At 67.1% G+C, this 55,277-nt stretch carries 56 protein-coding genes (1 of these 56 only partly in view); 16 read left to right on the forward strand and 40 right to left on the reverse strand.

The window, feature by feature from the left end:
- Positions 1-79: 79 nt before the first annotated feature.
- From ACM0PY_RS01765 to ACM0PY_RS01795, 7 genes are all read right to left on the reverse strand, one after another.
- On the reverse strand, positions 80-1,726 hold the full coding sequence (locus ACM0PY_RS01765) for an MFS transporter (protein WP_180885415.1): 1,647 nt from the start codon (positions 1,724-1,726) through the stop codon (positions 80-82).
- Entirely contained in the window at positions 1,720-3,003 is a 1,284-nt protein-coding gene (locus ACM0PY_RS01770; protein ID WP_180885417.1) for an alginate export family protein, read from the reverse strand. The genes ACM0PY_RS01765 and ACM0PY_RS01770 overlap by 7 nt, the downstream gene beginning before the upstream one ends.
- Positions 2,982-4,829 (reverse strand): amidohydrolase, encoded by a 1,848-nt coding sequence (locus ACM0PY_RS01775; protein WP_180885449.1) that lies wholly within the window; start codon positions 4,827-4,829, stop codon positions 2,982-2,984. Before ACM0PY_RS01775 ends, ACM0PY_RS01770 begins: the two co-directional genes overlap by 22 nt.
- A 119-nt stretch (positions 4,830-4,948) precedes the next feature.
- Complete coding sequence (locus ACM0PY_RS01780) at positions 4,949-5,374, reverse strand: DoxX family protein (RefSeq protein WP_180885420.1); 426 nt, start codon at positions 5,372-5,374, stop codon at positions 4,949-4,951.
- Positions 5,375-5,376: 2 nt separating this feature from the next.
- Positions 5,377-6,033, reverse strand: a complete 657-nt coding sequence (locus ACM0PY_RS01785) for a hydrolase (RefSeq protein WP_005417006.1) — start codon at positions 6,031-6,033, stop codon at positions 5,377-5,379.
- Entirely contained in the window at positions 6,030-6,473 is a 444-nt protein-coding gene (locus ACM0PY_RS01790; RefSeq protein WP_050562701.1) for a helix-turn-helix transcriptional regulator, read from the reverse strand. Before ACM0PY_RS01790 ends, ACM0PY_RS01785 begins: the two co-directional genes overlap by 4 nt.
- A gap of 50 nt (positions 6,474-6,523) precedes the next feature.
- Positions 6,524-6,856, reverse strand: coding sequence for a hypothetical protein (locus tag ACM0PY_RS01795; protein WP_180885422.1), 333 nt, complete (start codon positions 6,854-6,856; stop codon positions 6,524-6,526).
- A gap of 96 nt (positions 6,857-6,952) precedes the next feature.
- Here ACM0PY_RS01795 and ACM0PY_RS01800 point away from each other — a divergent pair, with 96 nt between their 5' ends.
- Both ACM0PY_RS01800 and ACM0PY_RS01805 read left to right on the forward strand, forming a co-directional pair.
- Positions 6,953-9,982 carry a sensor histidine kinase gene (locus ACM0PY_RS01800; protein ID WP_180885424.1) on the forward strand — a complete coding sequence of 1,010 codons (3,030 nt, stop codon included), beginning with the start codon at positions 6,953-6,955 and terminating at the stop codon, positions 9,980-9,982.
- A complete protein-coding gene (locus ACM0PY_RS01805) occupies positions 9,975-10,628 on the forward strand; it encodes a response regulator (protein WP_180885426.1) in 654 nt (217 codons plus the stop codon). The genes ACM0PY_RS01800 and ACM0PY_RS01805 overlap by 8 nt, the downstream gene beginning before the upstream one ends.
- A 579-nt stretch (positions 10,629-11,207) precedes the next feature.
- Here the strand turns inward: ACM0PY_RS01805 and ACM0PY_RS01810 are convergent.
- On the reverse strand, positions 11,208-12,401 hold the full coding sequence (locus tag ACM0PY_RS01810) for an MFS transporter (protein ID WP_414609367.1): 1,194 nt from the start codon (positions 12,399-12,401) through the stop codon (positions 11,208-11,210).
- Between the two features lie 93 nt (positions 12,402-12,494).
- Here ACM0PY_RS01810 and ACM0PY_RS01815 point away from each other — a divergent pair, with 93 nt between their 5' ends.
- Positions 12,495-13,424, forward strand: coding sequence for a LysR family transcriptional regulator (locus ACM0PY_RS01815; protein WP_180885428.1), 930 nt, complete (start codon positions 12,495-12,497; stop codon positions 13,422-13,424).
- Positions 13,425-13,513: 89 nt separating this feature from the next.
- Here ACM0PY_RS01815 and ACM0PY_RS01820 read toward each other — a convergent pair whose 3' ends face one another.
- On the reverse strand, positions 13,514-14,971 hold the full coding sequence (locus ACM0PY_RS01820; RefSeq protein ID WP_180885430.1) for an amidohydrolase family protein: 1,458 nt from the start codon (positions 14,969-14,971) through the stop codon (positions 13,514-13,516).
- A 54-nt stretch (positions 14,972-15,025) separates the two neighbouring features.
- The gene (locus ACM0PY_RS01825; RefSeq protein ID WP_164262854.1) at positions 15,026-15,727 is read right to left on the reverse strand and encodes an ankyrin repeat domain-containing protein; all 702 of its coding nucleotides are present in this window, start codon (positions 15,725-15,727) and stop codon (positions 15,026-15,028) included.
- 115 nt (positions 15,728-15,842) lie between these two features.
- On the opposite strand from ACM0PY_RS01825, the gene ACM0PY_RS01830 reads away from it, so the two are divergent.
- The 3 genes from ACM0PY_RS01830 (at position 15,843) to ACM0PY_RS01840 (ending at position 17,973) form a co-directional block, all read left to right on the forward strand.
- On the forward strand, positions 15,843-16,724 hold the full coding sequence (locus ACM0PY_RS01830) for a LysR substrate-binding domain-containing protein (protein ID WP_180885432.1): 882 nt from the start codon (positions 15,843-15,845) through the stop codon (positions 16,722-16,724).
- 162 nt (positions 16,725-16,886) lie between these two features.
- On the forward strand, positions 16,887-17,360 hold the full coding sequence (locus ACM0PY_RS01835) for a DUF3806 domain-containing protein (protein ID WP_180885434.1): 474 nt from the start codon (positions 16,887-16,889) through the stop codon (positions 17,358-17,360).
- Between the two features lie 175 nt (positions 17,361-17,535).
- Entirely contained in the window at positions 17,536-17,973 is a 438-nt protein-coding gene (locus ACM0PY_RS01840) for a DUF3806 domain-containing protein (RefSeq protein ID WP_180885436.1), read from the forward strand.
- A 49-nt stretch (positions 17,974-18,022) separates the two neighbouring features.
- Here ACM0PY_RS01840 and ACM0PY_RS01845 read toward each other — a convergent pair whose 3' ends face one another.
- Complete coding sequence (locus tag ACM0PY_RS01845) at positions 18,023-19,183, reverse strand: amidohydrolase family protein (RefSeq protein WP_180885438.1); 1,161 nt, start codon at positions 19,181-19,183, stop codon at positions 18,023-18,025.
- Positions 19,184-19,366: 183 nt separating this feature from the next.
- Here ACM0PY_RS01845 and ACM0PY_RS01850 point away from each other — a divergent pair, with 183 nt between their 5' ends.
- A complete protein-coding gene (locus tag ACM0PY_RS01850; protein ID WP_072167478.1) occupies positions 19,367-20,011 on the forward strand; it encodes a hypothetical protein in 645 nt (214 codons plus the stop codon).
- Between the two features lie 80 nt (positions 20,012-20,091).
- Here ACM0PY_RS01850 and ACM0PY_RS01855 read toward each other — a convergent pair whose 3' ends face one another.
- Complete coding sequence (locus ACM0PY_RS01855) at positions 20,092-22,818, reverse strand: TonB-dependent receptor plug domain-containing protein (protein ID WP_180885440.1); 2,727 nt, start codon at positions 22,816-22,818, stop codon at positions 20,092-20,094.
- Between the two features lie 218 nt (positions 22,819-23,036).
- On the opposite strand from ACM0PY_RS01855, the gene ACM0PY_RS01860 reads away from it, so the two are divergent.
- Positions 23,037-23,636, forward strand: a complete 600-nt coding sequence (locus ACM0PY_RS01860; RefSeq protein ID WP_072167476.1) for a GNAT family N-acetyltransferase — start codon at positions 23,037-23,039, stop codon at positions 23,634-23,636.
- Here the strand turns inward: ACM0PY_RS01860 and ACM0PY_RS01865 are convergent.
- Positions 23,633-24,412 carry a CDP-diacylglycerol diphosphatase gene (locus ACM0PY_RS01865; protein ID WP_180885451.1) on the reverse strand — a complete coding sequence of 260 codons (780 nt, stop codon included), beginning with the start codon at positions 24,410-24,412 and terminating at the stop codon, positions 23,633-23,635. The genes ACM0PY_RS01860 and ACM0PY_RS01865 overlap by 4 nt on opposite strands.
- A gap of 83 nt (positions 24,413-24,495) precedes the next feature.
- Positions 24,496-25,155 (reverse strand): decarboxylase, encoded by a 660-nt coding sequence (locus tag ACM0PY_RS01870; RefSeq protein WP_180885442.1) that lies wholly within the window; start codon positions 25,153-25,155, stop codon positions 24,496-24,498.
- 170 nt (positions 25,156-25,325) lie between these two features.
- On the opposite strand from ACM0PY_RS01870, the gene ACM0PY_RS01875 reads away from it, so the two are divergent.
- Complete coding sequence (locus tag ACM0PY_RS01875) at positions 25,326-25,622, forward strand: hypothetical protein (protein WP_134971852.1); 297 nt, start codon at positions 25,326-25,328, stop codon at positions 25,620-25,622.
- A 98-nt stretch (positions 25,623-25,720) separates the two neighbouring features.
- On the opposite strand, the gene ACM0PY_RS01880 is transcribed toward ACM0PY_RS01875, so the two are convergent.
- From ACM0PY_RS01880 to ACM0PY_RS01910, 7 genes are all read right to left on the reverse strand, one after another.
- The gene (locus ACM0PY_RS01880; protein ID WP_235646687.1) at positions 25,721-26,605 is read right to left on the reverse strand and encodes a hypothetical protein; all 885 of its coding nucleotides are present in this window, start codon (positions 26,603-26,605) and stop codon (positions 25,721-25,723) included.
- 110 nt (positions 26,606-26,715) lie between these two features.
- Complete coding sequence (gene dld, locus ACM0PY_RS01885) at positions 26,716-28,422, reverse strand: D-lactate dehydrogenase (protein WP_414609366.1); 1,707 nt, start codon at positions 28,420-28,422, stop codon at positions 26,716-26,718.
- The gene (gene lldD, locus ACM0PY_RS01890) at positions 28,419-29,558 is read right to left on the reverse strand and encodes an FMN-dependent L-lactate dehydrogenase LldD (protein ID WP_134971846.1); all 1,140 of its coding nucleotides are present in this window, start codon (positions 29,556-29,558) and stop codon (positions 28,419-28,421) included. Before lldD ends, dld begins: the two co-directional genes overlap by 4 nt.
- Positions 29,559-29,562: 4 nt before the next feature.
- Positions 29,563-30,327, reverse strand: coding sequence for a transcriptional regulator LldR (gene lldR / locus ACM0PY_RS01895; RefSeq protein WP_134971844.1), 765 nt, complete (start codon positions 30,325-30,327; stop codon positions 29,563-29,565).
- A gap of 53 nt (positions 30,328-30,380) precedes the next feature.
- Positions 30,381-32,039: an L-lactate permease gene (lldP, locus tag ACM0PY_RS01900; protein WP_134971842.1), complete on the reverse strand. Its 1,659-nt coding sequence runs from the start codon at positions 32,037-32,039 to the stop codon at positions 30,381-30,383.
- Positions 32,040-32,261: 222 nt separating this feature from the next.
- Positions 32,262-32,714, reverse strand: a complete 453-nt coding sequence (locus ACM0PY_RS01905) for an MgtC/SapB family protein (RefSeq protein ID WP_005413774.1) — start codon at positions 32,712-32,714, stop codon at positions 32,262-32,264.
- A 129-nt stretch (positions 32,715-32,843) separates the two neighbouring features.
- Complete coding sequence (locus ACM0PY_RS01910) at positions 32,844-33,602, reverse strand: SDR family NAD(P)-dependent oxidoreductase (protein WP_134971840.1); 759 nt, start codon at positions 33,600-33,602, stop codon at positions 32,844-32,846.
- A 320-nt stretch (positions 33,603-33,922) separates the two neighbouring features.
- On the opposite strand from ACM0PY_RS01910, the gene ACM0PY_RS01915 reads away from it, so the two are divergent.
- Entirely contained in the window at positions 33,923-34,876 is a 954-nt protein-coding gene (locus tag ACM0PY_RS01915; RefSeq protein WP_134971838.1) for a helix-turn-helix transcriptional regulator, read from the forward strand.
- A 147-nt stretch (positions 34,877-35,023) separates the two neighbouring features.
- A complete protein-coding gene (locus ACM0PY_RS01920; protein WP_134956073.1) occupies positions 35,024-35,488 on the forward strand; it encodes an SMI1/KNR4 family protein in 465 nt (154 codons plus the stop codon).
- 72 nt (positions 35,489-35,560) lie between these two features.
- Here the strand turns inward: ACM0PY_RS01920 and ACM0PY_RS01925 are convergent, their stop codons facing one another.
- From ACM0PY_RS01925 to ACM0PY_RS01935, 3 genes are all read right to left on the reverse strand, one after another.
- Entirely contained in the window at positions 35,561-37,471 is a 1,911-nt protein-coding gene (locus ACM0PY_RS01925) for a CocE/NonD family hydrolase (protein ID WP_043035207.1), read from the reverse strand.
- Between the two features lie 220 nt (positions 37,472-37,691).
- Entirely contained in the window at positions 37,692-38,078 is a 387-nt protein-coding gene (locus ACM0PY_RS01930; protein WP_180886337.1) for a DUF4440 domain-containing protein, read from the reverse strand.
- Positions 38,078-39,436, reverse strand: coding sequence for an MFS transporter (locus ACM0PY_RS01935; RefSeq protein ID WP_180886336.1), 1,359 nt, complete (start codon positions 39,434-39,436; stop codon positions 38,078-38,080). Before ACM0PY_RS01935 ends, ACM0PY_RS01930 begins: the two co-directional genes overlap by 1 nt.
- 105 nt (positions 39,437-39,541) lie before the next feature.
- On the opposite strand from ACM0PY_RS01935, the gene ACM0PY_RS01940 reads away from it, so the two are divergent.
- Complete coding sequence (locus ACM0PY_RS01940; protein WP_180886334.1) at positions 39,542-40,438, forward strand: LysR family transcriptional regulator; 897 nt, start codon at positions 39,542-39,544, stop codon at positions 40,436-40,438.
- A 98-nt stretch (positions 40,439-40,536) separates the two neighbouring features.
- Here the strand turns inward: ACM0PY_RS01940 and ACM0PY_RS01945 are convergent, their stop codons facing one another.
- Positions 40,537-43,332 carry a beta-glucosidase family protein gene (locus ACM0PY_RS01945; protein ID WP_180886332.1) on the reverse strand — a complete coding sequence of 932 codons (2,796 nt, stop codon included), beginning with the start codon at positions 43,330-43,332 and terminating at the stop codon, positions 40,537-40,539.
- Between the two features lie 338 nt (positions 43,333-43,670).
- Between ACM0PY_RS01945 and ACM0PY_RS01950 the strand changes: the two genes are divergently transcribed.
- A complete protein-coding gene (locus ACM0PY_RS01950) occupies positions 43,671-44,105 on the forward strand; it encodes a VOC family protein (protein ID WP_021204492.1) in 435 nt (144 codons plus the stop codon).
- A gap of 289 nt (positions 44,106-44,394) precedes the next feature.
- Positions 44,395-45,099, forward strand: a complete 705-nt coding sequence (locus ACM0PY_RS01955; protein WP_180886331.1) for a helix-turn-helix domain-containing protein — start codon at positions 44,395-44,397, stop codon at positions 45,097-45,099.
- A gap of 9 nt (positions 45,100-45,108) precedes the next feature.
- Here ACM0PY_RS01955 and ACM0PY_RS01960 read toward each other — a convergent pair whose 3' ends face one another.
- On the reverse strand, positions 45,109-45,999 hold the full coding sequence (locus tag ACM0PY_RS01960; RefSeq protein WP_134972516.1) for a sterol desaturase family protein: 891 nt from the start codon (positions 45,997-45,999) through the stop codon (positions 45,109-45,111).
- 102 nt (positions 46,000-46,101) lie between these two features.
- On the opposite strand from ACM0PY_RS01960, the gene ACM0PY_RS01965 reads away from it, so the two are divergent.
- Both ACM0PY_RS01965 and ACM0PY_RS01970 read left to right on the forward strand, forming a co-directional pair.
- Positions 46,102-47,052, forward strand: coding sequence for a LysR family transcriptional regulator (locus ACM0PY_RS01965; RefSeq protein WP_172412164.1), 951 nt, complete (start codon positions 46,102-46,104; stop codon positions 47,050-47,052).
- A 92-nt stretch (positions 47,053-47,144) separates the two neighbouring features.
- On the forward strand, positions 47,145-47,798 hold the full coding sequence (locus ACM0PY_RS01970) for a DsbA family oxidoreductase (protein WP_414609365.1): 654 nt from the start codon (positions 47,145-47,147) through the stop codon (positions 47,796-47,798).
- A 71-nt stretch (positions 47,799-47,869) separates the two neighbouring features.
- Here the strand turns inward: ACM0PY_RS01970 and ACM0PY_RS01975 are convergent, their stop codons facing one another.
- The 14 genes from ACM0PY_RS01975 to ACM0PY_RS02040 form a co-directional block, all read right to left on the reverse strand.
- Positions 47,870-48,226, reverse strand: coding sequence for a Mor transcription activator family protein (locus tag ACM0PY_RS01975; protein ID WP_046428407.1), 357 nt, complete (start codon positions 48,224-48,226; stop codon positions 47,870-47,872).
- Positions 48,223-48,690 carry a regulatory protein GemA gene (locus ACM0PY_RS01980; RefSeq protein ID WP_046428405.1) on the reverse strand — a complete coding sequence of 156 codons (468 nt, stop codon included), beginning with the start codon at positions 48,688-48,690 and terminating at the stop codon, positions 48,223-48,225. Before ACM0PY_RS01980 ends, ACM0PY_RS01975 begins: the two co-directional genes overlap by 4 nt.
- Before the next feature lie 3 nt (positions 48,691-48,693).
- Positions 48,694-49,596, reverse strand: coding sequence for a recombination-associated protein RdgC (locus ACM0PY_RS01985; protein ID WP_032960477.1), 903 nt, complete (start codon positions 49,594-49,596; stop codon positions 48,694-48,696).
- Positions 49,596-49,982, reverse strand: coding sequence for a DUF2528 family protein (locus ACM0PY_RS01990; protein WP_050483563.1), 387 nt, complete (start codon positions 49,980-49,982; stop codon positions 49,596-49,598). Before ACM0PY_RS01990 ends, ACM0PY_RS01985 begins: the two co-directional genes overlap by 1 nt.
- Positions 49,982-50,440: a hypothetical protein gene (locus ACM0PY_RS01995; protein ID WP_180886842.1), complete on the reverse strand. Its 459-nt coding sequence runs from the start codon at positions 50,438-50,440 to the stop codon at positions 49,982-49,984. The genes ACM0PY_RS01990 and ACM0PY_RS01995 overlap by 1 nt, the downstream gene beginning before the upstream one ends.
- Complete coding sequence (locus tag ACM0PY_RS02000; RefSeq protein WP_032960479.1) at positions 50,437-50,628, reverse strand: hypothetical protein; 192 nt, start codon at positions 50,626-50,628, stop codon at positions 50,437-50,439. The genes ACM0PY_RS01995 and ACM0PY_RS02000 overlap by 4 nt, the downstream gene beginning before the upstream one ends.
- Complete coding sequence (locus ACM0PY_RS02005) at positions 50,618-50,917, reverse strand: hypothetical protein (protein WP_032960481.1); 300 nt, start codon at positions 50,915-50,917, stop codon at positions 50,618-50,620. The genes ACM0PY_RS02000 and ACM0PY_RS02005 overlap by 11 nt, the downstream gene beginning before the upstream one ends.
- Complete coding sequence (locus ACM0PY_RS02010; protein WP_032960483.1) at positions 50,910-51,533, reverse strand: DUF3164 family protein; 624 nt, start codon at positions 51,531-51,533, stop codon at positions 50,910-50,912. The genes ACM0PY_RS02005 and ACM0PY_RS02010 overlap by 8 nt, the downstream gene beginning before the upstream one ends.
- A gap of 250 nt (positions 51,534-51,783) precedes the next feature.
- Positions 51,784-52,266 carry a hypothetical protein gene (locus tag ACM0PY_RS02015; protein WP_032960487.1) on the reverse strand — a complete coding sequence of 161 codons (483 nt, stop codon included), beginning with the start codon at positions 52,264-52,266 and terminating at the stop codon, positions 51,784-51,786.
- Positions 52,263-52,571 carry a Kil protein family gene (locus ACM0PY_RS02020; protein WP_180886844.1) on the reverse strand — a complete coding sequence of 103 codons (309 nt, stop codon included), beginning with the start codon at positions 52,569-52,571 and terminating at the stop codon, positions 52,263-52,265. Before ACM0PY_RS02020 ends, ACM0PY_RS02015 begins: the two co-directional genes overlap by 4 nt.
- Positions 52,561-52,950, reverse strand: coding sequence for a hypothetical protein (locus ACM0PY_RS02025; protein ID WP_050483564.1), 390 nt, complete (start codon positions 52,948-52,950; stop codon positions 52,561-52,563). The genes ACM0PY_RS02020 and ACM0PY_RS02025 overlap by 11 nt, the downstream gene beginning before the upstream one ends.
- 306 nt (positions 52,951-53,256) lie before the next feature.
- Positions 53,257-53,499, reverse strand: coding sequence for a hypothetical protein (locus tag ACM0PY_RS02030; RefSeq protein WP_032960493.1), 243 nt, complete (start codon positions 53,497-53,499; stop codon positions 53,257-53,259).
- Positions 53,500-53,501: 2 nt separating this feature from the next.
- Positions 53,502-54,677, reverse strand: coding sequence for an ExeA family protein (locus ACM0PY_RS02035; protein WP_414609364.1), 1,176 nt, complete (start codon positions 54,675-54,677; stop codon positions 53,502-53,504).
- Positions 54,674-55,277, reverse strand: partial view of a TnsB C-terminal domain-containing protein gene (locus ACM0PY_RS02040; RefSeq protein WP_032960496.1) — the final stretch only. The gene runs 1,202 nt beyond the window's last position; the window shows 604 of its 1,806 coding nt (coding positions 1,203-1,806); its start codon lies off the right edge, out of view; the stop codon is at positions 54,674-54,676. The genes ACM0PY_RS02035 and ACM0PY_RS02040 overlap by 4 nt, the downstream gene beginning before the upstream one ends.

A 55,277-nucleotide genomic window follows, 5' to 3' on the forward strand; every position in this document is an offset into this window, starting at 1 on the left:
GCCGGCCGCTGGCCGGCACCCCGATCAATCCATCGCGATCCTGCACAGCCGGCCAGCGGCCGGCTCTACCAGAGACGGCTCAGATGTCGGCATGGTGATGTGGCACGGAGGCGGGCAGCGGATCATGGCCACCCACGAAGTGGCGCACCACCGGTGCGCGCTCGCCCCGATGCAATCCGCGCAGTTCTTCCTGGATCGCCTTGTCGTCGGCGGTGATGCGCTCGTGCTGGCGAAGGTGCTCCAGCCATGACGGGGTCACGAAATACTCAAGGTGGATTCCCGGTGTTGCCACGTCTTCGACTACGCCCCAGACCACCGCACCATCGCGACGACGGATGGATCCCATCGCGCGCATCTGCGCCTGGAACGCGGCACGATCAGCATCATCGATGCGGTACTCGATGGTGACCAGCACCGGGCCTCGATCGTTCGACACCGGCACCGACAGCTCGGGTGCCGGCCAGTGCCCGGCCGGGCGCAGGTTCAGGTCTTCGGTGCCGGCGATGCGCACGCGCCACACCAGCAATCCACCGATCACCGCACCGGCCGCTGCCACCAGCAACGCCAGTTCGGGCGAGGTGCGCTGAGCGAACGCGCCCCAGCTCAGGCCGCCGGCGGCCATGCCGGCCGAGAACACCATGATGTACAGCGCCAGCGCACGCGCACGTACCCATGCCGGAACCGCAGTCTGCGCAGCGATCTGCAGCGACGACAGCACGGTGATCCACGCAAAACCATTGACCAGCATCACCGCCGGAAGCACGTACCAGCTGCGGGTCAGCGCTAGCCCGACCAGGCTCAGGGCCAGCGACAACGTCGCCAGCAGTACCAGTAGGTCGCGATCCAGCTGTGCGCGCAGCTTCGGCAGCAGCAACGCACCGCCCACTGCACCGATGCCGATGCAGCCCAGCAGCATGCCGTACTGCCCCGCCCCACCCTGCATCTGCCCACGCACCACCACCGGCAACAGCGCGTTCATTGCCGCGGCGAAGAAGAAGAAGCCGACCGACTTGATCAGCACCGCCTGCAGCCGTCCGGCACGGCTGGCGTAGCGCAGGCCCGCTTTCAATCCGGCACCGAAGCCTTCCGGCGGCAAGCTCGACTGCTTTGGGTCGCGCTTCCAACCCCACACCACGAACAGCATCGCGGCGAAGGTGATGGCATTGAAGCCGAACGCCCAGACCGCACCCAGCTGGGCGACGATCACGCCGCCGATGGCCGGGCCGATCGAACGGGCGATATTGATGCCGATCGAGTTCAGCGCCACCGCCGAGGCCAGCATCGGCTGCGGCACCAGTTCGGAGACGATGGCGGCCTGCGCGGGCATTGCCATCGCCGCACCACAGCCCATGCAGAAGGTCAGCAGCACCAGCAACTGCGGGGTCAGCAGGTCCATCGCGGTCAACGCAGCCATTGCGGCGGCCACCAGCAGCATCCAGCCCTGGGTCGCCAACAGGTACTTCCGACGATCGACAATGTCGGCCAGGGTGCCGGCAGCGAGCGCCAGCAGCACGATCGGCACTGTGGTGGCCGACTGCACCAGGGCCACCATCAACGGCGAACCGGTGCGCTCGGCCATCACCCAGGCGGCGGCCACATCATTGACCCAGGTGCCGATGTTGCTGGCCAGGATCGCCAGCCAGATCGAACGGAACATCTGGATCTTCAGCGGGGACCAGGCCCCTGCGGCCTGTACGGGGGGTTGCGACGCGGTTGCGTTCACCATTGCCATGCTCCAACGATCGAGGCGAACAGCGTGTCCTGGCCTCCAGCCTGCTTCAGTGCAGGACCGGCGTCGACCCAGGCCAGCTGCAGCTGCCATTGCCAGTGTTCGCTGGCCTGCCAGCGGGTTTCGGATTTGTACTGGGTGCCGATGCGGCGCGCGCCACCGGCGCTGCCCGGCAACGCCACCAACGGCGCCGGCGTGGTGTAGATCGCATCGGCACGACGATGCTTCCAGGCCATCTGTACGCCCAGTTCCGTCGTCACCGCGTCGTGCAGGCGCAGGGCCAGGGTCGGCTGCAGGTCCATCAGATTGGCCGGGGCCAGCAGGCTGGCCTCGCTGAAGTAGGCCGATTTCGGGAACAGTGCATTGAAGGTGCCCAGTCGCCGGTCGTGCAGGTTGCCATCGCCACTGGCGATGTCGGCCTTCAGCCCCAGCCGCGGTTGCAGCGGCACATCCCCCCAGCGCCAGCCGGTGTCGGTCGCCAGCGTCCAGGCACGGATGTCGAGTGGGCCGGTGGCGGCACGCAGTTCACCGCCCTGCGCCACCAGCTCACTGTTCCAGTCCAGCAGACCTGACTGGCCGAACCAGCGCGCACCGAGTGTCTGCCGGCGCTCGGTTCCGGAGCCCGCCGCAAAGCGCGCGCCATCGCGACGATAGTCCAGCAGATACAGATCCCACTGTCCCACGCCCTGCCCGCGTGCCACGGTGGCATAGGCACCCCACAGGTGTGCACCGTGTTCGCTGCGATCATCAAAGGCACCCGGCCGGTTCTCGACCGGCCGCAGGGCCATCAGGTCAAGCGTGCCGAGCCGCCCCTTCCAGCCCAGACGCGCACCGTCGAAGGCCAGGCGGATGTTCGGCCCATCGCGCACCGACAACAGCCGCGAGCTGCCATAGCCGGCTTCCTGCCGGCCGAGCTGCACATGGAAGCCACCGCGCTGCCAGCGCCAGTACGCCTGCTGCACGTCCAAGGCACCACGGTCGGTGCGGCCCGGGCCGCCTGCCTTGCCATTCTCGGCATGCACGCCCAGCTGCAGTTTTGCCTGCCAGGTGTCCTCCACATAGGTGGCCGAAGCCAGTGCACGTAGCAGGCCATAGCCATCTTCGCTGCCGCCGATACCGAACCGGGTCGGGTCGTAGTACAGGCCACGCAGGCGCAGCGATGCCTCCAGCTGCAGCTCGCCGTTGCCCGCGTCGCTGCAGCGGCCGCCCTCGCAGGCCAGCGCCAGCGAGGGCACGGACAGCAGCGCCAGGCTCAGAACGCGAAGCACGAGCATCCCATCGCGCCCCAGAACCCGGCCAGGTCATCGGTTGGCGCCGCGTGATGCGCGGCATGACCGTGAGCACCATGCGTACTGCAGGCCACACCGTGATGGTGGCGATGGGCGGCGGCCAATCCGTTGGCGGCACCGCCAACGTGGTAGCCACCGAACCGGTTGACCGGCGACCAGTCCGGCATCGCCGGCGGCAGCTGCGGCGCCAGCCCAGCATAATCGCCGTCGGCGTGCACGATGCGCCCGCCGACCACGGTCAGCATGCTGGTGATGTCGGCGATCTGCGCGTCGTCGACGCGGAAGAAATCGGCCGAGAGCAGGATGAAGTCGGCCAGCTGACCAACCTTCAATGTCCCCTTCACTGCTTCGTCGCCGGAGAACCAGGCGCTGCCCTGGGTCCACAGGCGCAGCGCCTGCTCGCGTTCGAGCAGGTTTTCCTCGCCATACAGGGCCAACCCGCCCACGGTGCGCCCGGTCACCAGCCAGGACAACGCCACCCACGGGTTGTAGCTGGCCACGCGGGTGGCGTCGGTGCCTGCGCCCACCGGCACGCCCTCGGCCAACATGCGCTTGACCGGCGGCGTGTGCCGTGCCGCCTGCACGCCGTAGCGCTCGACGAAGGCCTCGCCCTGGTAGGCCATGCGGTGCTGCACGGCGATACCCCCACCCAGCGCGCGGATGCGCTCGATATTGCGCGGAGTGATGGTCTCGGCGTGGTCGATGAACCAGTGCAGGCCATCGAACGGCACCTCGCGGTTGACCTGTTCGTATACATCCAGGATGCGGGTGATGCTCTCGTCGTAGGTGGCGTGGATGCGGAACGGCCAGCGCTTCTCGACCAGCAGCTTCACCACGTCGTGCAGTTCGGGCTCCAGCTCCGGCGGCAGTTCCGGGCGCGGCTCGTTGAACAGTTCGAAGTCGGCGGCAGAGAACACCAGCATCTCGCCCGCGCCGTTGTGGCGCAGCAGGTCATCGCCCTGGCGCGGCTGCAGGATCTCGCTCCAGCCACGGAAGTCATCCACTTCCCTGCCCTTGTTCTGGGTGAACAGGTTGTAGGCGATGCGCACCGTCAGCTGATCATCGCGATGCAGCTGCTCGATGACCTGGTAGTCCTCGGGGTAGTTCTGGAAGCCACCGCCGGCGTCGATCACCGAAGTGATGCCAAGCCGGTTCAGTTCGCGCATGAAATGGCGCGTCGAGTTGGCCTGGTATTCGATCGGCAGGCGCGGGCCCTTGGCCAGCGTGGCGTACAGGATCAGCGCATTGGGCTTGGCCAGCAGCAGCCCGGTCGGGTTGCCCAGCGAATCGCGCACGATCTGGCCACCCGGCGGATCTGGCGTGTCCTTGCTGTAGCCGCAGGCGCGCAGCGCGGCGCGGTTGAGCAGTGCGCGGTCATACAGGTGCAGCAGGAACACCGGCGTATCCGGTGCGATGTCGTTGAGCTCCTGCAGCGTCGGCAGGCGCTTCTCGTTGAACTGCGCGGCGGTGAAGCCACCGACCACGCGCACCCACTGCGGCGCGGGAGTACGGTCTACCTGGGCCTTCAGCATGTCCAGGGCGTCGCCCAGCGAACGCAGGCCGTCCCAGCGCAGCTCCAGGTTGTAGTTCAGGCCACCACGGATCAGGTGGGTGTGGCTGTCGTTGAGGCCGGGCAGCAGGCGCCGGCCCTGGGCGTCGATCAAGGTCGCTTCATTGCCCCAGCCGCGCATGATCTCCTCGTCGCTGCCGACGGCGACGATGCGGCCTTCCTGCACAGCCAGCGCCTGCGCATGCGGCTGCTGAGGGTCGAGGGTGGTAATGCGGGCATTGCGGATGACCAGCGTGCTCATGCGACGCTCCTTGGAAGTGGAATCGAGTGCGGCACCGGCGCGACCTGCCAGGCCGAGCGCAACAGCGGCGCCGCTGGCCAGCACCACGTTGCGGCGGCCGTGATCGAGGGGATCGTGACTCATGCGAATTCTCCCGGAAAGCGTTGGCCGTCCAGCGCCCAGGCGCCGGGGCCGGCCAGCGCGAGGGCCAGCAGCACCGTGGTCCACATCAACGGGTACTCACTGCCGCCGCGCATCCAGAACCAGCCCTTGGGCAGGGCCAACAGCACGGTGAAGCCGATGAAGGCAGCCGCCGCAAGCGCGGCGATGCGGGTCTGCCACCCCAGCAGCACGGCCAGCCCGGACAACACCTGCAGCAAGGCCAACAGCAATGGCAACGGTGCCACCGCCGGCAGCCCGAAACTGCGCAGCTCGGTGGCGAAGCCGGAAAGCCCCGGCCCCCCGAACCACCCGAACAGCTTGCCCAGCGCGTGCGGCAGCAGGAAGCCTCCTGCCGCCACACGCAGCATCAGCAGGGCCAGGTCGAGGCCTTGGCCGGCAACCATGCTCAGTGCCCGCCTTCCTGCGCACCGAACATCCGCTTGGCGTACTGGATGCCGATGCCGTAGCCGCCGGCGTGGTCGCGCGCAATGCCGGTGGTCAGGTCGTAGGTTTCACCCCGTGCCCAGTCGCGCTGCAGTTCGAGCAGGTACTGCACGCTGGTCATCGGCACCGCGCCGGCCTGCACCATGCGGGTGATCGCACGCTCGTGCGCTTCCTCGCTGACATCGCCACAGGCATCGGTAATCACATACACCTCAAAGCCCTGCGCCAGCGCCGACAGTGCCGGGCCGACGATGCAGACGCTGGTCCACAGGCCGGCGATGACCAGACGGCGCTTGCCGATGCGGTTGATCTCATCGATCACAGGCTGGTCTTCCCAGGTGTTCATCGAGGTGCGATCGAACACCGTCTGGCCCGGAAAGATCTGCGGCAGTTCCGGGAACATCGGCCCGGAGAACGACGCTTCGGCGACTGTGGTCAGCACGACCGGTACATTGAAGCCCTTGGCGCCCTTGCCGATCAGCGACACGTTGTTGCGCAGCGCGGAGATGTCGATGGTGTGGGTGGCGAACGCCATCTGCGACTGGAAGTCGATCAGCACCAGGGCGTGGTCGGTCGGCGACAGCAGCGCCGGGGCGGGAGTGGCGGTGGCAAGGCTCATGGGTGGACTCCGTTGGAAACACGATCAAGGGGATGCAACAGGGCGGCATCACCGGCGACGTACTGGCCGGGGCTGCAGCCGGTCTCCGCGCGGAAGCTGCGGACGAAATGGCTCTGGTCGAAGAAGCCCAGCTGCTGGGCCAGGCAGGCCATCGGCAGCTGCGCGCCCGGCAGCAGCTGGCGCGCACGCTCGATGCGACGGCGGCGGACATAGCGCAACGGGCTGGCGCCAGTACCGGCGCGGAACAGGCGTACCAGATGGAAGCGGCTGACGCAGGCGGCCGCCGCCAGCTCGGTCACCCGCAGCGGCTGCGACAGATGCTCATCGACATAGCGCAGGGCGCGCTGCAACGCGGCGGCCTGTTGCGGTGCCAGTGAAGCGGCGGGCGGATCAGGCGGGAAGAGGGTGGCCATGCGGGACGCCGCGAAGGGGTGCCCCATGGTGCGTGACCCCTGCGTGATGCCCTACCCCCGTCGGTCGAGGCCAGCACCTACCCGAATGGGGGAGGCCGACGGCCGAGCAGGCGGCGCCCGAACAACCGCGCATCCAGTGAATAGGCGCCAGGCCCCAGCAGCAACAGCGCCAATGGCAGCAGCGCCTGTGGCCACGGCGCCTGCTGCGCGAACATGCCCACGGCCGCCATCAGCGCCGCCAGCGGCGTCAACGCACCCAGCACGAGCATCAGCACTGCCAGCAGGCACAACGCCGACCACCCGCCCGCCTGCATGCCGGGCGTGAACAGCGCAGCGGACAGGCACAACCGCAACCACAGCAGGCCGATGCCCGGACCGCGGTCGGGGAACATCACGAACAGGCGCTGCATGGCGAGGCTCCGGAGGGCATGCCGGCGTGATAGCCGACGCCGGCGCACGCCGCCTACCCCGTTCGGGTCACCCCGGACTGCCCCACACCTGCCAGAATGCGCGCCATGCGTGGCCGCCCCTTCCCGTCCGTGCGTCGCCTGCCGACGCTGCTGACGTGCCTGCTGCTGTTGACCTCCCTGCCCGCCTTTGCCGTGCAGCGCCCGCCGGTGAGCGGCGGGCTGCCCGATTACGAGCACACCGCCTGGCGTGTCGGCCAGGGCGCGCCAGGCGATATCTGGGACATTGCCCAGGACCGCGAGGGCCTGTTGTGGCTGGCTACCGGCTCGGGCCTGTACCGCTTCGATGGCCGTCGCTTCGAACGGCAGGCAGCGCCCGCCGGCAGCCAGTTCCCGTCCACCAACATGGTCACGCTGGCGCATGCCGCCGGCGGTGCGCTGTGGATCGGCTACTTCCAGGCCGGCATCAGCCGGTTCACGCATGGGCAGCTGCGCAGCTACGGCCGCGAGCAGGGGGTGCCTGTCGGCGTGGTCCCACGCATCAGCCAGGATCGCCAGGGGCAGCTCTGGGCGGCGATCAATGGCGGGCTGCGCCGCTTTGACGGACACCGCTGGCAGCCACTGCCGTCCGCTGCCGGCCTGCCCGAGCGCCGGGTGCAGTGGGTGCTGCACGACAGCCGGGACAGGTTCTGGGTGCTGGCCGACCTGAAGATCTGGATGCGTGCGGCGGGCCAGACCGCTTTCGAGGACACCGGCATCGCGGTCTCGCAGATGGCGACGCTGGCCGAAAGCCCGCAGGGTGAAGTGTGGCTGGCCGACCGGGTGCGCGGCACCTCGCCGCTGGCCAACGCGCAGGGTCTGCTGGCAGACAGCGAACGTGAGGCGCGGCGGTTGCCGGAACTGGTTGCTGCGCGCCTGCAGTTCACTGCCGATGGCGCGCTGTGGGCCACGATGAGCCCGCACGGCGGCGTCGCCCGCATCACCTTCGACGGCACCCGGGCCGTGCGCATGGAACGCTTCGATTCGCCGCAAGGACTGACCGCCACATCGGCAGTGCCGATCATCGTCGATCGCGAAGGCAATCTCTGGGTCGGCACCAATCTCGGCCTCAACCGCTTCCGCGCACGCAGCGTGCACGCCCTGGTGGTCGGCCCGAGCGATCCCTACCGCTCGCTGGTACGGGCCAGCGATGGGCGCGTGTATGGCTATGGCGAAGACCTCAAGCCCTACGACCTGCGGCGCCCCCTGCTGAATGGCAGCGCCACGCAGCTGCAGGCCTCCGCGCGGCAGGCACCCACGTCGATCTGGCAGTTCGACTGGGTCAACCTCGCGCGCACGGTCGCCGGCCACACCACATTGATCCCGCTGCCGGCGCCGTTCACCGGGCAGCCGCTGCATGCCCTGCTGTTCCCCGATGACGGACAGGCCTGGGTCTGCGCGGGGGAGCGTGGCGTCCTGCAGTACCTGCACGGCCAGTGGCGGCAGGAAGGCCGTCTGCCCGAACAGGCCTGCTCATCGCTGGCGCTGGATGCCGATGGCCAGCTGCTGCTCGGCTATGCCGATGGCCGCCTGCGCCGCCTGGGTGCAAATGGCACCGAGAGCTTCGGCGCCGGGGACGGCCTGTCGGTAGGACCGATCACTGCGATGCTGCACCACCGGGACCTTCTGCTGGTCGCCGGCGAAGCAGGGCTGGCGGCACGGCTGGGCAACGGCCGGTTCGTTCCGGTGCGCACCGACATGGCCGGCGTACTGGAAGGCATCACCGGCATGGTCGCCGATGCCAATGGACACCTGTGGCTCAACGGCAGCCGTGGCCTGGTACGGATGGAAAGCGGGTTGCTGCGCCGTGCCCTGCGCTCCGGCCTGCCAGTGACGCCACGCCTGTTCGATGCCATCGACGGCATGCCCGGCATCGCCCTGCAGAGCGGACCGATCTCCACCGCCGCCCTGGCCGACGACGGCCTGCTGTGGCTGGCCACCAACCAGGGCCTGGCCTGGCTGGACACCACCCGCTCGCACGTCAATACGATGGCTCCCAGCGTGCGCATCGGCGAGGTGCTGTATGGCAGCGAGCACGCGCCGCTACGCGATGGCCTGCGCCTACCGGCCGGCACCAGCCAGCTGCAGATTGACTACGTGGCGCTGTCGTTGGCACGTCCGGAGCGCAACCGATACCGATACCGCCTGTCGGGCGTGGATGATGGTTGGCAGGACGCTGGCAGCAGCACACGTGCGTATTACACCAACCTGGCGCCCGGCAGCTACCGGTTCGAGGTGGAAGCCGCCAACGAGGACGGCATCTGGAGCACCGCACCGGCCAGCCGCAGCTTCCGCATCGCACCCACCTTCGTGCAGACGGTGTGGTTCAAGCTGCTGTGCGCCGCCGCGATACTTGCACTGCTGGTGATGGCGGTGCGCATCCGCAGCGGGCAGCTGGCCGCACTGTTCCGCGCGCGCCTGCAGGAACGCAACGGCGAACGCGAACGCATCGCGCGCGACCTGCACGACACCCTGCTGCAGGGTAGCCAGGGCCTGATCCTGCGCCTGCACGCGATCAGCCAGTCAGCGCAGACACCAGCGCCGGTGCGCAGCCAGCTTGAGTCAGCGATGCAGCTGGCCGAGCGCAACCTGGCCGAGGGTCGCGAGCGGGTCAATGCGCTGCGCGAGGCGCCGTTCGCGGGCCGCGACCTCGCTTCGGCGCTGGCCGACGTGCACGCCGAATACGCCGGGCATGGCATCAATCCCCTGCGCCTGACCGTGGAAGGCGCGGCGCCACCGCTGCAGGCCGACGCGGCCGAAGAGGTGTTCCTGATCGGGCGCGAGGCCATCCGCAATGCGTTGCGCCATGCCAATGCCAGTGCCATTGAAGTGGAACTGTCCTACGGCACGCGTTGTTTCCTGCTGCACGTGCGCGACGACGGCGCCGGCATTGCCGACGAGAACGCCGGCCATGGCCATTGGGGCCTGCAGGGCATGCGTGAGCGCGCCCAGCGCCTCGGCGCGGAACTGCAGCTGTGGACCCGCCCCGGGCTGGGTACCGAAGTCGCGCTGGCAGTCCCGGCCCGGCGGCTGTATCACCGCCGCCGATCGCGTTGGCATTGGCCCTGGAGTAGAGAAAACCATGACTGAGTCCCCTGCCCCGATCGGCGTGCTGGTGGTCGACGACCACCCGCTGCTGCGTGATGGACTGGCGGCACTGCTGGGCGCTCATGCCGACCTGCGCCTGCTCGGCGAGGCCGCCGATGGCGAGGAAGCCATCGCGCGCTACCAGCAGCTGCAGCCCGACGTCGTGCTGATGGACCTGCAGATGCCCCGCCTGGATGGTGTGGAAGCCATCGTGCGGATCCGCGCGCTGGACCCGCGCGCGCGCATCATCGTGCTGACCACTTACCGCGGTGACGTACGTGCGGTGCGGGCGCTGCAGGCCGGCGCCAGCGCGTACCTGCTGAAGGACATGCTGCGGCGTGAACTGGTCGACACCATCCGCATGGTCGCCGGCGGCCGGCGCGCACCGATTCCCCCGGCGGTGGCGGCCAGCATCGCCGCGCATGTAGTGGAAGATCGCTTGTCGCCGCGCGAGACCGAGGTACTGCGGCACGTGGCCGGAGGGCTGTCGAACAAGCGCATCGGCGAGCGCATGCAGATTTCCGAGCAGACGGTGAAGGCGCACATGAAAAGCCTGATGGACAAGCTCGGCGTGGGTGATCGCACGCATGCGGTAACCCAGGCGCTGCGGCGCGGCATCATCAGCCTGGACGACAGCGGTCACGATTAGGGGGGGGCGGCAGGGCTTGCAGCCCTGCACCCGCGGTAGTGCCGGCCGCTGGCCGGCAACTTCAACAGCAAAATCAAAAGCGCGCTCTCCGTGGGATGGCGCGGCGGTGTCGGAGTACGGGGACGCTGCAAGTACGTCCCTGTAAGCTTGGCAGCCGCATCCATGCGGCTGACACCCCGCACTCCGACACCGCCCCACCTCTGACAGATTCCGATGGCGGTTGGTAGGTGTCGACCTTGGTCGACACTTCTGTCAGATATCGAAATCAATCAGGGATCAGATCCGTTTTCCTCCGGAAAACGAATCTGACCCCAAGAGCCATTCCAACAGAAGGCGGGGTGGGTCCGGTTGCGGGGGCGTGAGCGCCATGGATGGCGCGACCGAGCCCCCATGGGTGAGGGCGCTTCGCTTGCGAAGCATTGCTTCGCAAGCGCCCGAACGCCCAGCCGCCAGCGGCTGGGCCGGACTGGGGATTCACGGCGTCCCCCGCAACCGGACCCACCCCGCCTCCCTACAGGAACCCCGCTGTTGCTGTTGCCTCCAGCAGGTGCAGGACTGCACGCCCTGCCGAACAACCCCCTACTTCAAACGCAGTGCCAGGCTGCCGCCCGCACACACCACCGCCAGCCAGGCCACGCCGTGCCACCCCCACTGCGCCAGCGCCAGGCTGCCCAGCGCACCACCGGCGGCCATGCCGATGAACATGCCGGTGAACAACAGCGCATTGAGCCGGCTGCGTGCCGGCGGCACCAGGCCGTAGACCAGGGTCTGGTGCGCCACCAGCGCCGACTGGAAGCCGAAGTCGAACAGCAGCGCACTCACCACCAGCAACGGCAGCAGCGCGGCGGCCGGCAACCAGGCTTCGGCCAGCAGCAGGCCGAAGCCCAGCAGCGCCACCGCAATCGCCAGCCGTGCCACCGCATGGCACCCCAGTCGATCAGCGAAACGGCCGGCAAACGGCGCGGCCAATGCACCGGCCGCACCCGCAATACCAAACGCACCCGCCGCCGCACTGCCCAGCCCCAGGCGGGCATGCAGCATCAGCGCCAGTGTCGACCAGAACGCACTGAAGCCGACCGTCAGCAGCGACTGGCTGGCCACTGCACGGCGCAGCTGCGGCTGCTCACGCCACAACGCCAGCAATGAACCCAGCAACGCCGGATAGCGCAGCGTGCTGGTCGGCGCGAAACGCGGCAGTGCACGCGCCATCACCGCGCCCATCGCCGCCACCGATACCGCCGCCAGCACGAACTGCGTGCGCCAACCCCACGCTTCAGCCACCACACCACTGACCACCCGCGACAACAGGATGCCGAGCAGCAGGCCGGTCATCACCCGGCCGACGATCTGGCCGCGCTGCGCATCCGGTGCCAGCACCGCAGCGGCGGGAACGATGTCCTGCGCCAGCGTTGCCATCAGCCCGACCAGCAGGCTGGCCATCAGCAGGCCCGGCAGGTGCCCAGCCATCGCGGCGGCGCCCAGTGCCAGCGCCAGCAGCGCAGACTTCAACAGGATCAGATGGCGGCGGTCGAAGCGATCGCCCAGCGGTGCCAGCAGCAGGATGCCCAGCGCGTAGCCGAGCTGGGTCAAGGTTGGCACCAGGCCGGCGGCGCGCTCACCGGCGCCAAGGTCCTGGGCGATCAGGCCCAGCATGGGCTGGCTGTAATACAGCGACGCGACCGAGAAGCCGGCACCGGCCGCCATTGCCAGCACCAATGGGGCGGAAGGCACGGTCGCCGGTGCGGCCGCAACAGACAGCGAGGAGGTAGACATGGGGGAGCCCGGTAGAGGAAGTGGGCGTATCCTGCCTGTATTCGCCAAACGTCTGTAGTAGGCTCTGGTACATATCTTTCATACGCCACACGCATGAATGACCTCGCCACCGGCGCTGATCGCCTGGATCTGCTGCGCACCTTCCTGCGCATTGTCGATGCCGGCAGCCTGTCTGCTGCGGCCCTGCAGCTGGGCACCACCCAGCCGACGGTCAGCCGACGCCTGCAGGCACTGGAGCGGCAGCTCGGCCTGCGCCTGCTGCAGCGCTCCACCCATGGCCTGCAACTGACCGAGGACGGCCTGCGCTGCCAGCGTCATGCGCAGCGCGTGGTGGACGAATGGGAGTCGCTGCAGGCCGAGCTGAACGGCGAACCGGAAACGCTGCGCGGACGCCTGCGGGTGATGGTGCCGCACGCCTTTGGCCAGGCGCAGCTGCTGCCGACCATGCTCGCATTCCTCGCCCAGCACCCGCAGCTGAGCCTGGAGTGGATCCTGGAAGATCGGCGCCCGGATTTCATCGCCGAAGGCATCGACTGCGCGGTGCGGGTGGGTCCGGTCGACGAACCGCGCATGGTGGCACTGCCGCTCGCGGAAGTGCCGCGCATCGTCGTGGCAGCGCCCTCGCTGGTGGACGCCACGGCGGTCAGTACGCCGGAACAGGCACAGTCACTGCCGTGGATCTCGCTGGTCACCTACTACCGCGAACGCCTGCTGCTGCATGATGCGCAGGGGCGCGCACATACCCTTTCGATCAGCCCACGCCTGCTCAGCGACAACCTGTTCGTGGTGCAGCAGGCTGCACGCGCCGGGCTGGGCGCAGCGGTGGTCTCGGCCTGGCTGGTCGCTGACGACCTCGCACAAGGGCGTCTGGTGCAGCTGCTGCCAGACTGGCAGGCGCCGGCACTGCCGGTGCATGTCGTGTTTCCTGCCGCGCGCCAGCAGCCGCAGCGGCTGCGCGCCTTCATCGATGCGATGAAGGCCGCACTGCCGCAGCTGCACGGAATGCGGCCGGCACCGCGTTAGGTCATCGGCCGCATCATCCACGCATGGCGTGGATCTACTGAGGGTACGGGTAGATCCACGCCATGCGTGGATTCCGTCCAACCCCGCAATCAGTCAGCTTTCGCCGCCTCTGCATTCCACGCCGCGACCTTGGCCTTGGTGTCGGCCAGCATCTTGTCCAGCGCGGCGCGGTCATACACGTTGCCGCGCAGGATCACGCTGTCGATCTTCTCGGTGGCGGCGATGTCCTGCAGCGGGTTGGCGGTCAGCAGCACCAGGTCGGCGGCCTTGCCCTGCGCGACACCACCGTAGCGGTCCATCTGGCCGAACCAGGCCGGGCCGGAACGGGTTGCGGCCGACAGCGCCTGCGGCGCACTCAGGCCCTCCTTCACGAACAGCTGCAGTTCCTGGTGCAGGGCGATGCCCGGGAAGTTGAACGAGTTGAGGAAGCCCGCATCGGTGCCGGCAATGATCGTCACGCCCGCCTCCTGCAGCAACGGCAGCACGGCCGCCACCTGATGGTACTGCGCGTGGCGCGCCTCGATCTGTGCCGGCGTCGCCTTCGCGGCGCGGTCCACGCGCCACTGATAGGTCGCGCGCAGGCCCGGGCCGATGTAGGCCAGGTACGGATCGTTGGCGTGGTCATCCTGGTCCAGAAAATCGAGGATACGGCCACCGTTGAGGGTCGGGGTCACGAATACGCCGCGCTTGGCGAAATCACGGTAGGCGTGCATCGCGGTGTCACGGTCGAAGCTGGCGTCGAGGCGGCGGTTGGCTTCCGCGCGGTCGATGCGGCCGGCGCCGAAGTCGGCGGCGATCTTCGCTTCGTCCTTGCTGCCGGCCTTGAATGCGTAGTCCAGGTGCTCGATCGAGGCCAGGCCGGCATCGACCGCCTGCTCCACCGTCAGCGCCATCGGAATGTGGCCCGAGGCCTTGAAGCCGGCCTTGCGCGCGGCGCTGGCCGAATACAGGAACAGATCCGGCTTCAGCGTGCTGTCGGTGATCTTCACGAAATCGACCTTATCGTGCTGCAGTCGGGTGATCGCCTTGTCGACGTCGGCCTCGCTACCCACTTCGATCGTGCCCTTCCAGACCGGCTTGATGCCTTCGATCTTCGCGCCCGAGCTGAGCAGGCGCGGGCCGAACAGCGTGCCCCTGGCGATCTCGCCACGCCACTGCAGCACCTGATCGGGCAGATCGCCGGAGCAGTCACGCACGGTGGTGATGCCGTGCGCGATGTACAGCGGCAGCAGCGCCTTGTTCTCTTCGATCAGCGCCGGGCCGCCACCGAAGTGCACATGCATGTCCCACAGGCCCGGGATCAGGTATTTGCCCTTGGCATCGATCTGGCGGGCCGCGCTCCACTGGCCGCGCAGCTGCGCGTCCGGGCCCACCGCGACGATGTCCTCGCCGCGGATCACCACGCTCTGCCCGGCCCGCGCGCTGGCGTGCTCGACGTCGACCACGATGGCATTGCGGATCAGCAGGTCGGCGCGCTCGGCAGCAGATGCCGACAGCGGCGCCACCGCAAGAAGGATGGCAAGGGACAACGGGCGGGAACGGAACATGATGGACAGCATCCTGGTAGGCACGGCCAGCGTGCGGGTGGAAGGAGTAGCGGTTCAGCGCGCCGCGCCGTGCTGGCGCAGCAGGGTTTCAATGCCGGCATAGCCACGCTGGCGCGCGTGCGCCAGTGGCGTTACGCCATCGCCGTCGGCCAGCTCCGGGTCGGCACCGGCCTCCAGCAACAGCTGCACGATCTGCACATGGCGTTCACCACCGTCGCCAAGCAGGATCGCTTCCAGCAGCGCGGTCCAGTGCAGGCGGTTGACGTGGTCCACCGCCACACCTGCACGCAGCAGCATGCGCACGGTGCTGACGTGGCCGCGCTCGGCGGCCGGAATCAACGCAGTGCCCCCATAGCGGTTGGTGCTGCGCAGATCGGCGCCGTGCGCCAGGGTCATCGCCAGGATCTCATCCAGGCCGCGCGCGCCGGCATACAGGTAGGCACTGTCCTGCAGCGCATCCTTGGCATTGACGTCCGCCCCGGCCTCGATCAGTTCGCGCGCGGCATCTACGTTGTTGCCCTGCGTGGCCAGCAGCAGCGCCGTGCGGCCCTGGCCATCGTGCGCCTCCAGATCAGCACCTTCGGCCAGCGCGCCGCGCACCGCCTCGGCATCGCCGCGGCTGGCGGCATCACGCAGGCGCGCGTCTGCGTCGGCTCTGGAGGTGGCAGTGCAGGCAGGGGTGACCATGGCCAGCAGACACAACAACAGCACGCGCGTGAACGGTGCAGGCCAGCCAGCGGGGCAATGGAAGCGCATCACGGTGTCTCCTTTTCTCCATCGCCGCAGGGCGATGGTCGCAGGGGCCGCGCATTGCCGGCCCCTGCCCCGCATGGTAGAAGTCGGCCCGGGTATCCAGAAGTGAAATGTTCAAATGCAAGACAGTGCCAAATCGAATAGAACCCTGTTCGAACTGGACCTGCTGCGGGCGCTGGTGATGGTGGCCGACTGCGGCAGCTTCACCACGGCGGCCACGCGCCTGCATTCGACCCAGTCCACGGTCAGCCAGAAGGTGCGGCGGCTGGAGGAACTGGCCGGGCATCGCCTGCTCGAGCGCAGCCACCGCGATGTGCACCCCACCGACGCCGGCCACACCCTGCTCGGCTACGCGCGGCGCATGCTCGACCTGAACGAGGAAATGGCCCAGGCGCTGGCCGGCGCGACGGTGGAAACCGCGGTCCGCATCGGCGTACCCGAAGACTTCGTCAACCCGCAGACCACCCGCATGCTGGCCGCCTTCAGCCGTCGCCACCCACAGGTGAAGCTGGAGATCAGCAGCGGCCTCAGCCGCGCCCTGGCACAGGGCTTCGACCACGGCGAGCTGGACCTGGTGCTGGTCAAGCAGCGCCGCAACAGCCGCCAGGCGGTGCACTGCCGCCGCGAGCCGATGCACTGGATCGACAGCCTGCGCAGCAGCTGCCTGCAGCAGGACCCGCTGCCGCTGGTCACCTTCCCGCCGCGAGGGCTGTACCGCGACGAGATGATCCACGCCGTGGAAGCGCTGGGCCTGCGCTGGCGAATTGCCTTCACCAGTTCGTCGCTGAGTGGCATCCAGGGCGCGGTGGCTGATGGCATCGGGATCAGCCTGCTGCCTCGCCGCGCGGTCACGCGCGAGCACCGCATCATCGATGGCGAGCGTGGGCTGCCGGTGATCGACAACTACGAAATCGGCCTGCTGCATCGTGCCGATGCCGATGATGCGGTGCGGGCACTGGCCAGCGAGCTGTGGCGGCAGGTACAGCGCGAACCGGACTGACCACGGTAGATCCACGCCACGCGTGGATGGAAACGCCCCTCCGGCATCGAAAAGGGCGCGGGTGCGCCAGCAAATACACGCTTGTCGCAAAAGGCCCACTGATGGCGTACCCAAGATCTGGGCGATAGGGTGGTGAACGCCCTTCTCCGGATTACCCCGCCTATGACCAGCACTTACCAGGTTACTTTGACCCCTGCTCCGAAGGACGAAGCCGACATCCGGTTTGATCCGCTGCCACCTGCACTCATCGCGCACATGCAGCAGCAGCGCGCACAGGTTGCTGCCCTCGTCGCATCTGCGTTCCCCACCGTGCCTGTTCAATGGCCGCTACTGCCAAGCACGCTGCAACGCGTAGTCGATGCAGAGCTGATCGATCACGATGATTGTGGCGGTTGGGAAGCACTGGGGGTCGCATTCGGTGACTGTCTGGCACAGCGTGTACCGGAACTTGCCTGGGCCCGGGTAACCGATGCATGGGGCGTCGATGCGGTTCTCCGCTATAGAGAGGCCAATATCATGGTCAGCGCCGTCACCCTGTTGATCAAACGCGTCGAAGAAGGCGAGGCCATCGAGATCAACCACCTGCTTGAAGCCCTCGAGGAGTTCGTCATCCAGCAAGCGCGCAGGTCCAGCTGAGCCCATGAGAGGACGATTGAGCCGCGCAGAATGACGTATACGGACCTTGATGTTGCAGCTGCGGGAGCAATTAGATTTCGCGCATTGAGCATCGAAACCTGGACACGCCTGTCGCGCGGAAATCACGGTTCTGCCGCTAGAGTGCCGTTGTTTCCGTGCTCCACGGCGCCTCGCCATGTCCGACCAACCCCCGACCCGATTCGATCCCCTGCCTGCAGCCCTGCAGACGCACCTGCAGCACCAGCGTGCACTGATCGCCGCGCGCGTGGCCGCCAGCTTCCCGACGTTGCCGGTGCAATGGCCGCTGGCCGCCAGCACATTGCAGCGCGTGGTCGATGCCGAACTGATCGATCGTGACGACTGCGATGGCTGGGAAGCGCTGGGCGTGGCGTTCGGTGACACCCTGGCCCAGCGCGTGCCGGGCCTGGCTTGGATGCAGGTCACCGATGCCTGGGGCATCGATGCAGTGCTGCGCCATGCCGACAGCAGCCTGCAGATCGGCGCCGGCACCCTGCTGCTCAAGCGCGTGGAGCAGGGCGTGGTCATCGACATCGCCCATCTGCTGGCGTGGCTGGAAGAATTCGTCGCTACCCGCGCCGACGATTACGCCTGAAAGCCGCCGGGCATGGCTCGGCACTACACGGAGCTGGCGCGGCGTGGATCTACAGCCAACGGCCATCCACCACTACCCGGCGCTGCACCGGCACCCCGGCCACGGCAGCCGGGCCATGATCGGCCCGCACGGCCACGAAAGTGGCCGGATGCCCTTCCACGAGACCGTATTGCGGCAGCCCGATCACCTGCGCGGCGTGGGTGGTGACCATGTCCAGCGCCAGCATCAGGTCGGCATCGGTGTAGAAGCCCGAGCGGTAGCCCAGCAGCATCGCCCGCTGCAGCAGATCGCCGTTGCCGTACGGCCACCAGCAGTCGCGGATGTTGTCGTTGCCGGCGAACACGCGCACGCCCGCATCATGCAGTGCGCGCAAAGGCGGAAATGGATGATCACCCGGCGCGTTGCTCATGATCGCCACACCCGCCGTGGCCAGCGCCTCGCCCACCTGCAACGCGCGCGCCAGCGGCACGTCGCCCAGCGAGTAGGCATGGCTGACCGCCACCCGCCCCTGCAGGCCAGCGGCCCGGGTCCGCGCGGCAATGCGCAGCAACTGGGCCAGTCCGGTTTCGCCGGGCTCGTGCAGGTGGATGTCCAGGCGCACGCCATAGCGCTCGGCCAGGCCGAACAGCAGTGCCAGCTGGCCTTCAGCATCGCCATCCAGCGTGGTCGGGTCGATGCCTCCCAGCACCTCCACGCCCGCCGCAAGGGCCTGCTCAAGCACGGCGGCGGTACCCGGACAGGACATCACCCCGGCCTGCGGGAACGCCACCAGCTGGATCCGCATGAGGTCGGCGCAGCGCAGCGCCGCCTCGCGCACCGCTTCGAGATGACGCAGGCCCGTGCTGCCGTCGATGTCGACGTGGCAGCGCATGGCCACCGTGCCGAAGCGGCTGCACTGGCGGATCAATGCCTCGGCACGGTCCACCATCGGCGCGGCACTCGCTACCGCGGCCTTCTCTACCGCCAACCGCTCACGCAGGCTGTTCACCGGCTGGTGCGGGTGCCAGCGGTCGCCGACAAAACTCTTGTCCAGATGGATGTGGCCGTCGACCAGCCCGGGCAGGACCGCGAAGCCCTGCAGGTCGACGCATTCCGCCCCGTCGGCCGGCGTAGCCTCGCCATTGAGGCCACTGATGCGGCCGTCACGGATATGGAAATGCAGTGGCGCGCCGTAGCGGTCTACACCGCCATGGACGAACTGAAGCGTCATCGGAAACTCCGGGAAAGCCAAGCCATGGCGCCATCCTGAGCGCCGGCGCTGCCATCGGCCAACGAAATATCTGGATGGCACGCATTCACCAGAACGATGATTACCCTGCGACAACCGGTCGCAGCCACGCCGTGCACACGCCTGAACGGGTACCATAGGCGCCTGTTTCCGCTGTGATGCCGCATGGGCCCGTCCGACCGCCACGATCGCCTCCGCCGCTGGCAGGCCGCGTCCCTGCTCGCTGCTGCCCCGATGGCCAGCCTGTCCGCCGCAGATACGGCCGCCACCGCGCCGCTGCAGGCGCCGCCGGGCCAACAGCGCATCGCATCGGCTGCCCTCGTCGAGCGGTTGCACCAGCGTGTGCTGTCCGGGCAGAGCGCCACCGCCACCCTGGAACACTGGTGCGCCGAACACGGCCTGGCCGAACAGGCGCGGGTGCGCGCCGTGCGTGTGCATGGCCAGGACAAGCCTGCCCCCGCCGATGTGCTGCAGGCGCTGGGTGCGACGCAGCCTGGCACCGCGCTGCGCTACCGCCGCGTACAGCTGGTCTGTGGCAGCCGCGTCCTCTCCGAGGCCGACAACTGGTACCTGCCGGACCATCTCAGCCCGGCCATGAACCAGGTGCTGGACAGCACCGACGAACCCTTTGGCCGCGTGGTCGGCCCGCTCGGCTTCCAGCGCCAGACCCTGGCCGACCAGACGTTCTGGCCACCGCGTGGCGAAGGCGACGACGGCGTGGTCCTGGAAGTGCGCGCGCTGCTACGCGATCGCCAGCAGCAGCCCTTCAGCTACGTCATCGAGTCGTACCTGCAACAGGCGCTGCCCTAGCCGACCGGCGCGCGCCATCACTGCGGATAGGGGCACAGCAGAAGGCCCGGCATTGCCGGGCCTTCTGTCTGCCCGCCCGATCAGCGGAACCGGTAGTCCAGCTGCAGCCAGTACTGGCGGCCATACGGGTCGTAGTTGCCGACCGGGTAGAACGGCCAGCCGCCCCTGTTCCTGTCCGCCGGCGGGCGGCTGTCACGCAGGTTGTTGACGATCACGCCCACCGACAGGTTCTCGCCGAACTGGCGGAACACGCTGGCGTTGTAGGTCATGTACGGCGCGATGCGGCCACTGCCATCGGTCTTCGGCAGTGAACCGAAACGATTGCCGTACAGCGTGGTGGTCCAGTCGCCCTGGTTCCAGGTGATGCTGCCATTGGCCTTGCTGCGCCACTGGTAGTCATCCAGTGAATTGCGGATGTCACGCTCCGGATCATCGGAGAACTGCCGGTATTTATGCTCCAGCACCACGGTATAGGCCAGGCGCGTGGTGAAGCGGCCATAGCGGCCGGCGTCGAAGCGCCAGTTGCCTTTCAGGTCCAGGCCGCGCACCGACTCGGAGGCCGCGTTGATCGGATTGATCAGCACGCGGGTTACCTGGTCCGGCTGCACCGTGGCATTGGACGGGTTGCGGATCACCCGCGACAGCGCGTCCTGGCACAGCGGTGAACCGATATCGCGCGCTTCGCCACCCAACGTGCGGCCCAGGCGGCAATCGGCTTCATCACGAAGAATACGGCTGGTGTCGAGGCTGGTGACCTCATTGTCGATGCGGATGTCGTAGTAGTCAGCACTGAAGTCCAGCCCGGACAGCGGCGACCAGACCACGCCGAAGCCATAGGATTTGGCGGTTTCCGGCTGCAGCTGTGCGTTGGCACGGTTGCTGTAGTCGATCGACAGGCCGTTGTAGTCGCAGTTGTCGTACGACTGGCCTGCTGTACGGCAGCGCCAGTAATCGGTCATGCCCGGGTTGTAGCCGCGGGTCTCGGTGGCAAACACGTAGTTCATGTCCGGCGCACGGAAGCTGGTCGCAGCAGAGCCGCGGATCAACAGGCTCTCGATCGGGCGGAACTCGACGCCGAAGCTCCAGGTCGCCTTGCCGATGTGCTCGCCGCCTGCGCGGTACTGGTCGTAGCGGCCGGCCAGCGTGGTGGTCAGCGATTGCAGCAACGGCAACTGCAGTTCAACGCCGGCCGCATAGCGATCACGGTCACCGCCGGCACCGATACCGGCGCTGGTGTTCCAGAACTCGCCGGTGCCCAGGCGCGGGTCCGGGCGGTTGCGGTAGCCCTGGCTGCCGGCCTCGACCACCGCCGCCAGCGCAGCATCGCCGCCCGGCAGTGCGAACAGGCGGCCATTGATGCTGGCGCTGAAGGTCTGCAGCCACGCCGCGTTGCGACTTTCCTGATAGTCGGACAGGCCCTCGTACTCGTTCGGAGTCAAAGGCTTGAACAGGCGCACCGGGTCCGGCGCATAGACCTCCACGCCATTGCGCACGCCCAGCTTCGGGCCCAGCAGGTACTCGTTGATGCCGGCCAGCAGCACCGGGCGACGGGTGCGGTTCTCGTAGCGCGACCGGATGTAGACCGCCTCGTAGTCCCAGCCGCTGTCGCCGATCTGGCCGCGCGCGCCCAGGTTGAACGACCACGAGTTCTCCAGGAACCGATTGGCATTGCGCGGCAGGCCACCGATTTCCTCCGGCGCGAAGCGGCGGTACCAGCTCTCCAGGTTCCCGCTGTTCTGGTTGTAGAAGTAGTTGCGTGACGACGTCCAGGTCGGCGCGCGCGTGTTGTTGTAGATGCGCGCGCTGCCCACGGCGACATCGGCGAACAGGTCGGTGGTGTCGTTGACGTGGTAGGTCAACAGGCCATAGCCATTGAGGTTGCGCTTCTGGGTCTGCACGGTCCAGTAGCTGGCGGCGGCCTCGTTGCTGCCGCAGTACCAGCCCTGGCGCGGGTTGTTGGCACGGAACACGCTGCCGCCATAAATGTCCGACGCTGCGTCGCAGCCGCTCACGCCCGGATCGATGTTGCGGCCGGTGGCAGCATTGCGGCGATAGGCGATCGCGGTCGCCTGCGGCGCCTTGCCGGCCGGATCATCGTCCAGTGAATCCATGAAGTCGCGTTGGCGCGCGTGGATCGCCTTGCGCACGTCGAACTCGAAGCCGAACAGCGCATCCCAACGCTCCCCGGAACTGCCACCGACCACCTGCGCGCGCTGGTTGTCACCCCCGCCCTGCTGGGTGCCGCCGGCGCGCACGTTCACGTCCACGCCTTCAAAGCGGTCCTTGAGGATGATGTTGACCACGCCGGCGATGGCATCGGAGCCATACACCGCCGACGCACCCGCAGCGAGCACCTCGATGCGCTCGATCAGGGCGCTGGGAATGTTGGCCAGGTTGACCACGTTCACCGAGCCCTCGTAGGCCAGCGGGTAGTCGGCCTGGCGGCGGCCGTTGACCAGCACCAGCGTGCGGTTCGGACCCAGTCCACGCAGGTTGATGGTGTTGGCGGCCGGCGTGAACGTATTGCCGAAGTCCTCGCCCTGCACGTTGCCGGTGTTCTCGGTCAGCGCGCTCAGCGCGTCGAAGGCATTGCGGTAGCCCTGCGCATCGATCTGCTCGCGGCTGATCACCGTCACCGGCGAGGGCCCCTCGACACTGGCACGGGGAATGCGCGAGCCGGTGACCTTCACTTCCTGCAATGTGGTGGGTGCGCTTTCCTGCGCGAAGGCCGGCAGCGAGACCAGCATCAGGGACGACAGCGCGAGCACCAGCGGACGCGGGCGCAACGCCTTGTGGGAGGCGGACATGGGCTTCCTGGGGGAGTGGGCGGGTGGTACGGGGGAGCCGTGGCCTGTGCGGCACATAACGATCCCGTAACGAAAGTGTCCTGAATGGGTGGTTTCAACGGAAATGACCAGCCCTGATGGGCTTATGCCTGAACCGAATCAGACCCCCGGCGCCGCTCACCGCATTTTTGCAATGTTTTGAATGGTGCAGGGGGGCGGGCACGGCCATCGTGCCGGGGATGATGATCCCGTATCCCACCTCGCTTCTCCCCCCGTTGCGGCCGGTGCTGCGCCGTCACCTGCTGCAGCTGCAGGCCGCACCGGTCACCCTGCGCCCGTTCCAGCGTACCGACCTGCCGCGCTGGCGCCTGTTCGATGATCGCCGCCGGCGCGGCCGACGCCATCCGGCGGGTATCGACGAGGAAGCCCGCTTCCTGGCCCACATGCACCGCTCGCGGCTGGAGCAGGACAACGATCAGCTGATGCTGGGGGTATTCGATGACGAGCACGGCACCGTGCTGGACCAGTTGCATGTCCGCCTGCAGTGCTTGCATACGCGCTGCGCCGAGCTGCTGTCGCTGCAGCATTGGCACCCGCACGCGGATGCAGCGCTGCGGGCGCTGTGCCCGTTCCTGTTCGAGGATGTGGGCGTGCACCGCCTGTTCGTGATGCTGCCACCGGACTGCAGCAGCCCGTTCGCCACTGCACTGCACGCCTTCGGCTTCGAACAGGAAGGGCTGCTGCGCGACCACCACCTGGATCTGGACGGTTGGCAGGATCGCCAGCTGCTGGCACTGACCGCGCCGGTCTGGCGCAGCCGCCAGCACCCCGAGAGTTAGCGGACCCGCTCCAGCGATGCACCTGCGCCGGTCAGCACTGCGCAGGCGTGGTCCTGCAGCTCTTCAGCGCTGGCCTCATTGCCGGTGCCGGGGTCCACACGGGTGGCCAGCAGGATGAAACCCGGGCCACCCTGCACCGGATCCCGTCCCGCCACCACCAGGCTCCACTGGCCCACGTCGTCCACGCCGGCGAGGTCATAGGCCAGCAGATTGAGCGGATTGGCGGTCAGTTCCGCGCCCGGCAACAGGCGGGCCTGGTACTGATGACCGCGCAGCGGCACCGGCAACGGTGACCACTGGCTGCCCAGGGCAGCGGCATGCACGTCCAACGCCTGCAACACGTCGCCACGCAGGCAATCCACGTGGATATGCAGCTGGTGCTGCGAACGGCCGTGCGGCGAGTTCAATGCCAGGCTCGCGACGTTGCGCGGCAGCGGTTGCCGCAAGGCTTGTTCGGTGTGGCTGCGCGCCTGCCAGGCCGCAGCGAAGTAGTTCGGCGCCCCACGCTGGTAAAGACCGCGGTTCTCGATGCCACTTACCTTGTCCAGCGGCATCAGCAGAAACTGGTAGTCACCGTGTGCATCCTTGACCAGCACGTCACGGCGGCCGGCTGCCGTCTCCACCCGCAGGCAGCTGCCGCGCGGGCCGTCAGCTGCCTGGCAGTCACGCTCGATCAGGCGCCACAGCGCATCGGAATGGACGGGCTGCAGAGGCGGCGCGCTCGCACAGGCGGACAACAGCAGCAGGGGCGACAGCAGCAGGGGCGACAGCAGCAACGAGCGCAGGGACACGGCGGCGACTCAGGGAACAGGCACGGCAGGCGGCGCCGCACTGCATTCTAGCCAGCGCGGTGCAGCAATCAGTAGGTGCCGAACGGCACTTCAACCACGATCGGAGCCACGCCCTCGTCCGCCTGCAGGGTGTAGCGGTCCAGTGCGCCATCATCTTCGGCGTGCGGCTGGCGCTGGAAATGCAGGGGATAACGGTCATCACCCAGGCGCACGGCGCTGCCATCGGCCTCCAGCGCGGCACCTTCGGGAATCAGCAGCCCCCCCAGGTCGCTGTAGGCCCCCGGCACATCGGTGAAACCATAGTCAGCCAGCTCATCCACGCGCTGCATCGCATAGACGTGCGGCAGGTAGGGGCGTGCCGGGCTGCGGCCATTGCTGAGGTCGGTCACCCAGGCCTGTGGCAGGTGGTATTGCTCGCGCAGTGCGGCCACGCCCAGCGACGGGCTGGCCACCTGCAGGCAGCACACCGCGCGCTTGCCCTCACGATCGACAATGGCGAATCGATCGCCGCGGGTGGCGGCCTGCGGCAGCATCGCGAACGCCAGGTTGCGCTGGGCGGGTGCGTAGCCTGCCTCGGTCTGCAGGTTGCGCCAGGCACCGAACACCGGCGCTTCCGCAGCGGCGTCCGGCGCCGGTTCGATGGCAGAGGCGGCAAACGCCACGCCCAGCACCGACACTGCCAGTACCCTTCTCGCCCTGCGCTTGTCGCGCAAACTGCCTGCCGTCATAGCGTATCCAACACCTGCACCGGAATGGCCCGGCCTGCCCGCTGGCGTGCTGCCAGCCATCCCTGCCACTATGCAATGACCACGCTGTGCCGGCAATGACCGGAGTGCTGACGCCTTTCGCGCGACGGGTGCTATCGTTCCGCCCATCTTCCCTGCGCAGGAGCGCTCGCATGTCCGCCTTCCGTCTGTCCCTGCTACTGCCTGCGTCGGCCCTGCTGCTGTCGGCCTGCGTCAGCACCCCTGGCCCGCAGGTCAAGGGTACCGGCCACTGCGATGCCAGCCAGCTGGGCTGGGCAATCGGCCAGCCGGCCAATGAGCCCAACATCCGCCGCCTGTCCAGCGAGAGCGGCGCCGGCCTGGTCAACCCGATCGGCCCCAGCACCATCACCACCAAGGACATCCGCCAGGACCGCCTGCGCGTGTTCGTGGACAAGGACAACATCATCACCGCTACCCGCTGCGAGTAAGCGCCGCCTCAGTTTTCGTAGAGCCGAGCCCACGCTCGGCTGCTCTGCGGTCGGGCCACGCGAGAACCCGAGTCGAGCATGGCTCGGCTCTCCAGGGCTCAGGGTTCGGTATACCCCGCGCAGTCCGGCAGCGCCTGGTCGGGGTGGAACACCCCATCAGTGAAGCGGAACAGCCGCGTGTAGCTGCATGCCGGGTCCTGCTCGGTGCGCAGGTCCTGCTTCTTCAGCGGCCCCCTGGCCAGCGAATCCTCGAAGCGCGAAACACCGGCCGGGAACCGGGTCGCCACGGTCTGGTAGCGCAGCACCGGCATGCCCTCGGCCACCGGATCCAGCCCGAGCTTGGCCGAGAACCCGTATTCGTCGTGGCAGGCGCCTGCGCGCTGCTTCATGTCCTGCTCGCTGAAACACGCACGGATCATCGCATTGCCCAGCCATGGCACGGTCAGCACGTCGTCGTCCACCTGGATGTCGTCCTGCAGGTGGCGCACGCGTGCCAACTGCAGCGTGGACGCGTCCGCACCTCCACCGGAGTACATGGTGCTGAACTTGACGATGCCGCCCACCAGCACATTCTGGCGGGCGCGCTGCTGCGGGTCGGTCACTGTTTCGTCGCTGCCCGCGCCCGGCGCCAGGCGCACGATCCACGGCCACAGTGACAGGTCGGCTTCCTGCGGCACGTCGATGCTGACGTGGTAGGTGTGCGGCTTGCCCTGGCCCTGCACCTTCTCAAGCACTTCCAGCACGCTCGGCCGGTCACCCTCCTCGGCGACCGGCTGCACGCGCACGCACCAGTTGCCGTCCCGCGTGCAGTCGTAAAGCCCCGATGGTCCAGTCTCACTCGCGATCAGCACCTGCCCCAGCGGTTCCATCACATTGCCGGCGGCATCGCGCTGCTGCGGCAGGATAGAAGACTGCGCCAGCACTAGCAGCGGGGTCGCCAGCAATGCAGCGCACAGGGCGGCGCGGACGGGAATGGAAGGCATGGGCGGCTCCTGTGGCTGGGATTCCGATGGTAACCGCTACCCGGACGGCGGCGGGCCTGCCCGGCATCGCCCTTGTAGCGTCGAGCCATGCTCGACTACCCTTTCCGTCCTCAATGCCCACTGCAATCGCAGCTGCACCACCCCTTCGCCTTCGACGTCTGACCAATACCCGGGTTGAAGGTATTGCTCGGGTCCAGCTGCTTGTAGAACCCGGCCAGCGCCGGCTTGGCCGGGTACAGGTGGCCGACGTTGTGCTCGGCCGGATACTCGGCGCCACGCTGGTCCAGCAGCGCCCACATCGCATGCTCGATCGCCATCGGGTCTTCACCTTTGCGCGCGATGTAGTCCTGGTGGAACACGTGGCACAGGAAGTGGCCGTAGTACAGCTTGTGCAGCAGGCGCGCGTCGATATCCGCCGGTAGCTGCTCGAACCAGTCGGCATCGTCACGTCGCAGCGCGATGTCCAGCGCGACGATGTCCTGCACCTGGTCACGATGCACTTCACGGTAGCGCACCGCGGCACCGGCCACGGCAAAGCGATGCAGGAACGCCTTGCGTCCCTCCTCCGCCGTGCAGTGGAAATAGCCGCCTTCGTGGCCGGCGAAGAAGCTGCGTAGCCAGGCCTCGGTTTCCGCAGCGTCCTGGGCAGAGACCTTCAGCAACAGGTGATGCTCGTAGCGCTGGCGGAACTCGCCCATGCGCTTGGGCAGGTGCGAGGGCAGCAGGCCCGTCAGCACCTGCATCACACGGTCGGTCACGCCGCGCAGGCCCAACCGCTCGAACCAGCCATCGACACGGCTCTTCAACGCGAACGCGGCGGGCACGCGGGAAGTGCCAAGGCGGTCGATCAGCAGGAAGCTGTCCTTGCCGTAGCGCTCGCCGATATCATAGGCATCGCGGTGGATGTACTCGCCGGCAATCGGCAGGCGCTCGAAGCCGGTCAGCAGCTGGCGCCGGATCGCGGTGAGGCTGTCGGTGCGGTTGCTGCCTATATAGAAGACCTCGGCAGCCTCCTTCTCGAAGGTGTCCAGGCGCACCGCGAACACTGCCAGCTTGCCGGCAGATCCCGCTGCCTCGAAGTGGCGGCTGGGATCTGCATTGAAGCGTGCGGGAGTATCGGCACCGACTTTGCGTACTTCCTCGGCATAGCGTGGATCGGAAGCCGCACGGCCGTCGCCATCGCCCACGTCGGCGGCCGTGTAGTCACCGGCCTGCAGGCGCTGCAGGATCTGCTCGGGCGTATCACCCAGCGCGATGCCCAGATGATTGACCAGCTGCAGCTGGCCCTGCGCATCGACCTGCGCATACAGTGCCAGCTCGGTGTAGGCCGGGCCGCGGCGCACCAGCGCACCGCCGGAGTTGTTGCAGATGCCGCCCAGCACCGAGGCACCGATGCAGGACGAGCCGATCACCGAATGCGGTTCGCGACCCAGCGGGGCCAGCGTCTGCTCCAGGCGGTCCAGCGTGGCACCCGGCAGGCACAGCACCTGGCGGCCTTCGTTCAACAACTGGATGCCGGTCAGGCGCAGCGTGCTGACCAGCACGATCGGCCGGCCATAGTCATCGCCGTCCGGGGTCGAGCCGCCGGTCAGGCCGGTGTTGGCCGCCTGCAGGATGATCGCCGCGCCGCGCTGCACCGCTGCCTGCAGCACGCGCCACAGTTCCAGCAGCGTCCCCGGGCGCACCACCGCCAGCACTGGGCCATCGCCGAAGCGGTAGCCGCGACGGAAGCGCCGCGTGGCCTTGTCGCCGGTCAGTACATGGCGATTGCCGACCGCATCGCGCAACTGTGCCAGCACGGCGTCGTGGCCGCTCATGGCAGGCTGACCAGCGAATCGCGGCCGATGTCGGCGATGCGGTGCGCACCGGTCAGGATCATCGCCACGCGCATTTCCTTGGCGATCAGGTCCAGCAGGTTGGCCACGCCGGCCTCGCCCTGCGCGGCCAGCGCATAGATGAAGGCGCGGCCCAGCAGCACGGTATCGGCCCCCAGCGCCAGCATGCGCACCACGTCCAGGCCAGTGCGGATGCCGGAGTCGGCGAGGATCTTCAGGTCGCCCTGCACCGCATCGGCGATGGCCGGCAACGCACGTGCGGTGGACAGCACGCCGTCCAGCTGGCGGCCACCGTGATTGGAGACCACGATGCCATCGGCACCGAACTTCACCGCATCACGCGCGTCATCCGGGTCGAGGATGCCCTTGATCACCATCGGGCCCTTCCAGAATTCGCGGATCCACTCCAGGTCCTTCCACGAAATGGAGGGATCGAAGTTGCTGCCCAGCCAACCGATGTAATCCTCCAGCCCGGTCGGGTTGCCGCGGTAGGTGGAGATGTTGCCGAGGTCATGCGGGCGGCCGAACAGGCCCACGTCCCACGCCCAGTGCGGATGGGTGATGGCCTGGCCGATACGGCGCAGCGAGGCATTCGGGCCGCTCATGCCCGAGTGTGCATCGCGGTAGCGCGCGCCCGGCACCGGCATGTCCACGGTGAACACCAGCGTGGTCACGCCGGCGGCCTGCGCCCGCTCCAGCGCGTTGCGCATGAAGCCACGGTCGCGCAGCACGTACAGCTGGAACCACATCGGCCGCTGGATGGCCGGTGCCACTTCCTCGATCGGGCACACCGACACCGTGGACAGGGTGAACGGGATGCCGCGGCTGTCGGCCGCGCGCGCCGCCTGTACCTCGCCGCGCCGCGCATACATTCCGGTCAGGCCGACCGGCGCCAGCGCCACCGGCATCGCCAGTTTTTCGCCGAACAGCTCGGTTTCCAGGCTCAGGTCGGACATGTTGCGCAGGATGCGCTGGCGCAGCGCGATGTCGGACAGGTCGGAAACGTTGCGCTTCAGCGTGTGCTCGGCATACGCGCCGCCATCGATGTAGTGGAACAGGAACGGCGGCAGCCGGCGTTCGGCAGCAGCACGGTAATCGGTGGAGGCGGAGATGATCATGGGGTCAACCGTGGGGGGAAGGCAGGCGCGAGGCCCGCGCACGCCGGGCTTCGTTGTCATCGAGGGTGCGCAGCGTGGTGTGCACGAACTCGAGGTGGGCATGCGCGGCGGCGCGCGCGCGTTCGGGGTCGCCGGCCAGCACCGCATCCATCATCTCGCGGTGCTGGTCGGACAGCGGCGAGAAGGTCCTCGCCGAGGTGTAGAGCTTTTCGCGGCTCTGCGAGATGTTGGTCTGCAGCAGTTCGAACAGCCCGCGCATCACCTGCAGCAGCACCAGGTTGTGCGAGGCCTCGGCGATGGACAGGTGGAAGGCCGCGTCGGCCTCGGCCTCGCCGGTGGGGTCGTCCTTGCCGTGCGCATCCATCATGGTCCGGAAGGCCTGTGCGATGCGCGCGCGGTCCTCGTCGGTGGCCCGCAGCGCCGCATGCCAGGCGGTGGCACCTTCCAGCGCGTGGCGGATCTCCAGCACGTCGAAGCGGTATTCCGGGTCGCCCTGGAACAGCGGCAGGTACGGCGCCAGCGGTTCATCCAGCGCCTGCCGCGCGCGTGCCGCAGGCTCGGCCACGTAGGTGCCGCCACCGACCCGTGCGGTCAACAGACCCTGGCTGGCCAGCTGCGCGATGGCCTCGCGCAAGGCCGTGCGCGAGACCCCCAGCTGCACCGCCAGGGTGCGCTCGGCCGGCAGCCGGTCACCCGGCTGCAGCCGTTGTTCCTGCACCAGGCCGCGCAGCTGCGCAGCCACCTTGTCCGAAATACGTTGCGTGCTCATGGTGCCATTGTGGCCCGAAGCGCGCAGCGGGTGGTCGGCCAGCCGCGCATGGCTCAGGGAATCATCCAGGTCAGCCAGTAAGCCTGGGCCAGGGTGATCAGGCCGACCATCGTGGTGAAGATCAGGCTGTGCTTGACCGTGAAGCGGAACAGATCCGACTCCTTGCCGGCCAGGCCGACCGCCGCGCAGGCAATGGCGATCGACTGCGGCGAGATCATCTTGCCTGTGACACCGCCGGTGGTGTTGGCCGCCACCAGCAGCACGTCGGACACGCCGATCTGCTGTGCGGTGGTGGCCTGCAGTGCCGAGAACAAGGCATTGGACGAGGTATCCGAACCGGTCAGGAACACGCCCAGCCAGCCCAGGAACGGTGAGAAGAACGGGAACGCGTCGCCGGTATGCGCCAGCGCCAGGGCTAACGTGGCAGACAGTCCCGAGTAGTTGGCGATGAAGGCGAACGCCAGCACCATGCCAATCGAGTAGATCGGCATGCGCAGCTCACGCACGGTCTCGCCGAAGGTCTGCAGCGCCGAACGTGCAGGCATGCGCAGCACGATGATGGCAATCACCCCGGCCAGGATGATCGAGGTACCGGTGGCCGAGAACCAGTCGAACTTGTAGATGGCGTCATAGCTCAGGGGCGCATCCACAATCGGTGGCATCTTCTGTACCATCCGGTCCAATCCTGGCACCGGGATCTTCAGCACCCAGCCTTCCAGCGGACCGCCCGCCGCGAACAGCGACTTGAACGGCTTGATGCTCCACAGCGTGACCATCGCGGTGAGGATCAGGAACGGCGACCATGCCCTGGCGATCTGGCCGACGCTGTGGCGCGGTGCCTCCAGTGCCTGTGCGGCCGCCTCGGCGCTGGTTTCGGTGTCGAAACGGAAGATCCGCACCGGCTTCCAGCGGCGCAGGAACAAGGTCAGGCACACCAGCGACGCCAGCGACGCGGTGATGTCCGGCAGTTCCGGGCCGATGAAATTGGAGGTCAGGTACTGCGCGATGGCGAACGAACCACCCGCAACCAGCACCGCCGGCCAGGTCTCCTTGATACCGCGCCAACCATCCATGATCGCCATGATCCAGAACAGCACGATGATGGTCAGGAACGGCAACTGGCGGCCGGCCATCTGGCCGATCTCGAATGCGTCCAGGCCGGTGACCTGCCCGGCCACGATGATCGGAATGCCCATCGCGCCGAACGCTACCGGCGCGGTGTTGACGATCAGGCACAGGCCGGCGGCATACAGCGGCTTGAAGCCCAGCCCGACCAGCAACGCTGCGGTGATCGCCACCGGCGCACCGAAACCGGCCGCCCCTTCCAGGAAGGCGCCAAAAGCGAAGCCGACCATCAGCATCTGTAGGCGCTGATCTTCGGTCACCGAGAGGATCGAGGCGCGGATGATGTCGAACTGCCCGGTCTTGACCGAAACTTTGTAGAGGAACACCGCACCGATGATGATCCACGCGATGGGCCACAGGCCGTAGACGAAACCGAAGCCGGCCGCGCCCAGCGCCTGGGGCACCGGCATGCGGTAGAACAACAGGGCCACGCTGAGTGCGATGGCCACGGTGATCGTGCCGGCCAGCCAGCCCTTCATGCGCAGCACTGCCAGGGCAACGAAGAAGAACGCGATCGGCATCAGCGCGATCAGGCTCGACAACCACAGGTTGCCGGCGGGGTCGTACAGGTGTTGCCAAGGCTGCATGAAGACTCTCGACTGGAAACGGAAGGAGCCCACCGCAGGCGGTGGGTCGCCGTGGCCGTCGATCATTGGTATTACCATTAATGATCGCGATCAGACCACTTGCAGCGGATTTAACCGCTACTCCGACGAAGAGCCTATTAGACCATAGGGCTAGCCCTTTATTGGTCTGACCATTGGGGCCTTCATGGTGGTGCCGGCCGCTGGCCGGCAACTCGACCTTCCCTACGAGATCCGTTTCTCCAACCGCCGCATCACCGCCAGCACCAGCACGCACAGCACGCTGACCCCGATCGCGATCACGTACTTGCTGATCCCCACCGCAATCCCGATCGCCGCCGCCATGATCAGCGAACTGGCCGTGGTCAAGCCGCTGACCTGGTCCTCGCGTGAGCCGCGCAGAATGGTGCCAGCGGCCACGAAGCCCACGCAGGCCACCACCGCTTCGATCAGGCGCACCGGATCAACCTGCAGCAGATCGCGGTAACGCTCCTGCTGGAAATGCTCGGCCACCGAGTCGCCGAGACCGACGATCAATGCCGCCGCTCCGGCAATGAGCATGTGCGTACGTAGGCCGGCGGCGTGCTTGCCCATTTCCCGCTCGACACCGAGCACACCGCCGAACAGCATCGCTGCGGCTACGCGCAGCAGGATCGAGACATCCTGGGTGAGTTCCATAGGCAGGCTCCGGGAATTTCCCTGAGCGTCGCGTGGCATGCGTGGCACAGAGGTGAAGGCCACCCCACAGTGCGTTCACCCGGTAGCGCCGGGCGATGCCCTGGGATGCCGTAACCGGCGTTCAGCGCATCACTGCGCGAGGTAGCCACCATCGATGGCGTAGTACGTGCCGGTCGCGAACGAGGCATCGTCGCTGGCCAGCCAGGCTACCAGCGCGGCCACTTCCTGCGGCGTACCCAGCCGCTTCAACGCGTGCCGCCCTTCCAGCGTGGCGCGCACCTTCGGGTCCATCTTCTCCAGCAGTGGCGTGCTGATGAAGCCCGGACCCACCGCGTTGACACGGATGCCGTCAGCCGCATGTTCCCACGCTGCGGTCTGGGTCAGCCCGACCACGCCGTGCTTGGCCGCCACATACGCGGTGGAGCCGGCATAGCCCACCTGGCCCAGGATCGAAGCCATGTTGATGATGCTGCCGCCCGTGCCTGCAGCGCGCATGGCCTGGATCTGCGCACGCTGGCACAGGAACACGCTGGTGAGGTTGACATCGATCACGCGCTGCCAGCCATCAATCGGATAGTCGCCGCTGCTGGCCGCCGGCCCGCTGATGCCGGCGTTGTTGACCGCCACGTGCAGGCCGTCGAGTTCCTTGATCGTGCGCTGCACCGCTGCCTCCACCGCCGCCTCGTCGGTGACGTCCAGCGCGATGCCGATGGCCTGTACACCCGAATTGCGCAACTGCGCCACGGTGGCATCCACTGCATCCTGCTTCAGGTCCCAGACCGAGATACGGGCACCGGATGTGGCCAGTGTCTGGGCCACGGCCAGGCCGATGCCCGACACGCCGCCGGTCACGATCGCGGTCTTGCCGGTCAACTGGTAATCAATCATCTACATTCTCCATCGGTGGGGGTATCAAAGTGGCCTGCAACAGCCAACCGACCCACCCTACGCGCACGCCCGTGATGGTCGGGCTGACATCGCATCTCCAGATCGTTCCAGCCATGAAACCTCAACCGCAGTTTATGTATGGAACTGCGTACGGATATGCGTGCAAAACGCCGGCGTATGTTCTTCGGCATTTTCACTTTGGCCGTAATCGCCAATCGTTTTGACCTTATCGAAGTCAAAAGCGCGCGAATCGCGGCGACAATGGGAAACGCTTCCAGATTCTTCGACACATTCAATTCAACCTGTGTTTGCGCAGAGCGATGTCCCGATATTTCACTTTTGCTGATTACCGCCAGTTCGGCGAACGCCATGGCTACGACTACCGGATCGAAGGGAGTGAACTGCGCGACGACCAATGGGCAGGGCGTGGCGACGTCCACGAACAGTCACTGCGCGGTGGCCTGGGCCTGATCGCCTCGGACGTGCACAACCGGTTCACCTACACGGCCACCGCTGTGCACGATGCCGGCCTGACCATCCGCCTGATGCTTCAGGGCGAAGTGGATGTCCAGTTTCCTCGTCGCAAGGGGTTCACCCTGCGCGCCGGCACAGGCATGACCACCAGCCACCATGAACCTGTGTCGATGGCCGGGCTGCATCCCGGTGGCAGCCACCTGCGCGGGGTCAGCTTGAGCGTACCGGCCGATCTGGACGTGGACATGCTGCGCCTGCCGGCACTGCAACGGGTCCTTCATTCCCCTCTGCAGTGCCGCCACTGGGCCATTCCGCATGCCTTGCTGCCGACGCTCGCCCAATTGTTCGACAGTCCCTGGCAGGACGACATCGATGCGCTGTGGCGCGAAGGCGTGGCCCTGCAGGTGTTGGCCGTCGGCCTGCAGGCCGAGGATATGCAGACCGAACATGTACGCACGCTGCGCGCCGGCCAGCGCGAGCGGCTGGAGCGCGTGCGTGCCTACCTGCATGACGACCCCAGCCATGCCCACAGCCTGATCGAACTGGCCCAGCTGGCCTGCATGAGTCCCAGTTCGCTGCGTCGCCACTTCGCCCAGCAGTACGGCTGCTCGGTGTTCGACTACCTGCATGAGCAGCGCATGCGCCATGCCGAACAGGGCCTGCGCGAAAACGGATGGACCGTCGAGCAGGCTGCCGCCGCCAGCGGCTACCGCCACCCCAGCAACTTCGCCGCCGCGTTCCGCAAGCGCTTCGGCCTGGTCCCCAGCCGCTGGCGCACGGGCCCGTCGAAGGTGGGCTGAAGGCCCGGGCCCTGGTAGGTGTCGACCTTGGTCGACACGCGCTGAAAGCGATCATATTCCCGGCACATCTTTGCGCATGTCGCAGATGCCCATTGCGGCGAAAGATGGGCCGCGGCATCGTAGTAAGGCTGACTACAGGGACTTCTCGTGGACAACCGAGATCAGCCAAGCACGCCTTACTTCATCCGATGCATCCAAAGTCCGTGGCTACCCGAGACAGGCGCGCATACGGACGATCTACGCAGCTTACAGGCACATTGGAGCGAGGCAGCGATTCCAGAGGGCTTCATACAGCTCCTGCGTTGGTCAAACGGTGGGCGCTGCGTGTTCCCTCATGCTTATGTCGACCTGTGGTCCATCGCCAGCATCATTCAGCTTAACGGCAGCTACCAGATCCGTCGTTATCTTGGCGACTCCCTGATGGGCATTGGAACGGACGGTGGATCGACGCTCATTGCGCTCGATCTCCGTTTGCTCAGACCCGGCCAGATCGTCTCATTCGATCTGGCCGATCTCGATATCAGCCAGGGCAAGCCCATCGCCGAATCTATTGCCGAACTCTTTCGTAAGTTCGACAGCGGCCTGCTGACTAGCGACAACCTTTATCCTTGAACATGGAAATGCCGGCCAGCGGCCGGCACTACCACGTGCTACCAGGCACGGCCCGGCGCCACCCTGCGGGCCTCAATACACCGGCAGATCGATGTAGCTCGCCTGCGCCGCGCTATGCCAGACCCGCTGCGTGGCCTTCTGGTAATCGCCCGGCTTGGCCAGGTAGATGTTCGGCACGTAGGTCTGCGGGTTGCGGTCGTACAACGGGAACAGGCTGGACTGCACCTGCACCATCACCCGGTGGCCCTTCTGGAACGTGTGGTTGGCGTTGGGCAGGTCAAAACGGTACGGCAGCACCTGGTTGGCGGCCAGCGGCTTCGGATCGCTGAAGCTCTCGCGGTAGCGGCCACGGAAGATCGCCAGCGACACCGGCAGCTCATAGCCCCCCATTTCCGGCGTCGACGCTTCCTGGTCCGGATACACGTCGATCAGCTTCACCACCCAGTCGCTGTCGGTGCCGCTGGTCGAGGCCTGCAGGTGCACCACCGGCGCGCCGCCGATGCGCAACGGCGCGGTCAGCGGTTCGGTGATGAAGGTCAGCACATCCGGACGACCATCGACAAAGCGCTGGTCCTTGACCAGCCAGGTGGTCCACATGTCGCGGTCACCGAAGCGGACCGGGCGCGGCACGAACGGCACCGGCTTGGCCGGGTCGGACACGTATTCCTCGAAGTCCCCCTCGCCCGCCGCCGGTGCCTGGAACGCCAGCTTGCCGCCGGCGCGCAGGTACAGCGGCTTGCTGCTCGCGGCACAGCCCTTGTCGCAGCTGCGCGGCCAACCCTTCAGGCGGTCCCAGTGGTTTTCGCCGGTGTTGTAGATCAGCACCGGCGGCGTATCGGCCTTCGGCGCGCCATCCACCAGGTACTGGTCGAAGAAGGGCTTGAGCACGTCACGGCGGAACTGCAGCGCGGTATCGCCGTCGAACTTCAGCGCACCCAGTTCGCTGCCGCTGTAGTTCACCTGGCTGTGTCGCCACGGGCCCATCACCAGGTAATTGCGGTTGTTGCCGCTATCGCGTCCTTCCATCGCCTGATAGGCGTGGTTGGCACCCCACATGTCCTCCTGGTCCCACAGGCCCTGCAGCCACATGGTCGGCACCTTCAGCGGTGTCTTTGCCATCACCGCGTCCAGCGCCTGGCCCTGCCAGAAGCCGTCATAGGCCGGATGCTCGACCAGCTTCTTCCACCAGGTCAGCTGGTCCACGCCGGTGAAGCGCGCATAGTCACCGGCCGAACCGATGCGCAGGAAGGTGCTGTAGTCGTCGTAGCCGAGGCTGGGCAGCGGCGTACCCTTGCCGCGCTTCTCGGTCTGCATGGCGAAGTAGTTGAAGTTGACCTGGCGGAACGCACCGTAGTTGAGCCAGTCGTCGCCCATCCAGCCATCGACCATCGGGCTCTGTGGTGCGGCCACCTTCAGTGCCGGGTGCGGGTCGGTCAGCGCCATCACCACGGTGAAGCCCTCGTACGACGAGCCGAGCATGCCGACCTTGCCATTGCTCTCCGGTACGTTCTTCACCAGCCAGTCGATGGTGTCCCAGGCGTCGGTGGAATGGTCGACTTTGGTGTTGTTCAACGGCCCGCGCAGCGGCCGGGTCATCACGTAATCGCCCTCGGAGCCATACTTGCCGCGGATATCCTGGAACACGCGGATGTAGCCGCCGTCGACAAACACCTCGTCACCCTGCGGCAACAGGTCGCGCATGCGCGGCGAATCACTGCGGCTGGCGCGACCGGCAGCATCATAGGGAGTCCGGGTCAGCAGGATCGGCGCATTGCGGGCGCCCTTGGGCACGACGATCACCGTATACAGCTTGGTGCCATCACGCATCGGCACCATCACCACGCGCTTGTCGTAGTCGCGACCGACATCGGGGGCAACGAACGGCTTGCCGCTGATATCCGGGGTCATCGGCGGGGTATCGGCGGCCAGCACGGTGCTGGACAGGCAAAGGGCAATGGCTACAGCGACGGCACGCACACGCATGGACAACCCCTCCCGGCAGGAAAGCCTCAAGCCTACTCCTGCCTGGCGCCGTGAAGTGTGTGCATGCTTTGCATTCTTCGGTCGATGCAGGCAGGACTGATGGCACATGTGCGGCCCGACGGGCACACATCCATCTGGCCGTTGTAGAGCCGAGCCCACGCTCGGCTGGGGCCACTGCAACCTCCGAAGAGCAGCCGAGCGTGGGCTCGGCTCTACAGCATCAGGCTGCCGTCACCTCATGCAGCGCCAGCCAGCACCAGCGCCCCTGCTCGTGCCTCAGTACCGCCAACGACTCCCGCCATGCGGGTGCGCCGCCGTCGACCGAATGCCCTTCGCGATAGCGCAGCACCGCCAGCGGTGATGGCGCCTCCACCGCCTGCACGGCCTGTATGGAAATCAGCAGCCCCGGACCCGCGCCATGGCCGCCCACGAACAGCGCCTGCACGGCCTTCCGGTCCATTCGGCGTCCTGCGATACCGACCATGCTGAAGTCCGCACTGAAGTGCGCCATCAGATCCTCCAGCGCATCGGTGCCGACGTCGGCACGGAACCAAGCCTGCAGCTTGTCGTGCAGGAGGTGGATTTCATGTTCTGCACTGATGTCCATCAAGCATTCTCGGGTTGGGAAAGGGAAACTGCGTCCGACCGGCGCAGCAGCGTCATCGGCAGCAGCGTCATTGCAGCGGCCAAACCCAGCGCCACGCTGGTGGCGCGTTCCGGCAGCCATTGCATGGCCAATGCCAGCAGCAGTGCGATGGCGGCGGTGCCGAGGCAGAAGCTGAGCTGGCGGTTGAGGTTCCAGAGTGCACTGGCATCGCCCAACGCCTCACCTTCCACGCCATGGAAGGCCAGCGTCTGCGCGGTGCTGCTGCACAGGCTGCCGCCGGCGCCCATCAGCGCGAACAACAATCCAGCCAGCACGAAGGACGGCTGTGGCAGCAGCGCCATCAGCAACAGGCCGCTGGCCTGCAGGAGCATGCCGGCGCCCAGTACCGCGGCCGGACCGAAGCGAGCCAGCAGGCGCTTGCTGGCCATGATCGCGATGGCCGCAGCCAGCGCCCAGGGCAGCATCAGCGCGCCGATGCGTGCCGCGCTGTAACCGGCGTGGTGCAATTGCAGGGTACTGACCAGTTGGCTGCCGATGAACACACCAGGTACGGCGAGATACACCAGCATCGCCAGCCGCAGCCCGCGATGGGACAGCAGCGACCAGCGCAGCAGTGGCTGCGCCTGCTGACGTGCATGCCGCAGGTGCGCCGACGCCAGCAACAGCGCGGCCAGCAGCAACACGGCACCTGCACCGCGATGTCCCGATTCGCCCAGCCAGGTCAGCGCCAGCAGCAGCGCACCCAGCGCCAGCATCGCGGTGGACAGGGCATAGGCCTGCAGGCGCGGCGCACTGCGCGCGCCATCGGCCGGCATCCAGGCCAGCACCAGACCGATGGCCACTACCGCCAACGGCAGGCTGGCCCAGAGCACTCCGCGCCAGGACCGCCACTGCACCAGCAGCCCGCCCAGCGCCGGCGCCAGTGCTGGCACCAGCAGCGCCACCAGCAGGATGCGGCGGGTCAGCGCGCCACGTTGGTCGGGCGTGCATTGCCGGTACGCCGCGGCTTGCGCCACGGGAATCAGCAGGCCACCGGCCAGGCCCTGCAGCAGGCGCCAGCCGAGCAGCCAGCCGATTCCTGGCGCTGCGCCAGCCAGCACAGCGGCGACCGCGAACAAGAGCAACGCCACCAGCAGCAAGCGACGCTCGCCACAGCGCGCGGCCAGCCACGGCGCCAGCGGAATCACCACGCTCAGGCCCAGCATGTACGCCGTGCCGACCCAGGCCAGGGTGCTGACGTCGGCGTGCAGCTCCGCTGCCAGTTCCGGATAGGCCACCGTGGCGATGAACATGTTGACCAGATCCAGGGCGAATACCAGCAGGAAGATCGCCTCATGGCGCAGGCGGGGGGACGGCATCGGCGGCGCTCCAACAGAGAAGCCATCAGCATGCCGCCCGGGGGTTGTTGGAAAAACACGACAGCACCTGCAACACTGTCAAAACTGTTTTGACAATGAATCGCCATGGTCAGCCTCGATCGCTTCGATATTTTCCGTGCCGTGGTCGAAGCCGGCAGCCTGACCGCTGCGGCCGATCGGCTCGGCCTCAGCCGCGCGGTGGTCAGCTTCAACCTGAAGCGGCTGGAGCAGGAGCTGGGCGTGACCCTGCTACTGCGCAGTACCCGCCACCTGTCCCTGACCGAGGCCGGCGAGCAGTTCCTGCAACATTGCGTGCAGGCACTGGATGCTGCGCAGGCGGCGATCGATGCCGCGCGCCGCGACCAGCACCAGCTGCAGGGCGTGCTGCGCCTGACCACCACACCGGAGTACGCCCAGCTACGCCTGATTCCCGCGTTGGAGGCGTTCCGCGCGCAGCACCCGGCCCTGCAGCTGCACCTGTCGACCTCACCGGCACCGGCCGACCTGATTCCCGAACGCTTCGACCTGGCAATTCGCCTCGGCCGCCTGCCGGACTCGGGCCTGCACGCCAATGAACTGGAGCGCCACCCGCTGTACGCGGTGGCGGCGCCGTCCCTGCTGGCACGCCTGCCCTCTGCCGATGCGGCCGATGATCCGGCACAGCTGGGCACCCTGCCCCGCCTGGGCTATCCGCGCCTGGCCGATGTGCCGGTGATCGCGCCTGATGGCAGCGGCGCCCTGTTTGCCACCAACCCGGGCAACGCGGTGGTACGCGTGGATGGTGCCAGCAGCCTGCGCGCGTTCGCCCTGGCCGGCGCCGGGGTCACCGTGCTGCCACGCTGGCTGATCGAGGACGACCTGGCCCAGGACCGGCTGCGCCCGGTGCTGCGCCAGCACCGCTTCCCGCAGCAGAGTGTCTACGCGGTCTACCCGCACAGCACGCAGCCCTCACCGAAGGTACGGCAGCTGATTGATTTCCTGCGCGACCGGTTCGCCACATAAAAAGGGGACGGAGGGGATTAAGTCGTTTATGCATAAACGACTTAATCCCCTCCGTCCCCTTTTTCAGACACGGCCCTGTGCGGGCCGTGTGTCAGGCATCAGCGCAGCACCTGCTCCACCAGCTGCACGTCCACGGTCTGCAGCGGCTCGGCGGCATTGCGCGCCAGCTGCACCTGGTAGGTGCCACCGTCGATCTTCCACTGGCGCGCCTGTGCATCGTAGTGGGCCAGGGTCTTCGGCTCGGCTTCGATGCGGATGCGGCGCTGTTCGCCCGGCTGCAGGTTCACCTTGTCGTAGCCGATCAGGCGGATCGGCGTGGTGCTGCCTGCCGGCAGCTTCAGGTACAGCTGGGCCACATCGGCGCCGGCGCGCTTGCCGGTATTGCGGATATCGACACTGGCGACCAGGCGCGAGCCTTCCACGCTCACCTTCAGGTTGTCATAGGCGAACGAGGTGTAGGACAGGCCATGACCAAAGGCGAAGGTCGGGGTCAGGCCCTTGACCGCCATCCACTTGTAGCCGACGTTGGCGCCTTCGATATCGAAATCGAACACATCACCGAACGGCTTGGCCGGCTTGAAGCCAAGGCCGTCGATATGCGGGCGCGGCAGCTGTGATTCATCCGTCACCCATGTCACCGGCAGGCGGCCGGACGGATTGACCTGGCCGGTCAACAGCGCGGCGATGCCTTCGCCACCGCGGATGCCCGGGTACCAGGCCTGCAGCATCGCTGGCACCTGCGCCAGCCAAGGGGTGCGCACCGGGCCGTTGGTTTCCAGCACCAGCACGGTCTTCGGGTTGGCCTTGGCCACCGCCGAGATCAGGGCATCCTGGTTGTCCGGCAGCTGCATGTCCGGCAGGTCCACCGATTCGGCGGCCCACTGCGTGGCAAACACAATGGCCACATCGGCCTGCGCGGCGGCCCTGGCCGCAGCGGCGGCATTGGTCCCGTCCACATACTCGATGGTTGCGTCAGGGCGCGCCGCACGCAGCGATTCCAGCGGCGAGGACGGGTGGAAGATCACCGGGCCCGGCCAGGTGGTCGGCAGCACGCCCGGCACCGCGTTGGTGCCCTTGGCGGTCACGCCCACCATCGACGAACCACCGCCGCCGATCACGCCCTTGTCGGCATGGCCGCCGATGATGACGATGCGCTTCACGCTGTCGGCCAGCGGCAGCAGGTTGCCCTCATTGCGCAGCAGCACGCTGCCCTCTTCCACCGTACGCTGGGCCACGGCGAAGCCGGCCTCGGCATCCACCTTCTGGTGCTGCGGCGGGTTGTCGAAGTTGCCATGCAGGAACATCGTGCGCAGGATGCGCGCCACCATGTCATTCAGGCGCGCCTGCGGCACCACGCCGCCATGCACAGCCAGACGCAGCGGTTCGTCGAAGAACACCGCCGCGTCGAACACTTCACCGGCCGACTGCTGGTCCAGGCCGGCCAGCGCCGCCTTCGAACCGCTGTGCACGCCGCCCCAGTCGGACATCACGAAACCGGGGAACTTCCATTCCTGCTTCAGCACCTGGTTCATCAGGTAGCCGTTCTCGCAGCCGTAGGTGCCGTTGATCTTGTTGTACGAGCACATCGCCACGCCCGGGCGGCCAGCCTCCAGCGCGATCTCGAAGGCCAGCAGGTCCGACTCGTGCATGGCCTGTTCGCCGATGCGCACGTCATGGAAGTTGCGCCGGGTCTCCATGTCGTTCAGCGCGAAGTGCTTCATCGAGGAGATCACGTGCTGGCTCTGCACGCCCTGGATCAGCGCGCCGACCATCGAACCGGCCAGCAGCGGGTCCTCACCGGCATATTCGAAGTTGCGGCCGTTGCGTGGATCGCGCTGCAGGTTGACGCTGCCCGACAGCAGGATGTTGAAGCGCTGCTGCCACGCCTCGCGGCCCATGGTCGCGCCACCTGCGAAGGCGACTTCGCGGTTCCAGCTGGACGCGGTGGATGGGCCTGAGGGCATTGCCGTGGCGAAATCGCCCGGACGGATGCCGCCCGGATTGGTCACGCCGACGCCGGCATCGGCCGACTGCTGCGACGGAATGCCCAGCCGCGCCACGCCCGGCACGAAACCGGCCGAACCGACCGCACCTTCCGGCAGTGGGCCACCGTCCTTGCCCAGCCCGAAGTAGCTGTGCAGCATCTGGAACTTCTCATCCTCGGTCATCGCCTTCAGCAGCAGCGCGGCGCGTGCATCGGCGTTGAGGGCGGTGTCCATCCATGGCTTTTCGCCGTGCTTGTCGGCGGCATAGGCCAGTGTCAGCAGGGTGGCGCGCAGGGTGCTGCCCTCCACCTTGAACGGTGCGCTGCTGGCGGCCTGGAAACCGTCGCTGAAATAGCTGGCATCCGCTTCCAGCGCCACACGCGCCGGATCGAAGCCGGCGGCCTTGGCCGATTCACCGGCCACTGCGCCGAGCAGCACCGCCGGTGCACCCAGCCGCGAACGGGTGACCAGCGCCGGCAGCTGCGCGGCACCTGCGCCGGCATCGGTATAGACCGCCACGGTGTGGCGGCCATCGTCCAGGCGCAGGTAGTTCAGACCCGGCTGGTCCGGGCCGGATTCAGCGGCGATCGGCAGCCGGGTCAGCACGGCCTGGCCGCGCTGGGTCTGGCCATCGTCCTTGCCCGCAGCAATGAAGCGGTATTCGTAACCCAGTCCGTCGGCCAGCACCTGCAGTGGATCGACCTGGCCAATACCGCGCTGCACCTGGCGCACGCTCACCGCGTCCACCTGCAGGGTCTTCAGCTGGGCGGCCAAGGCCGGCAGCGCCTCGGCGGTCGGGGCCTGTTCCAGGGTCAGCACGGTGAACGCGGCAGGGTCGGCCCACGCTGGAGCGGCCAGTGCAGCGGACAGGGCCAGGGACAGTACAAGCGGCTTTGTAAACGTTTTCATCGACAGGCGTAATTCCGTTGCCAAGGCAATCGGTCCAGGGAAAGTGCCGCCGAAGGGTGCAGCGTTCATGCCGCGCAGGGATTGCCAGGCAACCTCCCGCAGGCCGAAGGACAGGCCGGTCTGCGCGCGGGACCCTCCTCCCGGCGTGACAACCTGCCTGCCCGGGCCGCGCAGGGCGACCCAATCCTATGAAGATTGTGCGAGGGCGTTCACACCTGTCAACAGGACCTAAGTCACAGGGGCGATCGCTGCCTGCAGTTATCAGGCCATCACCGGCGGTCATCAGCGCGCCGTGCGAGGCTGCCGATAATGAAGGTCCCTGGCCACGAACCGATCCCATGACCGTCCACCGCGACTTCGACCATCTCTGGCGCGACCGCTGCGATACGTCCAGCCAGCGCGCACCGCGTGTGCTGATCCGGGTGTTCGTGGCCCCCGGTGAGCTGGAACGCAGCGTGGCGTTCTACGAGCAGTTGCAGGGCGTGGTGGCCGATGCGGGCTTTCCATTTCCGGAGGCCGGGCTGCGCCTGGCCATGGTCGGTGCGTTCCTGTTGATCGAGGGCAGCGAGGCGGCGCTGGCGCCGTTCACCTCGACCACGGGGACACTGCTGGTCGATGACGTTCGGCCTTATCACGACAAACTGGTCGCCGCCGGCGCCGAGATCATCTTCCCGTTGCAAGTGGTCCCGACCGGGGCGGCGTTCAATGCGGTGCATCCCGATGGCACGGTGGTCGAGTACGTGCATCACCGGCCGGATCCGCACGGGCGGTGAGGGTGCGCACGGCACCCGCGGTAGTGCCGGCCGCTGGCCGGCAACCTTAGAAGCAACAGCCGAAGCAAAAGCGGGCTTCCTGTGGGATGGCGGGGTGGGTCCGGTTGCGGGGGACGGCGCAAGTACGTCCATGTAGCCTCGGTCGCGCCATCCATGGCGCTCACGCCCCCGCAACCGGACCCACCCCGCCTTCGACAATTCGTCGCAATCTGCAGTAGATCCACGCCATGCGTGGATGCTCTTCGATCAATCGTCGAATTACTCGATTTCGATGGAGATTCATCCACGCATGGCGTGGATCTACAATCCCTCCATGTCCTCCCCCGCCCTGCCCTGGAATGGCACGTTGCTGCTGGATGCTCACGTGGCCGTGCTGCAGGGCCATGCTGGTGGCAGCGCCTCGCATGCGCACTACGCCCATCAATTGCTGCTAAGCGACGGTACGCCCTGGCACGTCGAGATCGATGGCGTACAGCAGCAGGGCCAGCGGCTATGGCTGCCTTCGTTCCAGCCGCACGCGATCCTGTCGGCACCGGAAGCAGGCTGCACGGTGTTCCTTGAGCCGGCCCACGCCGATCCCACCCAGATCCAGCAGCATCTGCACGCGCTGCCGGGCAACGCGCTGGAGCTGCGCGATTGGTTGCCACGGCTGAGCCGCCCGCAACCGCTGGACCGCCGCGTGCAGGCGGCGTTGGCCCGTATCGCCCAGTACCTGCCCGGCCCGGTGCCGGCTGCCGACATCGCCGAAGCCGCGCACCTGTCGACCAGCCAGCTGCACCGGCGTTTCCAGTCCGACCTGGCGGTGACCCTGCGCGGCTGGGTGCTGTGGCAGCGCTTGCGTACCGCGCTCGCGCACCACCTGCAGGGGCACAGCCTGACCGCCAGCGCGCATGCGGCCGGCTTCGCCGACCTGGCCCATCTCTCGCGCAGCCTGCGCCGCATGTTCGGCATCGGTGCCGCACAGCTGCAGGGCCTGCAGTTGCACGCAACCTGACACGGCCGATCACGCACACCTGCGCAGGCCTTCGGGCAGCTCCGGCACCTCGCCATGCGGCAGTTCACGAAACGGCGCCAGCAGCTGCCCCGCGTAATCGCGTGGATAGTCCGGTTGGCTGCCGATACCGAGATCGCATTGCTGCAGCCGATAACCGGGCGCATCGAAGGCGGTCCCCAGCAGATGATCCCATGCGGTCAGGAACAGGCCGAAGTTGACGTCACCGGCGGTGCCGTAACGCATGTGATGGAAGCGATGCAGCGGTGCCCACGCCATCACCCGGCCCATCACACCCGGGCGCATGTCCACGTTGGAGTGCTGCAGCAGCAGCTGGATGGCGATGGCAAACGCCAGCACCGCCGCCACCGGCATCGGCAGGCCCAGCAGCAACAATGGCAGCACGCCGCCCACCGCTTCGGCCGCCTGGTGCAGCGGGTGTTTCATCAGGCCGTTGAAGCCATACATGCGGGTCACGCTGTGATGCACCGCATGCAGGCGCCACAACCAGCCGATGCGATGGCTTGCGTAGTGCACCAGGGTGATGCCGAGATCGGCAGCGATGATCGCCACCAGTACCTGCAGTGCGAACGGCCACTGCAGCGGCCAGACCTGCCACGGAATGATCGCCGCCAGCAGCGGCACCGCGGCGATCGATAGCAGATTCAGGCTCTCGTTGACCAGCGCGTGCAGGGCATCACGCACACGGTCGCCGTGGTCGCGGTTGAACGCAGGGTCATACGGCCAGGCGCGCTCGGCGACGAACGAAACCGCAATGGCGATCGCCAGCAGGGCCAGCAGCCACAACGGATCGCCATGGCAGTGGCCGACCCAGACGACGGCAGTGGCAACGAACCCCAGCAGGAACAACGGGGCATACAGGCGCAGGATCCAGTGCTTCATGGGCAACCCGGGAAATGAGGGCCTGCATGCTGGCGTGGCGTGCGGGTTGCTGGCTTGAACAAACGGCGCAACCCTGCCGCACCGCGTTTCCCACATCCACGCATGGCGTGGATCTACAATGGCGCCCTCATCGCGCCCGGGACCGGCATGGATTCCTTCAACCTGATGCGTGCCTTCCGCCGCATCGTCGAACGCGGCGGGCTGGCCCGCGCCGCCGAAGACCTGGGCATGTCGCCCGCCGGGCTCAGCAAACAGCTGCGCACGCTGGAAGCGCATCTGGGCGTGGTACTGCTGCAGCGGACCACGCGGCGCATGAGCCTGACCGAAACCGGCCACGCCTATTACCGCGAATGCTGCCGCCTGCTCGACGAGCTGGAAGCGCTGGAACGTGGCATCGCCGAGCAGCGTGGCGAGGTGACCGGGCGCCTGCGCGTCAATGTGCCGCAGTCGTTCGCGCTGAGCACGCTGTCGCCGCTGCTGCCCCGCTTCCTGCAGCAGCATCCGCAGCTGTCGCTGGACCTGGTGATGGAAGACCGCCTGCTCGATGCGGTCGGCGAAGGTTTCGATGTGTCGCTACGACTGCGCGCTGAGCTTGATGACTCACGACTGGTGGCACGCCGGCTGGCCTCGCTGCAGCAGGTGCTGTGCGCGGCGCCGTCCTACCTGCAGCAGCATCCGGCACCCCAGGCAGTAGGTGATCTGCAGGCCCATAGCGTGCTGGCCTACAGCCTGTCCGACTCACCGGGCAGTTGGCCGCTGCTCGGCCCGGATGGCCAGGTGACGATCACCCTGCCGGCACGCGTGACCGTCAACAACAGCCTGCTATTGCGTGACCTGCTGGTGGCCGGCATGGGCATCGGCGCCCTGCCCTCGTTCCTGGCGGCACCAGCGCTGGCCCGTGGCGAACTGCAGCAGGTGCTGCCCGACCATCGCTATCCGCCGCGCTTCGTGCATGCGGTCTACCCCACCTCGCGCCATCTGCAGCCCAAGGTGCGTGCCTTCATCGACTTCCTGCACGCCGAGCTGCCCGGCTGCGCCGGTCTGGATTCGTAACCGCCAGCGAAAACTGAGCTGCCCGCAGCGTGCTGTTTCGGGCACGCCGCGCTGCCTAATCTGCCGCCTCCCCTCTCACCGATGGCAGGCAGATGTCTTCCGTTCCTTCCCCCGCCACCGCAGCGCCGGTGGTCGATTTCTTCCACGACGTGGTCTGCGGCTGGTGCTTCGTGCTGGCCCCGCGCCTGCAGCAGGTATCGGCCGAACTCGGCATCCAGGTGCGCCACCGCAGCTTCGTGCTGCAGGACTCGCGCGCGCAGATGGTCGAGGTGTTCGGCTCGATGGCGCGCGCCAAGGCGATCATCCTGCGCCACTGGACCGACTGCGCCGCGCATGAAGACACCGCGCGCATCGATATCGAAGGCATGCGCGCACAGGACTTCGAGTATCCCTCCGGCTGGCTCGGCGCACTGGCCTGCCAGGCCGCAGGACTGATCGGTGGCAATGATGCCCATGGCGCGATGTTCGACGCGGTGCAATGGGCACACCTGCACCAGCACCGCAACGTCGGCGATGCCGAAGTGCTGCTGGATATTGCCGAATCGCTGGGCCATCCACGTGGCGCCTTCGCTGACCACATGCGCAGCGACGCGGTGCGCCAGCGCGTGCAGGCCGATCGCGCCGACGCTGCCGCGCTCGGCATCCGGTCCATCCCCACCGTGATCGGCGGCAACGGCCTGCGCCTGCAGACCCTGCCGCTGCTGTGCAGGGGTGAGATATATCAGGGGGGAGGCTGCGATATCTAGCCGGAAGACCCCGGAAGATGGCGGAAGTTGAAAGCCCGCCTCGCAAAGAGATTGCACTACGTGCAATTGGCTCAGGGGGCGAAAAGCCCCATCTGGCGGAGGTCGCGATCGCGCAGCTCGGCGCGTCGGATCAGCTTACGGATGCCGCGTTCAGTCATGTCGTACTTCCTGGCCAGCTCCGCGTAGGAGGCCCCGTCGCGGTGGGCGGCCAGTATCTCACGCTCTCGCTGGCTCAGCTTGAAGGCGTGATTCTTGGGGAACGAAAGCACCTGGCCGGACCAGTTCTCGGCCAGCCGGTCAGCAACCGCTGCCCCTACCTGGTCGGCGCGGTCCTGGTCGAGCCCCAGCTCCCTGGCGACGTCAGCCGCCTGGGCGGCGGCATCGGCCAAAAGCTCACTGCGGCGCGCTTCCATCAGGTTCCTGCTCATGGGACGTCCTTCGGTACAGCATGTGCGCGACGGTTCGCATCGTACTGGAGAGCGGCAATCACCTTCTGCAGCTGCTCCTTGTTGCACCACTCGATGCGAGTGACCTTGCACATGCGCAATGCCAGGCTGTGGGCGTAGGCCCAAGGCCGGCCGGCATCGGCGAGGAGTGCCTCAACCTTGGCCAGCTGAGGAGCCAGATCGCCCTTGGGACGCCCGGCCCAGCGCTCTGCGGCACGGGCCGCGCGCGCCGGCATGCCGCCCAAGCGGCGCAGCTCATTGGCGATCGCGTCCAGCTGGCGCTGGTCGCAGCTGCCAGCGCTACGCTGCGGCTGGCCGCTCTGGCCGGACACGCGCTGCACCAGGTCGCGGTAGACGTCCTCGGCCAGGCCGAGCGCCTTGGCGGCGGCATGAATGGCCGCCAAGGTGCGCTTGCGGCGGTCGGTTGGCGGACGGCTGCGGGCCATTGCTCAGCCCTCCTCTTCCAGTTGGAACGTGAGCTGCAGGACGTCGAAGAGCCTGCTGAGCTGGCCGGCCTGCAGTGCAAAGCGGGCGTCCAGCTCCTGCCGTTGCTCGTCCTCTGCCATTTCCGCCAATGACTCCAAGGCGCCGTCGAGGAACTTGAGCTTCCGAATGACCAGATCGTCACTGATCACGAAGGACAGGGTGTCCTCCATGATCAAAGCCAGCCGATAGACCTGCTTGCCTGCCTCAAGGTGCTTTTCCACCTCGTCGCAGCGCAGTTCCTGGTGCTGGCAGCGGATCATGGCACCGCCCTCAACTGGGTCGCGCAGCTCACATTCCTCGCCCAAGGCCAGGCCGGCCGGGAGCTGCTCGCCAGCGACCCAGCCTGTCAGCACGGAACGGGGAGCGACCGCAGCGCGGAGCCTACTGGCCGGGAAGCTCCCAAGCAGGCCCCTCACTTCTGACACGGCGTCGCTCGCGACCGTGCTGCTGCTGGTGTCTACGAACGCAATACCCCGCTGGGTATCCACGAACATGTCCACGCGGGCCGACTTGACCAGGGCGCGGGGCAGCAGCTCATGCAGCAGGTCGTCCTTCATGCGGCGCCGCTCGCGGCCACCTGGCCGCCGGCCCTGCGCTTCCAGCGCCTGCAGCCGGGTCTCCAGCATTTCATTGACGCTCGCGGCCGGAATGATCTTGGTCTCGGTGCCGATCGCCAGCCAGAGGAACGCGCCGGAGCGGTGCGACAACGCCGCACCGCTCTCACGACCATACGGAGAAATGAACCCGCGCGACGACAGCTCCAGTGCCCCCACCGGTTGCAGCTGGGACAGTGGTAGCAGCTTCTCCACCTGCGACCAGTCGATCACGGGAGAGAACTGGAACATCGTGACGTTCCGAATGAACATCAGACCTCCAGCTCCGTGACGCGCAGAAGCTCCGAATCCAGGTCCGGCCGGCCGTCGAAGTCGGCAAGGCGAATGGCACCGTTCGCCCCGCACCAGCCTTCCAGCTCGTCGAACTCCTTCTGCATGCCGACGACGTTGAGGCTCTGATTCACGTCAAGAACCCAGCCCAGGAACTCAGCGGCTGCCATCTTGACCACCGCCATGACGACGTCACCATCGGCCGCTTCCAGGCGCTCTTCGGCTCCAGTCCAGAACTTGTTCAGCTGCGTGGCCAGCTCGATGGTCAGGACGCGATGGTCGACATCAAGGGTGACCTCGGCATCGCCCCAATCCTGCTCAACCTTGTAGCGGCGGATGCCTTGGCAGCGCGTGGTTTGCGCGGACATCAGTTCTTCTCCTTCAACAGTTGGGTCTGGGCGGCAGTAAGGGCGGTCTGCCAGGCGGGAACTTCCTCGCCCAGCGAATCGAGCAGTCGGCGGATACCCGGCCGGGCGCCGGCGACGATCCGGCCGCCGTCCCGAACCACTGCGATGACCTGGGTCTTCCTGGTCAGCGGATCGCGGCGTGCCGGAGCTGCGGCCATCCCGCCCCAGCGCAGGCCCTTTGGCACCTGGGCGCACCAAGCGAGCCAGTGGCCTAGCGCGTCGCCCTTCGCGGCCTGGTCGGCAGCTTCGGGGACGCCCGGCACCAGCAGACAGCCCTGGCTCTCGCCCTGACCGTGGCGGGCGCGGGCGCTGACGACCTTGCGCAGCTGCGCGGCTTCGCCGCTGGCAACGAGGATTGCGTGTTCCGGCAGGTGTTCGCCGAACTCGATCAGGCCGGTGGCCCAGCAGTAGGCGATCACGCGGCCACCCCCGGCGCCTGCAGGCGCTCGATAAAGGAGTACTCGATGCCACAGCCGCCATCCTGCTCCTGGCAGCTCACATACAGCACCAGCTGCTCAGGATCGTTTTCGACCGTGGCGAGGCTTGCGAACAGCGCGGCGACGCCGCAGCTGGGGCAGCACGTGGCAAGTCGCTGTTCACCGTTCATCGGAAAGCTCCTTGTCGAAGAACTGGACCAGGGTCGGCGCGTCGATTCGCCGCTTCATATCCCAGGGGAACGCGGCGGATCCGCGACGCTCGATATAGGCGATCGCGTTGTTGACACGCTGCAGGTCCGCCGGGGAATTGGCGCCCTGGCGCGTGTCGAACATCGGATGGCCGTTCTCGTCGCGCTGCTCGTAGGCGAACAGCTCGACCTCGGAACGCACGGTGACGTCGGCAATGTCGCTGGCCAGCACCGCCAGGTAGCAGGCGTCGTGGAGGGCATGGTTAGACATGCTTCACCGCCGCGATATCCAGGCTGATGGGCTGGTACTGCCCCTGTGCATCGCGCTCGTAGAAGCGCACATAGGTCTTGCTGCCCACCACGGTCACTGCATCGCTGATCGCCGCCATCGCCTGCGTCCAGCGCGGATCGTCGAACTTCAGCCGGCGCAGGGACAGCACTTCACCGGTCTTGATACTGCCATCGTTGTCAACGCGGAAAGCGTTGTTCACCAGGGTGCGTAGCTCGGCGCGCGAGCCCTCGGTCCAGTCGTTGAGGCACTCATCAATCAGAGCCTTGGCCGCCTGCAGACGTTCGTCGAACTGGATCGAATCCTGGACCGCGCGGACGATCTTGTAGCGGCCGTCGTAGCTCATCAGGGTCACGTTGCCCTTGTCGCCGCCGATGGTGGCGCCGTACTGCTCGGCGCTCAGCTGCACGAACGCGGCGATGTCGCCGAACGCGGTACCCCGGAACTCGGCCATCTGCTGATGCAGCTTCTTGGCGCCGCTGATCAGCTCAGCGACCAGCTGGTCGCGGGCAAGATCGATCGCCGCAATCTGGTTCTCCTGAACGAGGCGGCCCTTGCGATCCTCGCGGTAGCCTTCGGGAATGGTGCTGGTGGTCATTGGGTGCCTCCTTGGACGGCGGAATCGGTACGCAGGTACATAGGGCGAAGCTGCTCAGGGACGCCCTCGACGTGGACGGGGCTGACAGCTGTGAACCAATCGGCTCGCCATCGGCGAGCAGCGTCGAGGGAAATGCCGAGCAGACGCGCGATGCGCAGCGGCGTCAGGGAGCGCTGGTCCTGTGCCTTGGCCCACAAGGCAAATCGCATCGCCCGCAGGTGGTCGTATCGCTGGCGGCCAGTGCGAGCCATCACTCCACCCCGCCGAGGATTCGGTCAAAGTGCGAATGCAGGGAATCCACGATGCGCCCGCCCAGGTACGGCGGCAGCTCGCCCTCGCGCTCCTCCTGTGACAAGCATGGCGTGCCGACCGAAGGCAGCAGCGGTCCTTCGTTGATCGCCGGGCCGATGTACTGCTGAGCGCCCTGTGTGCGACGCTCGCCATCACAGCGCTTCGGCGCGCTGCTGGCCATCTTTGCGTGCTGAGCCTGGGCGGCGGCCAACTGTCTCGGGTCGATCTTCCAGTCCTGGTTCAGGCGGTAGCGCCTGGCCAGTCGGCCGCCGACATGCTCGACCATGCCGCACTGGACTGCTTTGGTCAGGGCGTGCTGAACGTAGCCGCGGTACTCAAAACCGTGGGCCATGACGCCGTCGATCAGCGTGCGTGAATCGAGGATGCTGGTGCCCAGCACGGAGGCGAAGGCCGCCTGCAGGCGGATGCTCGGCGCGGTCACAACACCACCTCGCGGCTTTCGAAGGTGTCGCGCCTGGAGCGGATGGTGACGACCACCGGCGGACGCTCGGTCCATTCCAGCTGCAGGCCCCGGTACTCCGCCGCCAGCACGCGATCGCGGCCGCCACTGCCATTGGGGCTCCAGCGCTTGAGGTGGCCTTCAATGTCAGCCGGCGGCTGGGTGATGATCAGCACCGGGCGGCGCCCGTTGCTGTAATGGGCCAGCACGTCGATGCCGGCGTTTTCCAGTTCGCGCGCGGTGTTGGCGGCAGCGAAAAGCATGTCAGAGCTACGATCAACGTTCATCGTTGGTGTCCTCGTCGGTGATGGGCTTGGTCAGCCCGAGTTGTCCGTACAGATCCGGCAGGGCTACGCGCTTCATGGCGCACACCTGCTGCAGGGAGGTCATGGCGCGACCGGTCAGGTACTCGCAGCACCGGTCCAGTTCTTCCGCGCTGGCGGCCAAGTGATAGCCGTTCGCTGGGTGGGCGCAGATGGGATGCCCATCGCGACGCAGCTTCTCGATGATCTGGCGCAGCCGCCGCTCGTCGGCGGTGTTGAAGCGCTGCGTGACGGCATGCACCAGGTCGCGGGCGGTGATGCCGTTGACGGCACCACGGCGGCCCTGCAGCTCCGCCAGCACCGCCTCGGGGGACAGCTCTTGCGGTAGCAGGGCCAGCTGCATGTCAGTCGGCCCCCCTATCGATGCCAGCGGCGATGGCCAGGTCGAGGATCTCGTCCAGTTCCAACAGCCAGCGCTTGTCGGTGGCGTGCGAAACCACCATCACACCACTGTGAATCCAGACCTCGACCGTGTAATCACGCCTGGTCTCAGGGTCCTGGACCTGTACCGTTCCCACATGCGACGCGGTTGGGAACAGAGGTGCATGCACCAGCGCCCCAATGGCCTTCCTCCGCTGAGGATGCTTAGCGCTGTGGTGCTGGCGATTCCGCAACTGGCCAAGGCAGCGCTTTAGGGTGGGCACAGCCATCATTCCTCCTCGTCCTGGTCGTCATCGCGGAGCTGATCAATAAGGGCGCGCAGCTGCTGCTGGGACAGGCCGGCCAGGCAGGTGTCCATGCTCTGTCCGTCCAGCCACTCAATGCCTGCGCGGCGGAAGATGTCGCGGTGCATGACCGTCACCTGGCGATGCGGCAGCTCCGCATCCCGCAGCACCTGGACAGCAAACCCGCGCAGGTACTGCGTGCCTTCGGCCGTGGAAGCGATCGCCATGCTCAGACCCCCCGCATGAGGTCGGCAGTAACGGTCGGCATGCCCAGGTCTGCCGCGCGGTTCATTGCCGCCGCGAGCGTGTTGTGGATGGCCAGCGGGTACAGCAAGGAGCCGGCACCACGAGTCGGCGTCAGCTTGGTGCGCAACGCCTCGACAGCGGCCCTATCCAGGACACGTTCAAGGGGCAGTTGAATGCGCTTGAATCGATGGGTGAGGTAGTTCTCCAGCTCTGTGTCGAGGGGCGGCAGGTTCACGATCTCAATGCGCTGAACCACCTCCCGCACCTCTGGGTTGTGTTCGGACAGCTTGACCTGCAGTTCGGGCTGGCCAATCAGCACCACCGAAAGCAACGGGCGCAGCCCGTCCTTCAGTTCGCGGAAGCGCTTCAGGTGCTTGAGCGTAGCCAGAGGAAGGCAATGAGCCTCTTCGATGATTAACACGTGGCTGTGGCCAGCACGGGCGCTGTCACGGAGCGCTGCATGCAGCTGCGAGAAGCGCGCCTGCGGGCTGCTCATGGTTTTGGCCAGGGGAGCCACGGCAGACATCACCGCCTCCGCTATGTGCAGGCTCCGAAGGGTCTTGCCGTTCTTTTCACTGCCCTCCATAGCCTGGACATAGGGCGCGATGGCGATGATCGCCTGCTCCTCCCTGCGGATGCGGTCGAGCAGCTCCTCATGAAGCGTGGACTTGCCCGCTCCGGATTCACCGATCACGGCCATGAAGCCGCCGTGGCGAGCAACTTGGTACATGCTCTCGCGCACATAGCGGATATCGGCGCTGAGGAACACCTCATCGGCGCTGGCCGGGTCGGCGAAAGGATCGGCCGTCAGGCCAAAGTGGCGCCGGGCCTGCGGCGTCAGCGTCTGCTTACGGAGTAGCATCTGAATCTCCTCGTCGTTGATTTCGGTAGCGGTATCGGGGTCTTGCGGTGTGGAAACCGGGGCCGGCGTGTTAGCGCACGCCGGCTCCTCCTCCAGGTGCCAGTCGACGGCCGGGGCGCCGCTTTCCAGCAGGAACACAGAGATGGCGGACCGGACTCGAGGCTGGTCGCAGCCAGTCGGCAGCACGCCGTGGTTGATCAAGGCATTCAGGGCCGGGCGGCTGAGGGACACCGCCTTTGCCAGCGTCCCCTGCTTGATGCCGGCTCGGGCGAGGATCGATTTCAGACGCAGCGTCACGCGGCACCTCCGTTGATGACGCGCAGGCCGCCACGCTCGGGTTCGACCAGGGCGATCGCCCAGGCCTCGACCTCATGCACCGGCAGACCTTCGGGCCAGCGCTGGCTGGTGCGTGCATACATTTCCGGTGACCAGGTGTTGCCCGACCGCTCGACCAGCGGTTTGAGGCGCATGGCGGCCTCAACGTGGTTGAGCGGGGGCAGCTCGGCCCGGACGACCTCGGGCTCGATGCGCTGAGCTGCCAGCACCTGGGGCGCGTCCAGCTCGGCCAGGGTTCCCGAGCGCGGCAGGCTGGGAGCCACATTCGCCTCACGAATGTGCTTCATCGGGTCGACCTTGCCGCCGAATGGCACGCGGCGGGCCTTGCGCGCGGCGATCGCCTCGGCGTCGCTCTTGACCTCCATCGCCAAGCGATCCAGTTCCTTTCGTGCCGCATCGGCGGGCGTCTCGGGCGCAGCCCGATACTCGGTGCCAACTTGGGCAGCGGTATCGAGGAAGCCCCAGTCGTCGTGCTGCAGGCGCGGTGCAACGAAGTGAATAGGCGCACTGTCCTGTTCGCCCGGCATCAGCACACGCACGCTGTTGTCCGGCTCCAACGCG

Origin of the sequence: Stenotrophomonas sp. BR163 (genome assembly GCF_047520985.2) — a bacterium.
Classification (GTDB): Bacteria; Pseudomonadota; Gammaproteobacteria; order Xanthomonadales; family Xanthomonadaceae; genus Stenotrophomonas; species Stenotrophomonas sepilia.

Coding starts and splice junctions, on each gene's coding strand:
- ACM0PY_RS01950 (WP_021204492.1), top strand. CDS start 43,671: ATGACCGTCCACCGCGACTTCGACCATCTCTGGCGCGACCGCTGCGAT.
- ACM0PY_RS01940 (WP_180886334.1), top strand. CDS start 39,542: ATGGTCAGCCTCGATCGCTTCGATATTTTCCGTGCCGTGGTCGAAGCC.
- ACM0PY_RS01815 (WP_180885428.1), top strand. CDS start 12,495: ATGAATGACCTCGCCACCGGCGCTGATCGCCTGGATCTGCTGCGCACC.
- ACM0PY_RS01855 (WP_180885440.1), bottom strand. CDS start 22,818: ATGTCCGCCTCCCACAAGGCGTTGCGCCCGCGTCCGCTGGTGCTCGCG.
- ACM0PY_RS02030 (WP_032960493.1), bottom strand. CDS start 53,499: ATGGCGATCGCTTCCACGGCCGAAGGCACGCAGTACCTGCGCGGGTTT.
- ACM0PY_RS01980 (WP_046428405.1), bottom strand. CDS start 48,690: ATGGCCCGCAGCCGTCCGCCAACCGACCGCCGCAAGCGCACCTTGGCG.
- ACM0PY_RS01945 (WP_180886332.1), bottom strand. CDS start 43,332: ATGAAAACGTTTACAAAGCCGCTTGTACTGTCCCTGGCCCTGTCCGCT.
- ACM0PY_RS01775 (WP_180885449.1), bottom strand. CDS start 4,829: ATGAGCACGCTGGTCATCCGCAATGCCCGCATTACCACCCTCGACCCT.
- ACM0PY_RS01825 (WP_164262854.1), bottom strand. CDS start 15,727: ATGCGCTTCCATTGCCCCGCTGGCTGGCCTGCACCGTTCACGCGCGTG.
- ACM0PY_RS02020 (WP_180886844.1), bottom strand. CDS start 52,571: ATGAACGTTGATCGTAGCTCTGACATGCTTTTCGCTGCCGCCAACACC.
- ACM0PY_RS01780 (WP_180885420.1), bottom strand. CDS start 5,374: ATGGTTGCCGGCCAAGGCCTCGACCTGGCCCTGCTGATGCTGCGTGTG.
- ACM0PY_RS01910 (WP_134971840.1), bottom strand. CDS start 33,602: ATGATTGATTACCAGTTGACCGGCAAGACCGCGATCGTGACCGGCGGC.
- ACM0PY_RS01840 (WP_180885436.1), top strand. CDS start 17,536: ATGTCCGACCAACCCCCGACCCGATTCGATCCCCTGCCTGCAGCCCTG.
- ACM0PY_RS01845 (WP_180885438.1), bottom strand. CDS start 19,183: ATGACGCTTCAGTTCGTCCATGGCGGTGTAGACCGCTACGGCGCGCCA.
- ACM0PY_RS01880 (WP_235646687.1), bottom strand. CDS start 26,605: ATGCCTTCCATTCCCGTCCGCGCCGCCCTGTGCGCTGCATTGCTGGCG.
- lldR (WP_134971844.1), bottom strand. CDS start 30,327: ATGAGCACGCAACGTATTTCGGACAAGGTGGCTGCGCAGCTGCGCGGC.
- ACM0PY_RS01915 (WP_134971838.1), top strand. CDS start 33,923: ATGTCCCGATATTTCACTTTTGCTGATTACCGCCAGTTCGGCGAACGC.
- ACM0PY_RS01830 (WP_180885432.1), top strand. CDS start 15,843: ATGCAAGACAGTGCCAAATCGAATAGAACCCTGTTCGAACTGGACCTG.
- ACM0PY_RS01835 (WP_180885434.1), top strand. CDS start 16,887: ATGACCAGCACTTACCAGGTTACTTTGACCCCTGCTCCGAAGGACGAA.
- ACM0PY_RS02010 (WP_032960483.1), bottom strand. CDS start 51,533: ATGACCACCAGCACCATTCCCGAAGGCTACCGCGAGGATCGCAAGGGC.
- ACM0PY_RS01870 (WP_180885442.1), bottom strand. CDS start 25,155: ATGACGGCAGGCAGTTTGCGCGACAAGCGCAGGGCGAGAAGGGTACTG.
- ACM0PY_RS01905 (WP_005413774.1), bottom strand. CDS start 32,714: ATGGAACTCACCCAGGATGTCTCGATCCTGCTGCGCGTAGCCGCAGCG.
- lldD (WP_134971846.1), bottom strand. CDS start 29,558: ATGATCATCTCCGCCTCCACCGATTACCGTGCTGCTGCCGAACGCCGG.
- ACM0PY_RS02005 (WP_032960481.1), bottom strand. CDS start 50,917: ATGTCTAACCATGCCCTCCACGACGCCTGCTACCTGGCGGTGCTGGCC.
- ACM0PY_RS01795 (WP_180885422.1), bottom strand. CDS start 6,856: ATGCAGCGCCTGTTCGTGATGTTCCCCGACCGCGGTCCGGGCATCGGC.
- ACM0PY_RS01985 (WP_032960477.1), bottom strand. CDS start 49,596: ATGTTCATTCGGAACGTCACGATGTTCCAGTTCTCTCCCGTGATCGAC.
- ACM0PY_RS01850 (WP_072167478.1), top strand. CDS start 19,367: ATGGGCCCGTCCGACCGCCACGATCGCCTCCGCCGCTGGCAGGCCGCG.
- ACM0PY_RS01875 (WP_134971852.1), top strand. CDS start 25,326: ATGTCCGCCTTCCGTCTGTCCCTGCTACTGCCTGCGTCGGCCCTGCTG.
- ACM0PY_RS01925 (WP_043035207.1), bottom strand. CDS start 37,471: ATGCGTGTGCGTGCCGTCGCTGTAGCCATTGCCCTTTGCCTGTCCAGC.
- ACM0PY_RS01765 (WP_180885415.1), bottom strand. CDS start 1,726: ATGGTGAACGCAACCGCGTCGCAACCCCCCGTACAGGCCGCAGGGGCC.
- ACM0PY_RS01935 (WP_180886336.1), bottom strand. CDS start 39,436: ATGCCGTCCCCCCGCCTGCGCCATGAGGCGATCTTCCTGCTGGTATTC.
- ACM0PY_RS01990 (WP_050483563.1), bottom strand. CDS start 49,982: ATGTCCGCGCAAACCACGCGCTGCCAAGGCATCCGCCGCTACAAGGTT.
- ACM0PY_RS01820 (WP_180885430.1), bottom strand. CDS start 14,971: ATGTTCCGTTCCCGCCCGTTGTCCCTTGCCATCCTTCTTGCGGTGGCG.
- ACM0PY_RS01810 (WP_414609367.1), bottom strand. CDS start 12,401: ATGTCTACCTCCTCGCTGTCTGTTGCGGCCGCACCGGCGACCGTGCCT.
- ACM0PY_RS01970 (WP_414609365.1), top strand. CDS start 47,145: ATGTCTTCCGTTCCTTCCCCCGCCACCGCAGCGCCGGTGGTCGATTTC.
- ACM0PY_RS01975 (WP_046428407.1), bottom strand. CDS start 48,226: ATGAGCAGGAACCTGATGGAAGCGCGCCGCAGTGAGCTTTTGGCCGAT.
- lldP (WP_134971842.1), bottom strand. CDS start 32,039: ATGCAGCCTTGGCAACACCTGTACGACCCCGCCGGCAACCTGTGGTTG.
- ACM0PY_RS01805 (WP_180885426.1), top strand. CDS start 9,975: ATGACTGAGTCCCCTGCCCCGATCGGCGTGCTGGTGGTCGACGACCAC.
- ACM0PY_RS01930 (WP_180886337.1), bottom strand. CDS start 38,078: ATGGACATCAGTGCAGAACATGAAATCCACCTCCTGCACGACAAGCTG.
- ACM0PY_RS02025 (WP_050483564.1), bottom strand. CDS start 52,950: ATGCAGCTGGCCCTGCTACCGCAAGAGCTGTCCCCCGAGGCGGTGCTG.
- ACM0PY_RS01790 (WP_050562701.1), bottom strand. CDS start 6,473: ATGGGGCACCCCTTCGCGGCGTCCCGCATGGCCACCCTCTTCCCGCCT.
- ACM0PY_RS01965 (WP_172412164.1), top strand. CDS start 46,102: ATGGCGTGGATCTACAATGGCGCCCTCATCGCGCCCGGGACCGGCATG.
- ACM0PY_RS01770 (WP_180885417.1), bottom strand. CDS start 3,003: ATGCTCGTGCTTCGCGTTCTGAGCCTGGCGCTGCTGTCCGTGCCCTCG.
- ACM0PY_RS01960 (WP_134972516.1), bottom strand. CDS start 45,999: ATGAAGCACTGGATCCTGCGCCTGTATGCCCCGTTGTTCCTGCTGGGG.
- ACM0PY_RS01955 (WP_180886331.1), top strand. CDS start 44,395: ATGGCGTGGATCTACAATCCCTCCATGTCCTCCCCCGCCCTGCCCTGG.
- dld (WP_414609366.1), bottom strand. CDS start 28,422: ATGAGCGGCCACGACGCCGTGCTGGCACAGTTGCGCGATGCGGTCGGC.
- ACM0PY_RS01785 (WP_005417006.1), bottom strand. CDS start 6,033: ATGAGCCTTGCCACCGCCACTCCCGCCCCGGCGCTGCTGTCGCCGACC.
- ACM0PY_RS01860 (WP_072167476.1), top strand. CDS start 23,037: ATGATGATCCCGTATCCCACCTCGCTTCTCCCCCCGTTGCGGCCGGTG.
- ACM0PY_RS01800 (WP_180885424.1), top strand. CDS start 6,953: ATGCGCGCCATGCGTGGCCGCCCCTTCCCGTCCGTGCGTCGCCTGCCG.
- ACM0PY_RS02000 (WP_032960479.1), bottom strand. CDS start 50,628: ATGAACGGTGAACAGCGACTTGCCACGTGCTGCCCCAGCTGCGGCGTC.